The following is a 55,165-nucleotide window of genomic DNA, read 5'->3' on the forward strand; positions in this document are numbered from 1 at the left end:
CCATCATCGAATATGTTCTCAAACGGTACGGCAACGGGCGTCTGATGCCGGCGGAAGAGACGTCTGACTGGGTGCGGTTCGTGTTCTGGCTGCATTATGCGGAGGGCTCTGCCATGCCGCCGCTTCTGCTGAAGCTGATTTTCCAGATGCTGCCGGAGAAGGTGCCGTTCCTGCTGCGGCCTCTGGTCAGGAAAATTGCATCAGAAACCGAGAAGGGATTTGTGGATCCGCAACTGCGTCTGAACATGGATTTCTGGGAGAGCGAGCTTGCGAAAACCGGCTGGTTTGCCGGAACGGATCTGAGTGGAGCGGATATTCAAATGAGTTTTCCGCTTGAGGCCGCTGCTTCACGGGCCGGGGCGCTGCTTGGGCGGCCGAATGTGCGGGCGTTTCTGGAGCGGATCCATGCCCGTCCGGCCTATCGCCGGGCGATCGAAAAGGGTGGCCCTTACGCTTACGCGAAGCCGTAAAGGGCCACCGTTTCCGAAGCTGCTTTATTTCGCGAAGACGTCGCAGATCATTTCCAGCACGTCCGGGTAAAGCAGGTGTTCCTGCTCCAGAACGCGGGCGGCGAGGGTTTCGGGCGTGTCGTTTTCCAACACGGGAACGCTGGCCTGTCCGAGGATGGGGCCTTCGTCTACGCCGGATGTAACGAGATGGACGGTGCAACCATGCTCTTTCACACCGGCCTTGATGGCGGCTTCGTGAGTGTGAAGGCCGGGGAAGGCGGGCAGGAGGCTCGGGTGGATGTTGAGCATTCTGTCTTCCCAGGCCTTGACCAGCCAGGGCGTCAGCACGCGCATATAGCCTGCGAGCACAACCAGCATGGCGCCGGAAGCCTGAAGGGCAGCGTCGATTTCGCGCTCGTGGGCCTCGCGGTCCTTGCCGAAGGGTTTGTGGTCGATGACGAGGGTTTTCAGGCCCGCGGCTTCGGCGACTTCAAGGCCCGGAGCATCCGGGCGATTACTGAGAACCAGCACGATTTCAGCCGGATAGTCCGGACGGGCGCAGGCCTCGATCAGGGCGCGCATGTTGCTGCCGCGACCGCTGATGAGGATCGCGATGGGGACTTTTTCGGTTTTTTTGGCCGGAGCTTTCGCTCTGGTTCTGGAATGCGGCTTCTTCATGCGAAGGAGACCGGTGCGGTCAGGGTGTAGGCGTCGTCGGAGCGGACGATCTGGCCCATGAGGAAGCCGGTTTCGCCTCGCGCATCCAGTTCGGCCATGACCTTTTCGGGCTCGGACGTGACGAGCACCATGCCGATGCCGCAGTTGAAGACGCGGAGCATTTCGTCAGCGGCCACGTTGCCTGTTTCGGCCAGCCAGCGGAAGACGGACGGAACGACCCATGCGGAGCCGTCGATGCGGACGCCGAGGCCTTCTGGCAGGACGCGGGGCAGGTTGCCGGGGAGGCCGCCGCCGGTGATGTGTGCGCAGCCGTGGAGCAGGCCCTTGGCGTGCAGGTCCAGAACCGTGCGAACGTAGAGCTTCGTCGGCGTCAGCAGGGCTTCGGCCAGCGTGTGACCTTCGGCGAAGGGGGCCGGGTCATTCCAGCCGAGGCCGGAGCGGCGCACGACTTCGCGGACCAGCGAGAAGCCGTTGGAATGGACGCCGGACGAGGGCAGGCCGATCAGCGTGTCGCCTTCGGCGATGTTGGCGGGGAGCAGGTTGTTTCGCTCTGCCGCGCCGACGCTGAAACCTGCGAGATCGTAATGGCCGGGGGCGTACATGCCGGGCATTTCAGCCGTTTCACCGCCGACGAGGGCACAGCCGGACTCGGCGCAGCCCTTGGCGATGCCCTTCACGACCGTGGCAGCAGCCTCGACGGAGAGCTTTCCGGTGGCGAGATAGTCCAGGAAGAACAGCGGGGTGGCACCCTGCACGACAAGGTCGTTGACGCACATGGCGACGAGGTCGATCCCGACTTCGTCATGCTTGCCGGCTTCGATGGCGACCATCAGCTTGGTGCCGACGCCGTCGGTGCAGCTGACGAGGACGGGATCGGTGAAGCCTGCGGCCTTGAGATCGAACAGGGCGCCGAAGCCGCCGAGGCCGCCCATGGTGCCGGGACGGTTCGTGGCCTTGGCTGCGGGCTTGATCGCATCGACCAGCGCATCGCCTGCGGCGATGTCCACGCCGGCCTGTGCGTAGCTTGCGCCGCAGCTCGTGCCGGGGGAGATGTCAGGCTGATCGGTCATGGTCGAAGGTTCCCGCTGGTTGACGTGACGCCGTTCTAGAGCATCCTGCGCGCTGGCGGAACGCCTGTTTGAAGGCGTAACGGCATGAAAAAGGGACCTGGGATGACGAAACGGGATGCTGGCAGGGCCACGGACGGGAATGCGGTGCCGGAATCCGGCGCTGTCGGCCGGGAGCATCATCGTGGGCGTTCGGCCGTTCAGATGGCGTTTCCGCTGCGTCGCGTGACGGCCATGACGTCCGAGCGTTTCATCAACGGGCCGTCCAATGCGGCCGCGCGGGCCTGGCTGGCGCGGAACCAGTGGCCGGACGGGCGGCTCTGGCTCTGGGGGCCTTCGGGGACGGGAAAGACGCATCTTCTGACGGCCTGGGCGCATGAGCATGATGCCACGGTGCTGGATGCGCGGCTGTTTTCCACGTCTTCGGCAGGCGGGCGCATCCGGGTGCAGGGGAACCTGGCGATCGACAATGCCGATTCGCCGGGAGATGAGGCGACCATGCTGCATTTGCTGAACGATGCGTTCTCCCAGGGGGACCGGGTTCTGATGGCGGGGCGGCTTCCGCCGTCGCGCAGTCATTTCATGCTGCCGGATCTGGCGAGCCGTCTGCGGGCGACGGCGACCACGGCCACGGGTGAGCCCGAGGATGATCTGCGGGCGACGCTTCTGCTGTCTCTGCTGGCGGACCGGCAGCTTGTGGTGTCGCAGGCGGTGACGGAATGGCTGTGGCGGCATCTGCCCCGGACGGGCAATGCGCTGGTCTCGGCGGTGGAGCGGCTGGACGAGGCCGCTCTGGCGCGCAAGCAGCCGATTACGCGGGCGCTGGCGATGGAAATGCTGCCGGATCTTCTGACGCCCGAGGGGTAGGCGTCATGGGAGTGACACAAAAACTCCGTTTGACATGCCTATCCCGCGGCATGACCTTTTATGCGATCCGTATTTCTGTGTGTTCCGGAAGACCCCATCGTGACGACTGAAGATTCCCGGCCTGCTCCGCGCCGCCGTTCCCCCCGCAAACCCCGCAATGCCGTGACCCCGGCGCAGAACCGCGGGCGCCGTCGGCAGACGGCCGCGGCACGGGCTGAAGACTACGCGCATATGCCGACATCGCCGGAGCGGTTCCTCAACCGGGAGCTGTCCTGGCTCGACTTCAACCAGCGCGTCATCGATGAGGCGGAAAACCCCCGCAATCCGCTGCTGGAGCGGGTGCGGTTTCTGTCCATCAGTTCCAGCAATCTCGACGAGTTCTATTCCGTGCGTGTGGCCGGTCTGGTGGGGCAGGTGCGCGAGGGGACGGTCGTCCGCAGTCCTGACGGGCTGACGCCGGCCCAGCAGCTTTCGCAGGTGCGGCAGAAGGCCCGGCATCTTCTGGCCGAGCAGCAGCGCGTCTGGCATGTGCTGGAAGGGGAGCTGAAGGAGGCGGGGATCGTCATCCTGCCGACCGACTCCCTGGACGAGACCGATCTGGCGCAGCTGTCCACGCTGTTTGACGAGCGGGTCTTCCCGGTGCTGACGCCGATGGCGGTCGATCCGTCCCATCCGCTGCCGTTCATTCCCAATATGGGCCTCGCGCTGCACATGCGCCTGAAGGACGCTGCGTCCTCGGCGCATGTCATGGATGGTTTGATCCTGCTTCCGGCGCAGGTCCCCCGTTTCCTGCGTCTGCCGGCGCGACTGAAGGAAGGGCAGGAGACGCCGGACCAGATCCGTTTCGTGCTGCTTGAGGATCTCATCACGCTGTTTGCCGGGCGTCTGTTCCCGGGATTGGTGATCGGGGCGGCGGGTGTGCTGCGTGTGATCCGCGATACGGATGTGGAGTTCGAGGACGAGGCCGAGGATCTGGTGCGGTCTTACGAGACGGCGCTGAAGCAGCGTCGGCGCGGCGTGTGCATTCATCTTGCGCTGGATCGCAAGCTGCCGGACACGCTGGGCCGCGAGATGGGCGAAGAGCTCGGCGTGGGCGAAGAGGACGTTGTCGTCCTGCCCTCTTTCGTGGGGGTGACGGATCTCAAACAGCTCATCGTGGATGACCGTCCGGATCTGGTGTTCCCGCCTTATACGCCGCGCTTTCCCGAGCGTGTTCTGGATTATGACGGTGACTGTTTCGCGGCGATCCGGGCGAAGGACATGCTGGTCCATCATCCGTTCGAGAGCTTTGACGTCGTGGTGCAGTTCCTGCGTCAGGCCGCGCTGGACCCGAATGTGCTGGCAATCAAGCAGACGCTGTACCGGACGTCCCGCGACAGTCCGATCGTGCATGCGCTGATCGAGGCGGCGGAAGCTGGCAAGTCGGTCACGGCGATGGTCGAGCTTCGGGCGCGGTTTGACGAGGAGGCCAATATCCGCCTGTCGCGTGCGCTGGAAGCGGCGGGCGTGCAGGTCGTGTTCGGGTTTGCGCATCTTAAGACGCATGCCAAGCTGAGTCTTGTGGTCCGTCGTGAGAACGGGTCGCTCCGGTCCTATGCGCATTTCGGGACGGGGAATTATCATCCGATCACGGCGCGGATCTATACGGATCTGTCGTTCTTTACCTGTGATCCGAAGCTGGCATCGGACTCGGCGCGTCTGTTCAACTACATGACGGGCTATGCCATTCCGGCGAAAATGGATGCGCTGGCATTTTCGCCCATCACCATCCGTTCCACTCTGGAGCAGCTGATCCAGGACGAGATCGACCATGCAAAGGCGGGGCGGCCGGGCCGGATCTGGCTGAAGATGAACAGCCTTGTGGACGCGGAACTGATCGACCGGCTGTACAAGGCGTCGCAGGCCGGGGTGAAGATCATTGGGATTATCCGGGGAATCTGCTGTCTGCGTCCTGGTGTGCCGGGACTTTCGGATAATATCGAAATCAAGTCGATTGTCGGGCGTTTTCTGGAACATGCGCGGGTTTTTGCCTTCGGAAACGGGCATCGGATGCCGTCTCACAAGGCAAAAGTTTTCATTTCTTCCGCAGACTGGATGGTGCGGAACATGGACTGGAGGGTAGAAGCCATGGTGCCCATCACGAACCCGACGGTCCATGCGCAGATTCTTGGCCAGATCATGACGATGAACATCAAGGACAACCTTCAGAGCTGGACGCTCACGAGGGACGGCTACTGGCATCGGGTTTCGCCGGGCGCACATCCTTTCTCCGCCCACGAATACTTCATGAACAATCCGTCCCTGTCCGGCCGAGGCTCGGCTGCGCGGGAGAAGGTCCTTCCGGAGGCGCATCGCCCCCGTGAGCGGCCGGACAGGATTCTGGAAGACTGATCTGCATGTCCTCATCTTCACAGCGTTCCGCCATTGTCGATCTCGGTTCAAACTCGGTCCGGCTGGTTGTTTTTGAAGGGGTGACGCGCAACCCCCTTCCGATCTTCAACGAGAAGGTCACGCTCAAGCTGGGGCGTGGTCTGGATGCGACGGGCCGTCTCAATGACGAGGGCGTGGCGCTGGCGATGGACGTGCTGGGGCGGTTCCATACCGTCGCCCGCGCCATGGGTGCCGAGCCTTTCGAGGTTCTCGCTACGGCCGCCGTCCGCGACGCGTCCAACGGTCCGGACTTCGTGGATGCGATCCGTGCCCGGATGCCGGGCGTGCCGATCCGGGTTCTGGAAGGAACCGAGGAAGCCGATTATGCGGCGCGCGGCGTGCTGTGCGGGCTGCCGGAAGCGAATGGTCTGGTTGCGGATATCGGCGGCGGGTCGCTGGAGTTGATCCATGTGGCCGATGGTCAGTATTTCGAGGCTGTGACGACCAAGCTGGGTGTGATCCGGCTGCATGACCGTGCGAAGGGCAGCATCGAGCGGGCGGCTGAAATCGCGAACGAACTCCTGGCGGCCGTGAACTGGCTTCCGGGCATGACGGGCCGGCCGCTTTATCTGGTGGGGGGGGCGTTCCGGGCTCTGGCGCGACTGCAGATCGCGCGGACGCAGTATCCGCTGAACCTCGTGCATCTGTTTACCCTTTCGGAAGGGGAAGCGCGGGAGATGGCGGACTGGGTCATTGCCTCGCCCCGCCGTACTCTGGAGAAGCTTCCCGGCGCGCCCCGTAAGCGTCTGGCGGATGCGCCGTTTGCGGCCGTCGTGCTGCGGTGCCTGATGGAGCGCGTGCGTCCGTCCAAGGTCGTGTTCAGCGTCGATGGGCTACGCGAGGGCTGGTACATGCGCCATGTCGCGTCTTCGGTCGCGGATCTTGATCCGATGACGGATCTGGCGGCGGAGATGGCCAACCGTCTGGCGCGCAGTGCGTCGCTGGCCGAGCCTCTGGTGAGCTGGACGGCGCCGCTGTTCCGCGACGAGACCCGGACCCAGAAGCGCCTGCGCGAACTGGCCTGCATGCTCTCTGACATCGGGTCCTACGATCATCCCGAATACAGGGCGGAGCAGACCTACCGGCGTGTGATGCATGGACATGGCGTGGGCTTTGACCACAGCGCGCGTGCCTTCATCGGGTTGACGCTGGCGGTGCGTTACGAAGTCTCGATGGACTCTCCCCTGATCGAACCTTCCCGGCAGCTTCTGTCGCGTTCGGAAATCGAGCGTGCGGTGCGGCTGGGTCTGGCGCTCCGGCTGGCGTATACACTCTGTGCAGGGACGAAGGTCCTGCTCGATGAGTGCAGGCTTCTTGTGGAAGACGGAACGCTCGTGCTGGTTCTGGGCGCGCGCAGCGTCCGGGCGGCAGGCAGTGCGGTCCGTCGTCGTTTCGAGAGGCTGGCAGCTGCGATGCAGCTTGAATGTCAGGTAAGGGAAGAATGAGTTTGCGGAATTACGGGACGGCGGCCAGGGTTGGTTTTCTGGCGGCAGCGGTTGTGTTCGGGCTGTCAGGGTGTGGCAAGTCCCATGACCGGGGTGCGCTGTGGAAAGTCGTGCATGGACGGTGCGCGCCGGATGCTGCTCACAAGCCCTGCACGGTCTATGACGAGAAGGATGGTTACGCCCTGCTTAAGGACAAGACCGGGCGTGGGCAGTATCTCGTGATCCCGACGCAGAAGGTTCCGGGCGTTGAAGATCCCGTTCTGCTGAAGCCCGAGACGCCGAACTATTTCGCCGAAGCCTGGGCAGAGCGCGGGCATGTGGCGCAGTCCTACGGGTTCGAAATCCCGGATGCCCATCTGTCGATGGCCATCAATTCGCGTCCGGGCCGCACGCAGGATCAGCTGCATATCCATCTGGACTGTCTGACGGCCTATGCCCGTGCCGAGCTCGACAAAAACATGATCACCGAAACCTGGTCGCTCGTGTCGCTGTATGGCCATCCGTACCGGGCGCGGATCGTGCCGTCGCTGGATCCGTCACCGTTCCGGGTGATTGCGGCCGATGACATGTCCATCCACACGCTCGTCATCACGCCGGCCAAGCATGGCGGGTTCATTCTGCTCGATGACATGGCGCATGTCTTCGATCATGGATCGGGCGAGGAGCTTCAGGATCATGAATGTCATCTCGATGATCCGCACCACAAAACCATGATCATGGATGGCATGGATATGGGCGAGCATCCCAACGGCATGATGTAAAACAACTTTTGGTTGTTCCGGCATTCCGGGTATGGCAGGGTTCGACCAATCTCGAACAATCTGCAGTCCCGGAGACCGGTCTTGAAACTGGCAGTGAAATCGCCACCAAACTGGCCCCTGCTGTCGCTCGCCGTTGGCGCCTTTGCCATCGGCACGACAGAATTTACTCCGATGGGCCTTCTGCCCGTCATTGCCCATGGTCTTCAGGTCAGCGTTCCCAAGGCCGGTGGCCTGGTGACGGCCTATGCGATGGGCGTGATGATCGGCGCGCCCGTCATTACGCTCCTGATGGCGCGGTTCCGGCGCAAGCTGGCCCTGATCCTGCTGATGGGGCTCTATGTGGCGGGGAACCTGCTCTCCGCCATTTCCAAAAGCTATGAACTTCTGTTTGCGGCCCGTGTCCTGACCAGTCTGGCACATGGTGCGTTTTTCGGACTGGGTGCGGTTGAAGCATCGCTGTCGGTGGCGCCTTCCCGGCGGGCGAGTGCGGTGGCGTCCATGTTCATGGGGCTGACGATCGCCAACATCATCGGTGTTCCGGCGGCAACCTGGCTGGGGCTGAATTTCGGCTGGCACAGCGCCTTTGGCGTGACGGCGATGCTGGGGCTCGTGACCATGCTGGCCGTGCAGTTTGCGCTTCCGGCCCGCGAGGTTGGTCCCGCGCCGGAGGTCGGGCGCGAGCTGCGGGTGCTGGTGAAGGGCAATGTGCTTCTGGCACTGCTGACGACCGCAATCGGGGCAGGGGCGATGTTCGTCCTCTATACCTATATTGCGCCGATCCTTGAGCACATCACCCATGCGAGCCCGACGGTCATTACGATTGCGCTCATGCTGACGGGTGTCGGGTTCTCCATCGGCAATGCCGTGGGTGGACGGAGTGCGGATCGATCGCTGGACGGAAGCCTGCTGGTCTTTTTCCCGATCCTTGGTGTCATCATGCTGATCTTCCCCTGGATGGCGCAGACCGTGCCGGGCGCGCTGTTTGCGTCGCTTCTGTGGGGGGCATCCACGTTTTCGCTGATGCCCGCGCTTCAGATGCGGGTGATGCAGGCCGCGCATGATGCGCCGGCTCTGGCGTCGTCCATGAATATCGGGGCGTTCAATCTCGGAAACGCCATTGGCGCGGCTTTGGGAGGGATCGCGCTGTCCATGGGGTTGGGCTACAGCGGTGTTTCCGTTATCGGAACGGCTCTGGCCCTGGTCGGGGTCGGTCTTGTTCTTCTGTCACGAAAGGTGGCTCCTCCATGATCCGTTCTCTCCTGCTCGCCACCAGCCTGTTTGTCGGTGGCGCCATGGCGCCTCTGGCTGCCATGGCCGCACAGCCCGCGAATGTGGGCGATGCCATTCTGGCCGCCAGCGCCTATCACGACAGTGGCGACTATCAGCATGATTTCGATGTCGTTGTTGCACAGGCCCGTCAGTGGATTGACGAGACTGCGCCGAAGACGCGACGCCCCGCCATCGTGCTCGATATCGATGAGACGACGCTGTCCAACTGGGACGAGATCCGGGCCAATGATTTCGGGTATATTGCGGCTGGTCCCTGCGATGCGCTGCCCAAGGGGCCGTGTGGCGCGGATGCGTGGGAGAAGAGCGGGCGGGCTCCCGCCTTTGCGTCCACGCGGGCGCTGATCGAGGACGCACAGGCCCATCATGTCGCGGTGTTTTTCGTGACGGGGCGGCATGAGGACGAGCGCGAGGCCACGGAGCGGAACCTGCATCTGGCAGGAATCCGGCACTGGGACGGGTTGTATCTGCGGCCGATGACGTCTCATGGTTATGCGGCGCTGTACAAGACGCCGACGCGCGAGCGCATTGAGCGCAAGGGCTATACGATCATTGCAAGCCTCGGGGACCAGCCGTCCGATCTGAGCGGGGGCTATGCGAAAAAGGGTTTCCTTCTGCCCAATCCGTTCTATCGTATTCCGTAACGTTATGTAATTTCCTGAAACGGAATCCGGTATGCGCTCGTACTCAGCTCTTGCACTTCTTCTTGTCGGGATCTGGGGCGGGGCGGCGTCTGCCGGTTCCACGTCTGCCGGGAAGGCCCGGGTTCTGTGGTCCGGGCCTGAAGGGCATGTAGAGGCGCGGGCCTGTCAGGTTCAGAGCGCAGAGCCACAGTCATTCTGTCTCGTCTGGATGGGCAAGGGCGCCCCGGTCTCTGAAAATATTGACGGACCGCCCGGGCTTGTCGCGACGCTCTGGCAGCGGACGGGACCGAAACCAGGGGAAGCGCCCGACCTCCTGTTTTACGCTGGCACAGGCGGGGTAGAACGGTGCGGCGACTATGTCGCGCTGCGTTTTGCACAACTGCCGCATTTCCAGAAAATCGGCGACTGCCGCCAGCCTGAATATCCGCCTCAGGCTGCGCCTGCGACCGGGCCGTTCGGTTTCTGGCTCTCGATCCCCGTGCTGAGGCCATTCGGTGCATCCGATTCCGACAGCGCGTCGACACCGGTCCCTGTGATCTGGCGTAATGGAACATTCGCGCTGGATACGGCCCGGTTGAAGCAGAATGCCCTGTCTTTTGTCTCCCTGGGCTTCGACGGAGCATCCATCGGCAATGAAACCGGGGCATTCATGTGGGAAACCTGGCATAATCGCCCGGGGCAGGGCCTGCCTACAACGACGCAGATCATGCTTGACCTGATCTTCAAGGGTCATGCCGATCAGGCGCTGTCACTGCTTCATAACAGTACCAATTCACATTTCGACAGCTCGCTCTACTGGAGCGATCTGTGTGCGATCCTGATCGCTGATCCTAACTGGAAAATCCTCATGCACGGCGTGTTGCCCGGGGCGGCTCAGATTGAGGATGCGGCCCGGACGGGGCAGAGGGGTCGTGAAAGAACTGCTTATGTCCATTAAGGACTGGATCTGAAAAAGCCCGGTGCCATGACGGCGCCGGGCTTTTTTTGTCAGAATGATTTGAGGAGCCGTTCCAGATAGTCCAGTTCGCTTTGCGGGCGGGTGCGGTCCGAGGCGCGGCGGCGGAGTTCGCGCTCGATGTCGCGGGCGCGGTCACGAGCGCTCTTGTCCGGGATGTGGGCGTCGGAATCCTTGCCCTTGTCGCCTTCACCCAGTTTGCGGCCCAGCGGATCCTGATCCTTCTGATCGTCATCATCCCCGTCTTCGTCGCCGGCCTGGGGCTGGTCGCCGTCATCGCCCTGCTGGCCTTTCGCGCCATGCTGGGGTTTGCCGGAACCACCTGCGCCACCGGACGGAATGAAGCTCAGGCTGCCGCCCTGACCCTTGCCCGATCCGCCGGATTTCTGGTTCTGGCGCATCTGCTTTCCGGCTTCGGACAGATCGGCGAGAACTTTCTGTTCGGCAGTCTGGGCCTCGGCGTCCTTGCGGTCCGCGAGGGCTTCGCGCGCGGTCTGCATGTCCGTCTTCGCCTTGTCGAAGGCTGTGGCGGGTTTGCCGGTCAGGTCTTTGACGCGGTGGCTCAGGATGTCGTTCACGCGCTGCAGTGCGCGTTGCAGGGCATGGTCTGCGCGGCGTCCGTCGGACTGTGCGGCGACCGTGGCCGGATCGACCGGAGCGGGCGGCTTGGCGTCCGTGGGTTGATCCATGCCGGGTGGGGGCTGCATGCCGAGCTGACGGAGCAGATCGGCCGTGGACATCTGGCTGACATCCGGGTGGCTGCCATCATCGGGCGGAGCCGCGGCCTTCTGCGCCGCCGAGAGACGGGACTGCGTGTGGTCGAGCAGGGTGGTCTCGCGGTGCACGAGATCATGCAGGGCCGCGCGCTGGGCACGGGCTTCGGCCTGCGCCTTCATCTGCTCGGCAAGAGCCTTCAGATCTTCGGGGCTGGCCTGACGCATGCGCTCGGCCATGTCTTCCATCTGCTGGAGGCGCTTGAGGGCTTCGTCGCCATGGCCCTGATTGGCTTCGGACTGGAGGCGGCGCATTTCGTCCGAGAACGGATCGGCCGAGCTGGTGCCGGACTGCGGCATGACGATGCCGCTCTGGGCGGCGCGCGAGAACAGGAGCTGCATCCGGCGGTTCAGGGCATCCTTGAGAGCCTGGGTGCGGCGCTGGAGTTCTTCCTGTTCGGGCAGGGTGTGGCCCTTGTCGCCAAGGTCGCGCATGTGGTCGAGCTGCTGCTGCACGCCCTGCTGGGCGGCGCGGACTTCGGCGGCGGCGTCAGCGATATCGGGACCGTCGCGCCGTAGATCGTCCAGATAAAGCGCCAGCGCCCAGAGTTCGCCGGGCACTCGGTCCGCCGAGCCATCAGGGGCGTCTTTCTGGAGCGAAGCAATCTCAAGGCCGAGGGTTGCGAGAATGGCGCGTTCGTCGGTTGTCTGCGTCAGAAGGTTCAGTTCGGCTGCAGCCTGCGAGGCGCGCTGCTGGCCGAGCATGAGGCGGCGGCGCAGGGCGACGAGGGCGCGGGCCAGCGGATCGGTGAACTTGCGGGCAGCGATCTGGAATTTGACGATATCGCTGCGGCTTTCGCGGCCTGAAGCGCTCCTGGCATGCAGGCGGCCTTCGACCTCCATTCCGGCAAACGGATCGGAGGAAAGATCCGGCGTGGCGACGCCTTTCGCGTCCTTGGGCTGTCCGTCGAGCGGGATGGGAACGCGCAGGATGCGGCCCCGGGTCAGGCCGGGAAGGTTGATCTCGGCTTCAAGCGAGGCGACGCCATAGGTCTGATGGACGTGCCAGGGCAGGCCAGTGCGCCAGTCGTCTTTCTGTGGGCCGGGCTTGCCGTCCCAGGTGACGGTGGGCGGCAGATCGGGTTCGACTTTCACGCGCCATGAGCCGAGCGTGCGGCCACGGACGATAATACTGATGGTGCCGGACTGCTGGAGCGTGCCGTGGCTGTTCCAGCTTTCGGCATCGAGCCTGTTCTGTTCAGCCGAGGCGATGCCGTGTAGGGCCGGTTTTCCATGCGCGCCGGTGATGGTTGCGTTCAGGATGGCGCCCTGCGGAACGTCAAGCGTATTGCGGCCCGTGGCGGAGAGGAAAATCGGCGCACCGGGTGCGTAGGACGGACGGTCGATCCAGGCCTGAAGGGTGGGGAGCGGAATGCTGTCATCATCTACGCCGGGGATCATCCCTGCATGAAGACGCGAGGGTGTGTGCGTACCGCCGAGAACTGCCGCGACCACAATGGCCAGCGGGACGGCAATGAGCGCGAGCCGTTCGTGCAGGCTGGTTTCGGGGTGGGGGAGGCCAACGCGGAGCGTGCCGAGCGAAGCGGTAACGCGTTCGACATGGCGGGACCAGATGGCGGATTGCTCGCCATTTCCTGCGAAGGCCGGTCGGTCGGTCAGGCTGAGGAGAGGCTGGTAGGCGAGTTTGGAATCGTGCTCGATCCGGCGGTCGGCCACGGGAATGCTGACGGGCGGCACGCGTCGCAGACCGGTGATGGTCAGCCACAGGGCCGTGCCGAGAACGCCGACTTCCAGCAGAATATGCAGCCAGTCCGGCAGGGACTGGGGGATCCGCGCAAGGCAGGCCAGAACGTAGAACGCGACCAGCAGCAGGGGCCAGCGCAGGGGCTCCCAGGCGCGTTCCCACCACAGGACGCGCTGGGCTTTCCGGCGCAGGGCTTTGAGATGGAGGGCCGGGTTTGGCTCAGCCATGGTCGTCCTTAGCTGTCAGCCATTCCGGAACGGTTTCGGCTGCAATCAGTTCCGCAACGCTCTGGCGCTGGCGGATGATCTCCCATTTTCCGTTGTCGATCAGGACCTGCGCCGCAAGCGGGCGGGTATTGTAGGTCGAGCTCATGACCGAGCCGTAAGCGCCGGTATCGAGCAGGGCGATCAGGTCGCCGCGCTTCGTCTCCGTGGGAAGGGCGCGGTCGCGGGCGAAGATGTCGCTGCTTTCGCAGACCGGCCCGACGATGTCCCAGAGTTTCGTAGGATTGGTCAGGCCGCTTGGAGCGACAGGCATGATGCCGTGCCACGATTCATAAAGGGACGGGCGGGCGAGGTCGTTCATGGCGGCGTCGAGCACGACGAAATCGGGATTGCCGGCTTTGGTTTCGATCACACGGGTCAGCAGGATGCCGGTGGGGGCGGAGAGCCAGCGGCCGGGTTCGATGCTGAGACGGACGTCAAGATCGCCCAGCGTTTCGGCGATGACGCCCGCAAGCATGTCTGGCGAGGGTGCTATTTCGTCCCGGTAGCGGATGCCGAGGCCCCCGCCACAATCCACGGCTTCGACGGTATGACCGGCGGCACGGATTTCGCGGACCATATCGGCCAGTCGGCTATAGCCTTCGCGAAAAGGGCCTGCGGTGAGCATCTGGCTGCCGAGATGGACGGCCAGGCCGACGAGGCGGACATTCTTCAGGCTGGCGGCTTCACCATACAGGGCGACGGCGCGCCGGTGTTCGATGCCGAACTTGTCTCCGGCGCGGCCGGTAGAAATCTTGTCATGGGTGTCGGCGTCCACGTCCGGATTGACGCGCAGGGCAGCGCGCGCGACGCGACCACAGGCGCGGGCGATGTCGTCCAGACGGTAAAGTTCCTCGACGCTCTCGACATTGATCTGCGCGATGTCGTGCTCGACGGCGGCGCGCAGTTCGGCATCGGATTTGCCGACGCCAGAGAAGACGATGCCCGAGGGCTGGATTCCGGCATGAAGGGCGCGCTGCATTTCGCCGCCGCTGACGATGTCCACGCCGTAGCCGCACTGGCGCAGGATGGTCAGGGTGGCCTGATGGTCCTGCGATTTCATGGCGAAATGCATGTTCACCGGCAGGTTCCGGGCCTCGAACGCGGCGCGCAGGGCCTTTGCCCGACGGCGCAGCGTTTCAGCGCCCGTGATCCAGCACGGGGTGCCGACGGCGGCTGCGATGACGTGCAGGGGCACGCCTTCGAACAGCAGGCCGTCCCGTGCGTCCATCTTCAGCGATGGACGGGTTTCCAGCATGTCGGAGAAAGACGGATCGGTGGCGGGATCGGAGGGAAGCGGTGCACTCATGATGATGCTACCGTATCGCTCTTGGAAGCATGTTCCAAGCTGAACCCGCAGGGGATAATATCGTCGGCATGATACAGGAACTGATCCGAGAGGCCCTTGAGGCCCGTTCGCGTGCTTACGCACCCTATTCGCGCTTTCAGGTTGGGGCCGCGTTGCGGTGTGAGGGCGTTGTTCATTCCGGCTGTAATGTCGAGAACGCAGCCTATCCGCTGGGGACCTGTGCCGAGGCCGGGGCGATTGCCGCCATGGTGCGGGGCGGCGGACGTCGGATCGAGGAAATCGTGATCGTGGGTGGGGATGCGCCGTGCACGCCATGCGGGGGATGCCGGCAGAAATTGCGGGAATTCGGGCTGCCGGAACTGCCGGTTCACATGATCGATCCGCAGGGGAAGCTGCTGCTGACCCGGACGCTGGCCGAGCTTCTGCCTGACGCGTTCGGTCCGGACCATCTGGGATGAAACGCGCCGGGGCGTTGCTGATGCTCTGCCTGTCTGGCGGTGGGGCGATGGCCGCTCCGGCCGTGGCGTTGCCGGGACTCGGCTCAGACAGTCATCGCAGCGTCGTGGATGTGAATACGGCACCCTGGCGGATCCTGGGGCGCGTCCAGACATCTCTTGGCGGGCGCTGTACGGGATTTGCCGTGGCGCCGACCGTGATGCTGACGGCGGCGCATTGTCTGTGGCTGCCTGCGACCCGTCATTATATCCAGCCTGAGGATGTTCATGTCCTGATGGGCTATGCGATGGGGCAGTACCGCCTTCACGCGCAGGTGACACGATTTGTTATTGCCCCCGGATATGATCCTGCGAACGAAGGCGGGACCGCATCCGAGGATCGGGCCACGCTGGTTCTGGACCGGCCGGTGGTTCTTTCGGGGGATCTGGTTCCTTATGGTTCGGCGCCGATGGGCGCTGCGGCGATGCTGGTCGGATATCCGCAGGACCGGCCTGAGGTTCCGTATGGTGATATTTCCTGTCAGATCAACGGGTTGGCGCTGAACGGACTGATCCATCATGACTGTTCGGCGACGCGGGGGGACAGTGGCGGCCCACTGTTTGTGCGCCAGCCTGACGGGCAGTGGGGAATTGTCGGGATCGATGTGCTGGCGACGTCGGGGCGTGGCGGGTTTGCCGCGCCGCTGCCGCACTGAGTTTTTCGGGTTCCCATGCATCAGGCGCACGTCAGAAAAAATTCACACATGCAAACATGAGCCCTGTCGTGACGTTGCACAGGGCAGGACGCCCGATTGGGCGTTACAGGTTTTTCAATCCCGGAAGGTGATTGCCATGTATGTCATGTCCATGAAGGAGACATCCTCGCGAGCGGCTCCGAAAGGAGGATTTCGTGGGGACTCCAAAAGGGTCAACAGAAAGCATGTTCTCGTTGTCGAGGATCAGGCGCTTCTGCGCTTTCTCGCGGCGGATATGCTGGAAGAGGCGGGCTATGAGGCCTCTCTCGCGGCTGATGCCGACGAGGCGCTTCAGGTGCTGGCCCGGAATCCGGATATTGGCACCCTCTTTTCAGACGTGAACATGCCTGGCGACATGGACGGTGTGGCGCTTGCGCGCCTGATCCGTGAGCGTCGCCCGGAAATCGGACTGGTTCTGACGTCGGGGACGCGGATTCAGGATCTGGGACAACTGCCGGGCGGCACGATGTTCCTGTCCAAGCCATACGAATGGGACGAGGTCTATCGCTGCCTGGAGCAGGTGAGGCACTGAAGCGCCGCTAAATTGTAAAGGGAAAAGGCAATGTGGTGCACCCGAAAGGACTTGAACCTCTAACCCCCAGATTCGTAGTCTGGTGCTCTATCCAGTTGAGCTACGGGTGCGGACACATTGTATAGGTCTTCATCAGGAGAAGACTGGTGCACCCGAAAGGACTTGAACCTCTAACCCCCAGATTCGTAGTCTGGTGCTCTATCCAGTTGAGCTACGGGTGCGCTGTGAGGCGGGGTTTTACAGAGGCTTAACTGACCTGACAACCCCGCTTTGGAAAAAATTTCAGTTTCGCGTCATGGTGATATGAGCTCGGCACGAAGGCGAGCCGAAAATGCCGCCAATGGCCTGTCCGACCGGGTAGCCGTTGAACACGACTGCCGTGTTGTGATGGTCCATATCCGTCATGGCGAGTTCGGCATGATAATGCTGGCTTCCGGGTGTGTAGGTGCCGTGCAGGACCTGTGCGCCGTCAGCCGGGGTAAAGAGGATTTCCTTGCCGCGGATCCGCAGGGTCGAGGGATGCTCGGTCGGGCAGGTGCCCTGATCCGTAACGAGCGCACCGACCCAGGAGCCGGTCGGATCCTTGCCGGGGTCGGGAGTACCGGCGCAGGCGGCGAGCAGGGCCGTGGCGGAGAGGGCGAAAAGTGCTGGCAGGCGCATGTTGTTCCTGTTCCGTGTTGCAGAATGGATGACGCAGACGACACAACACCTTATAGGAGAGCCTCAAAAGGCACCATGAAACCGGAACGCGAGGCCATGACATTGACCCAGCAGGACGCCAGCACCGTCGAAAAGCTCGACGAAACTCTTCACGAAGACCGTATCCTCATTCTGGATTTCGGCAGCCAGGTGACGCAGCTTATTGCGCGTCGCGTCCGCGAGAGCGGCGTCTACTGCGAGATCTGGCCGTATACGGCGACCGAGGAAAAGATCCGCGCTTTCAATCCGCGCGGCATCATCCTGTCCGGCAGCCCGGCCAGTGTGCATGACGAGAATGCACCACCGATTCCGGATGTGGTCTTCGCGCTGAACCGCCCCGTGCTGGGGATCTGCTATGGCCAGCAGGCGATGTGCCAGAAGCTGGGTGGCAAGGTCGAGCACCACGAACACCGCGAATTCGGTCGCGCTTATATTGATATTGCCGAGGACTGCTCGCTGTTCCGTGGCGTCTGGGCGCGCGGCAAGCGTGAGCAGGTCTGGATGAGCCATGGCGATCGCGTCACGCAGCTTCCGCCGGGCTTCCGTGCCGTTGCCCACTCTGAAGGCGCACCGTTCGCGATCATCGCGGATGAGGGGCGTCGTCTGTATGGCGTGCAGTTCCATCCGGAAGTCGTGCATACGCCGCATGGCGCAGCCCTGATCCGCAACTTCACGCATAATGTTGCAGGTTGCAGCGGAACCTGGACGATGGCTGGCTTCCGTGAACTGGAAATCGCGCGTATCCGCAAGCAGGTCGGTTCGGGTCGTGTGATCTGTGGTCTGTCGGGTGGTGTGGATAGCTCCGTTGCGGCCAAGCTGATCCATGATGCGATCGGCGATCAGCTGACCTGCATTTTCGTGGATCCGGGCATCATGCGTACCGGTGAGGCTGACGAAGTCGTCAAGACGTTCCGTGGCCGCTTCAATATTCGTCTCGTGCATCGTGACGCCTCCGAGCTGTTCCTGAAGGAACTGGCTGGCGTGACCGATCCGGAAACGAAGCGCAAGACGATCGGCCGTCTGTTCATCGAGGTCTTCGAAGAAGAGGCTGCGAAGCTGGGGGGCGCGCAATTCCTGGCTCAGGGCACGCTGTATCCGGACGTGATCGAGAGCGTGAGCTTCTCGGGTGGTCCGTCCGTGACCATCAAGTCCCACCACAATGTCGGCGGTCTGCCGGACCGCATGAACATGGAACTGGTCGAGCCGCTGCGTGAGCTGTTCAAGGACGAGGTCCGTATGCTTGGCCGTGAGCTGGGTATTCCGGAGAGCATCGTCGGGCGGCATCCATTCCCGGGGCCGGGACTGGCGATCCGGATTCCGGGTGATGTCACCAAGGAGAAGCTGGATCTGCTGCGCAAGGTGGACGCGATCTATCTTGAGGAAATCCGTCGTGCCGGTCTGTATGATGCGATCTGGCAGGCTTTTGCGGTTCTGCTTCCGGTGCGGACAGTCGGCGTTATGGGCGATGGCCGGACCTACGATCAGGCTTGTGCCCTGCGCGCCGTGACCAGCACGGATGGCATGACGGCAGAAGTCTATCCGTTCGACTTCGCATTCCTGAACCGGGTGGCCGGGCGTATCGTCAACGAGGTTCGCGGCATCAACCGCGTGACTTATGACATCACGTCCAAGCCACCGGGCACGATTGAGTGGGAATGATCCCGCGTCTGGCATGAGTTGATTTGTGCAGGCTGTAGCCTGTTGAAAACCCCGCAGAGATGCGGGGTTTTTTATTGTTTGCAGGGCTGGAGATGCACTCTGTGCTGAGCCGGTCAGACCTTCTTTAATCCTTGGTCGAGGGGACAGGGGATTGTCGGCGGGAAACAGGATGGCGAGATCCGTGCTTATGGTAGCGTTGGAAGGATCTTAATTAATTCTTGCTGTTTCGTTGTTGAAGCTTTGATCGTGAAATGCACCACGAAGAGGATCGCAAGTATCACAGTGCCATTTTCATCCCGGCTTCGGTGATGCAGTCCGGAAAGAATTCGCGGATATGGTCGGGGTTGGTTTTGGCCAGGGAAGGTGAAGGCATTTTCCGCTTGGTCGAGTTCTTTTCCGGGACGCCATTTCTGGTTTTGGGGATAGCGCCTTACCTGTTCAAGTTGGGACCTTTTTCTGTCGGGCTTGTCCGGTTCTTCGAGGAATGACAGTGTGACATCCTTTGAAACTTAGGGAGTCTCCCGATGTCGATCCGGTTTCCTGCTTTTTCATCGTCGCTGTTTCTTATTGGCCTAGCTCTGATGCCAACAGGTCTGGCGCCGACGGCCATGGCGGCCGGAACCGCCGAGAAGCCCTGTGAGACGGACCTCTGCCGGAGTGTGCGTCAGTCCTGGGCTGCGGTCCGTCATGGGACGTCCAATGCTGCGGACTGGACGAAAACGGAGAGCGTCAAGGGGTGGAATGCCACGAAGAGCGGTGTTTCGGACGCTGCACACTGGACTGGCAAGGAAGGCGAAAAGGGCTGGAAGGCGACCAAAAACGGCACCAAAGAGGCGGTTCATGCTACGGGCGCCTGGACGAAGAAGACGGCTCATGAGCTTGACCCGGGTAGTCCCGCCAAGGCTCCGGACAGCAAGGCGGATTCAGCGGCTCAGTAAAATCACCTGTGGCGCTACGAAAAAAGGCCTGTCCCTTGCGGGGCAGGCCTTTTTCATAGAGGAGAGGCGCTTATTCCATGTGATGTTTGTGACCCGTCAGGTCGGTCGTAAGCTGGGCACGGGCTTCGCCGTCCGGGTATTTTTCGGTGTGCAGGTTGATGTAGGTCTGTCCGGCCTGCACTTCCTTGACCTGATCGGGCGTGAGCTGGAGCGTGCCGGTCATGCGGGTCGTGTAAGGGCCGTTGATCGGGGCGAGGACGCCAGCGTCCTGACCGTCCGGGGCCGGGCCATGCAGATGGGCTGCTGTCACGGGACCAGAGAGGCCGTTATCTTCGAAACGGTAGGTCAGGGTGTTCTTGGTGGTATCCAGCATTGCGGAGGCCGAGCCCTTGATGGGGGCGGTTGCACCATGTTCGCCCTTGAACGGGCCGAAGAGATGCAGCGTTTCCGCGGAAGCGGGCAGGGCGGTTACCGACAGGCCGAGGGCCAGTGTCGTCAGCAGAAGTCCAGTACGCATGGAAGTCCATCCTTGCAGAAGTTGGACTGACTGAACGTGTGCTCAGGTTTCGAGTTCGGTATTCCAGTACAGATAATCGCGCCAGCTTTCGTGGAGGTAATGCGGCGGGAAGGTCCGGCCGTTTTCCTGAAGGAGGCGGCTGCTGGGCTGAACGGGTTTGCGGTGTGGGTGCATGCCCAGTTCGCTTGGCAGTTTTGAGCCCTTGAGCAGGTTGCAGGGGCTGCAGGCGGTGACGACGTTCTCCCAGGTTGTGCGGCCGCCCCGGGCGCGGGGGATGACGTGATCGAAGGTCAGCTCGTGCGTGGGCAATCGGTCATGGCAGTACTGACACGAAAAATTGTCCCGCAGGAAAACGTTGAAACGGGTGAAGGCCGGCTTGCGGGCTGTCGGAATATAGTCCTTGAGCGCGATGACGCTGGGCAGACGCATGCTCTGGCTGGGGGAGTGGACGACGGCGTCTTCATATTCGGAGAGGACCGAGACGCGGTCGAGGAAGACGGCTTTGACGGCTTCCTGCCAGGACCAGAGCGAGAGCGGAAAATAGGACAGCGGACGGAAATCCGCGTTCAGGACAAGAGCCGGAAAATGCTGACCGCTGACGGACACCACACGCATCCTTTCTGCAAGGACGACACATGCGGGGATTACGGCGCCGAATGAAAACGGGACAAACAGCGGGAAAACACGTGTCGTCGGCTTCTTTGAGAAAACTATTCCAGTAAACTGCGCAGACCGCAAGCAAACGCTGGTGACACATTCATGACGCCTCCTGCCACGACACGATTTGCGCCGAGTCCCACGGGATTGCTGCATCTGGGGCATGTGGTCTCGGGGCTGTATTCGCGGATCATGGCAGGTGACAGCGGAAGGTTTCTGATTCGTATCGAGGATATTGATACAACGCGCTGTACGCCGGAATTGACGCAGGCTTTGCGTGAAGATCTGGACTGGCTTGGACTGTCGTCAGATGGGCCGGTCCGGGAGCAGTCGAGACACTTGCCTGAGTATCATGCCGTGCTGGCCAATCTGCGGGAGCGGGGGCTTTTGTATCCATGTTTCTGCACGCGACGAGAGATTGCCGAGGCTGCGACGCAGGTCGCGCCGGATGGGAGCCTTGTTTATCCCGGGACGTGTGGGCACGTCGCGGCACGGGAAGGACAGGGGCGTGATCCGGTCTGGCGGCTCGATATGGGGCGGGCGCTGGATGTGTTGCAGGGCGTGCCGGGCTGGCATGAGGTCGGGCATGGGCGCGTTGCCGGGAAGGCTGATGCGTTCGGTGATATCGTTCTGGCGCGGCGGGATACGGGTGTGTCGTATCATTTGTGCGTCACGCATGACGATGCGCTTGAGGGCGTGACGACCGTGACGCGGGGACGGGATCTGTATGAGGCGACGTCAGTCCAGCGTGTGTTGCAGGACCTGATGGGCTGGCCGGAACCGGCTTATGCGCATCATGCGCTCATTCTGGATGGGGACGGACACAAGCTGTCCAAGCGGGATGGCGCGGAAGGGGTGCGGGTTCTGCGGCAGGCGGGCTGGACGGCCCGGCAGGTGCGGGAGCATCCGCTGGTGTGGCAGGCTCTGGAGGCGAGCCTGCCGACTGGGGCTTATTCCGGCGGATAAGTGCCAGGATAGGTGACGTCCTGCGACGGGCCCGGGGCGTGCGGGGCGCCTTTTTTGCCGCAGGCGGTGAGGCCGAGGGCCATGACCGCCATGCTGACGAGCAGCAGTGATCTCATGCAGTTTCTCCGAGTTTTGCGAGCCAGGCTTCGGCCTGATGTTTCACATTGGCCGGGGCGGTGCCGCCTTCGCTGGTGCGGGACGCCAGAGACGCCTCGACGGTCAGGACATCGAAAACACCAGCGTTGATCTGCGGTTCGACGGATTGCATCTCTTCCAGTGACAGATCAGCCAGATCGCAGCCTTTCTGCTCGGCCATTCCGACCAGACGGCCGGTGACGTGATGGGCAGTGCGGAAGGGGACCCGCAGTTCGCGGACCAGCCAGTCGGCGAGGTCCGTGGCGGTGGAGAAGCCCATGCCCGCCACTTCGCGCATCCGGTTCGTGTTGGCTTTCAGGTCGCGGATCATGCCGTCCATGGCGGCCAGCGAGAGCGTCATGGCCTCGGTGGCGTCGAAGACGGGTTCCTTGTCTTCCTGCGTGTCCTTGGCATAGGCGAGGGGCAGGCCCTTCATAACCGTCAGCAGGCCCACGAAATCGCCCATGATGCGGCCGATCTTGGCGCGGACGAGTTCGGCGGCGTCCGGATTGCGCTTCTGCGGCATGATGGACGAGCCGGTCGTGAAGGCGTCCGACAGCGTGATGAATCCGAAGGGGGCAGAGGCCCACATCACGATTTCTTCGGCCAGACGCGACAGGTGCATGGCCTGAAGCGACAGGGCGGAGAGGAATTCGAGCGCAAAATCACGGTCCGAGACGGCATCAAGCGAATTGGCGGTCGGGCGCTCGAAGTCCAGTGCCGAGGCCGTCATGCGGCGATCGATCGGGAAGGACGTCCCGGCAAGGGCGGCCGAGCCGAGCGGACATTCATTCAGACGCGCACGGGCGTCGCGCAGGCGGCCGCGGTCCCGCGACAGCATCTCGACATAGGCCAGAAGGTGGTGACCGAACGTGACCGGCTGGGCGACCTGAAGATGGGTGAAGCCCGGCATCGGCGTTGCGGCGTGTTCCAGCGCACGGGTGGCGAGGGAGCGCATCAGGGAGGCGGTCTGCTCCTGCAGGCCGTCGATGGCATCGCGGACCCAAAGGCGGAAATCGGTGGCGACCTGATCATTGCGCGAACGCGCCGTATGCAGGCGCTTGCCGGCCTCGCCGATCCGCTCGGACAGGCGGGCCTCGATGTTCATGTGAATGTCTTCGAGGGCCGGGGAGAACTCGAAGCGGCCTTCGCCGATTTCCTGTGCGATGTCGCCCAGGCCCTGACGGATCTCGGCCAGTTCGGTCTCGGTCAGCAGGCCGACTTTCTGGAGCATCGCGGCATGGGCGAGGGAACCGCGGATGTCCTGTCGCCACAAGATCTTGTCAAATCCGATGGAGGCGTTGATCTCGCCCATGATGGCGGCCGGACCCGAGGCAAAGCGGCCACCCCATTGCGGATTGGCGGCTGTGCCTTCAAAGGATGTAGCGGCATCTGATTGTGTGTCGACAGGAGCGTTTTTCATGGGAACCGTAAACAGATGATTCGGAAGCAGATCGACCGGCGAACCCTTCTTGGAGGAGCCGCTAGCCTAGCTGCGGCGGCTTCCCTCTGCAATTGCGGGCTGGGGAATTCTGCCCGGGCGGCAGATGGTGTGCAGCCGATGCTGCCGTCGCTCAAGCCCGGCGCGCCCAGGCTGGAGCCCGTGAACTTCCAGCTTGTGGGCCCCGGGGGGACGGCACTTTCCCTGTCTACGATGAGGGGGCGGCCTTTTGTGCTGCATCTGTGGGCGACCTGGTGCCCGCCCTGCAGACTGGAGCTGCCGGCGCTCAATACGTTCATCGAGAAAACAGGTTCGACCGTGCCTGTGATCCCGGTGGCTGTCGCCAGCCCGATGCCGAAAGTCATGGTCTTTCTGGCGCAGGGCAATCTGCCGCATATCGCGCCCTGGACGCTCGGGCAGCATGAGTTTTCCCAATGGTTTACATCCGGTGAGCCAAGCCTGCCCATGACCTGCGTGATTGATGCGCAGGGGCGGATGCGGGCCAGTGTCGAAGGGGAAATGGCGTGGGCCGCGCCGGAGAGCCAGGCGTCTCTGGAAAAGATCCTGTCGGATCTTCAGGCCTCCAAACCGGCGTGAGGGCTCGTCTGCCCGCTCGGCGGAGCATTCTTCTGGGAACGGTTGGACTGGCTGTGGCGGCAGGATACGGGGCGGCGAAACTGGCCGGAACAGTGGTGCGGCCTGGAATGCCGATTTCTGATCTGACGCCGGGAAAAGCGGTTTCCAAGCCTGTCGGGTTCGGGCTCGCCGGTCTGGGAGGTGCACGTTCTGTGCTGGCCTCGCGTCGGGGTGCGCCTTTCCTGCTGCATGTCTGGGCCACGTGGTGTTCGCCGTGCCGTCATGAACTGCCGGGGCTGGCGGCTTTCATGAAGGCATGGGGGCCGGACTGTCCGGTTGTTCCGGTGGCGGTTTCAAGCGGATCGCCGGAAGAGATCCATGCATTTCTGGAGCGCAATGATGTAGCCGGGCTGCCCGTGTGGGCGGTGGCCGGGGAGGATCTGAAGGCGTGGTGTGGGAATAGGGCGCTTGCCATCCCCGTAACATTCCTGATTGATAATGCAGGGTGCATTCGCGCAACGGCGGCGGGATCGCTGGACTGGGCGGCTCCCGGCGCGCCTGCCGCGCTGCGCCGGGTTCTTGCCGCGACGAGTGCCTGAGCCCCGATGTGACAGACCTGCTGCAATGAAAGAACGGATTTCCAACATGACTTTTCCCCTGACACGTCGTCATCTTCTGGGAGGGGCCGGTGCCCTTCTGGTTTCGGGGCGGGCCATTGCGGCAACGGCTGCAAAGGAAGAGGCTGGCAAGGGACTGCCTTTCGAGCCGAATTCCTTTGGAAGGCTCGCAACGCCGAAAGTTCTGCCGCCGCTGAGCGTGCAGAACGAGCAGGGGCAGGACGTGCCGCTGTCGCACTGGTACGGCAATCCGTTCATCCTGCATTTCTGGGCAACCTGGTGCCCGCCCTGCATCCGCGAACTGCCTTCGGTGAATGCGACGGCCAAGGCTCTGGATGCGGATGGCCCACAGATCGTGGCCGTTGCGGTGCGTGGCAGTACCATTCCGAAGGTTCGGGCGTTCTATGACAGCCACGGGATCGACACGTTGCCGGTGCTGGTTGATCCGGTGTCGGGCGTGATGATGGAGACGGCGGATCAGGCGGCTCTGGTGCAGTCCATCCGGCAGGTACGTCCCGCTGATCTGAAAGAACTGACGCCGGATGTCATGTCCCTGCATGGTGTGCCGCGTTCGCTGATCCTGAACGGCAAAGGCGAGGTCGTAGCAGAATCCATCGGGAACATGGACTGGTCTGCGGACGCCGTGAGGCATACTGTGCGGGCATTGGCTGGATAGTAAGAGTGTGAAGTCCTGATGTCTGCTCCCCTTCTCGGCGCTAGTGATCCGGCGCCTTTCCTTCTTTTTCCTGAAAAGACGCCGTCGCCGTTCGTGTTCGTCAGCGACCACGCGGGGCGGGCGGTTCCGGATGCGCTGGGGGATATGGGGGTGCAGACCGAGGACTGGCAGCGGCACATCGCCTGGGATATCGGCATCGTGGGTGTAGGGCGTGTCCTGCACGAGCTGCTGGGGTCCGCGCTGATCGAGCAGGTTTATTCCCGTCTCGTGATCGACTGTAACCGCGCGCCGGGCCATCCGACGTCCATGCCGCTTGTGAGCGACGGGACGCCGGTTCCGGCCAATCAGGCCGCGCAGGAAACGTGCCGGGCGAAGCGGGAGCGGGAAATCCTGCACCCGTATCACGATACGATTGCAGAGGTGCTGGTTGAGCGCGGACCGCGCCCGACGGCACTGATCGCGCTGCACAGTTTTACGCCGCAGATGAACGGCAAGGATCGTCCCTGGCAGATCGGCATCCTTCACAATCAGGACAGCCGCATGGCCTCGATTGCGCTGGACCTGCTGCGCGAGGACACGACGCTGTGTGTGGGCGACAATGAACCTTACGTTCTGACGGATACGTCCGACTACACGGTGCCACGGCATGCGGAAGCGGCGGGGCTGCCTTATCTTGAAATCGAGATCCGGCAGGACCTGATTGCCGAAAAGACCGGACAGCGGGACTGGGCCCGGCGTCTGGCCGCGCTGCTGCCGAAGGTCTGGGAGACGTTGGTAGAGGGGCCGGGCGCATGATTGACGGTCACACGAAACTTGCAGGCGTCATGGGATGGCCGGTGGAGCATTCGCGCTCCCCGCTGATGCATAATCACTGGTGCCGGGTGAATGGCGTGAACGGGGCTTATGTGCCGCTGCCGACCCACCCCGACGGCTTTGATCAGGCCCTGCGTGGTCTGGCAGCGGCCGGGTTTCAGGGCGTGAATGTCACCATCCCGCACAAGGAAGCGGCGATGCTGGCCTGTGATGAACTCACCCCAACGGCCAAGCGGGCCGGCGCGGTAAACACGATTTGCTTCGTGGCTGGACGGATCATCGGTGACTGCACGGATGGTACGGGGTTCTGCGATAATCTGAGTGCACATGACGTGGCGATTGCCGGTCGGGCCATGGTTCTCGGGGCGGGTGGTGCGGCGCGCGCCGTGGCGGCGGCGCTTCTGGACCGGGGCTGCGAGGTCGTGATTGCCAACCGGACCCTGGAACGGGCGGAAGCACTGGTTGAGGCGCTTGGCGGCGGTGAGGCTGTGGCCTGGTACGAATGGCCGTCGCTGCTGTCGGGCTGTTCGCTGCTGGTGAATGCCACGTCGATGGGCATGGGCGGCAAGGCTGGCCTGGACTGGGATGCGGCGCTTCGTGAGGCCGCGCCGGGCCTGTGCGTGACGGATATTGTCTATACGCCGCGTGAGACGCCGCTTCTGCTGGCGGCTCAGGCACGGGGGCTGCGGACGGTGGATGGTCTGGGGATGCTCGTTCATCAGGCGCGGGCCGGGTTTCGGGCATGGTTCGGCGTCGATCCGCAGGCGGACCGGACGACATTCGATCTGCTGGCAGCGAGCCTGCGCACTGACGCGTGAAGATCATTGGTCTGACCGGGGGCATGGCGGCCGGGAAAAGTACGGTCGCCGCCCTTTTCCGCAGGGAAGGCGTGCCGGTTTTTGATGCGGATGCGTGTGTCCGGGCGCTTCAGGGTGAATGGGGGAAAGCCCTGCCCTTGATCGGGCAGGCATTTCCCGGAACCGTGGCCGAGGGCCGTCTGGATCGTGCGGTGCTGCGTGAGGCGGTGCGGGGGCGTCCCGAGGCGCTGAAGCGTCTGGAGGCCATCATGCATCCGCTGGTCCGGGCCGAGCGCGAGCGGTTTCTGAAGCAGTGCCGGGCGCGGCATGAACCCTTCTGCGTGCTGGATATTCCGCTGCTCATGGAAATCGGCGAGGACCGGCGCTGCGATGTGGTGGTGGTGGCTGAAGCTCCGATGGGCACGCGTCTGTCCCGTATCCGGCAGCGTGGTCGCAGTGGGGGGCGTATGAGCGTGGCGGATGCCAAAGGATTGCTGGCGCGTCAGATGAGCGACCATGAGCGCAGACGCCGGGCCGACATCGTGATACGAACCGGCCTGTCGCGTGGGCAGGCCGTCAGGCAGGTCCATGCCCTATTGCACCGGCTTCGTGAGGCGTCATGAAACGATCCATCCTGTTCGATACGGAAACCACGGGCTTTGACCCGGATATGGGCGACCGCATCATCGAGATCGCGGCGCTCGAACTGATCGACGATCTGCCGACGGGTGAGGCCTATCACGTCCTGATCCATCCCGAGCGCGATATTCCGGCCGAGGCGACCAAGGTGCATGGCTTCCGGATCGAGGATCTGGAAGGCAAGCCGATTTTTGCCGAGGTGGCGGATGGGTTTCTGGAGTTCATCGGGGACAGCCCGATGATCGCGCATAATGCCCGCTTCGATTTCAAATTTGTCAATGCGGAGCTGAAGGCATGTGGGCGTGAGCCGCTCGATTATGCCAGCCGGGCCATCGATACGGTGGAAATGGCGCGGAAGAAATATCCTGGTCTGCCCGCCAGTCTCGATGCGCTGTGCCGGCGCTTTGGCATCGATTTGTCGCAGCGTGGGACCCATAACGCGCTGCTGGACTGCAAGCTTCTGGCTGAAGTCTATGTGGAATTGATGGGTGGCCGTCAGCGCGGACTGGGCTTGGCGGGGCCATCCCGCAGCCGCAGCATGACGGACGGGATCAATGCGCTCGCCAACCGCAAGCCGCGGAAGATGGCGCCCCCGACTGCGGAAGAGCTTCAGGCGCATGAGGCGTTCGTCAGCACCATCAAGGATGCGGTCTGGCTTCGCGAATGATGCGGATCCTGTTCATCACGTCCAACCGTCTGGGCGATGCGGTTATTTCAACAGGTGTGCTGGATGCGTTGCAGAAACGTTATCCGGCGGCGATGTTCACGGTGGTCTGTGGCCCTGTGGCGGCGGGGTTGTTCGAGGCTGATCCGCGTTGCGAGCGCATCATCATCATGGAAAAGCGCCGGCATGACCGGCACTGGATTGATCTGTGGCGCGCCTGCTGCCGGACGCGCTGGTTCATGGTCGTGGATCTGCGCGGTTCGCTGATCGGGCTGACGCTGCGGGCGCGGCGGCGGATCATCGTGCGTGGTGGGCGCCGTCCGGGGCGGCGGGTTGAGCAGCTTGGAGAAGCACTCGGATATCGCAGAACGCCCATGCCACGTGTCTGGATCTCGGAAAAGCAGCGGGCGGAGGCTGTTGCGGTCTTGCCCGAGGGACGCTGGCTGGCACTGGGACCAACGGCGAACTGGGACGGGAAAATCTGGCCGCCCGAGCGGTTTGTGGAACTGGCTCAGGCGCTGAGGGCGGAGAATCTGCGTCCCGTCGTGTTCTATGGCCCCGGTGAGGGGGAACGCGCACGGGCGGAGCCGGTACTGAAGGCGCTGCCGGAGGCTCTGGACCTTGGCGGAGACAAATCGCTGGGTGAGGTGGCGGCACTTCTTCAGCGTTGCGCGCTGTTCGTGGGGAATGATTCCGGGCTGATGCATCTCGCTGCCGCAGCGGGAACGCCGACGCTTGGGCTTTTCGGGCCGTCGCGGGCCTCGGAATACGCGCCAGCCGGGCGGCTTGCGCGGTTCGTGGAGGCGCCGGGGCCGGAGGGCTATGCCCCCATCGATGGGCTGGGTGTTGCTGCTGTGCTGAAGGTCGCGAAAGAAATCCTGCGTGAAAAAGACGTGTGTGTTCCGGGCAGGCGTTCGGACTGACTTGATGCCCTGTCGGTCATGGCCGATAGAAGAAAGATGAAGTCTGCATCGTCCAATGGATACCGAGGTCGTGTGGCCCATGTGATGGCTGGGGCTCCCAGGGGCGGCGCGGAGCTGTTCTTCGAGCGTCTGACAATGGCCCAGATGCGGGACGGCCGTCCCGTTCAGGCGCTGATCCGGCAGGATGAAGGCCGGGTCGCACGGCTGGAGGAAGCGGGTGTTGAGACCCAGTCTTTCCGGTTTGGCGGGCTGCTGGATCTACGGACCACGCCCGGTCTGCGGCGCAGTCTCAAAGCGTTCAGGCCGGATGTTGTCGTCGCATGGATGAGCCGGGCCGCACGGCTGGTGCCGTCAGGGCCGTGGCAGATCGCCGGGCGTCTGGGGGGGTATTATGATCTGTCGAATTATCGCCGCTGCGATCACCTGATCGGTAATACGCGCGGTCTGGCGGAGTGGATGCGGGCGCAGGGCTGGGCGGCCGACCGTGTGCATCATCTGCCCAATTTCGCGACGGATTTTTCATCCGTAACACCACAGCGGCCCGCGTTCCTGCCGCCTGATGTGCCGTTTGCCCTGGCGCTGGGGCGGCTGCATGAAAACAAGGCCTTCGATGTGCTGATCCGGGCGATGAAGCATCTGCCGGGCGTGCATCTGGTGATTGGAGGCGAGGGGCCGGAGCGTTCTGCGCTTGAGGCGCTGGCGAAGGCGGAAAATGTTGCGGATCGGGTGCATCTTCCCGGCTGGATCGCGCAGAGCGGGCCCTGGCTCCGGGCATGTGATGTTCTGGTCTGCCCGTCCCGGATCGAGCCGCTGGGTAATGTCGTGATCGAGGCGCTGTCGGCCGGAGTGCCGGTTGTGGCGAGCAATATTCAGGGACCGCAGGAAATCCTTGAAGGGACGCAGGACGGTCTGCTGGCCGAGGTCGAGAACGAGCGCGATCTTGCAGCGCAGATCGGCAGCGTTCTGGATGATGAAACTGTGGCGCAGACTCTTTCCGTAAACGGGCGGGCACGGTTCGAGCGGGAGTTTGCCCAGGACGTTGTCATGGCGCGATGGTCGGCTTTTCTGGACGGAGTGCGCGCCTGATGTGTGGAATTGCGGGTCTGTCCTGCCTGCCGGGGCATCATCCGGATCAGGACGCACTGGAGCGTATGTCACAGGCCATTTTCCATCGCGGGCCGGATGGGGAAGGGCGGCTGGATCTGGGCGGTGCGGCGTTGCGTCACCGCCGGCTATCCATCGTTGATATCGCGGGCGGTGCGCAGCCGTTCAGGCTCGGCGCGGCGGCTCTGATTGCGAACGGGGAAATCTATAACGACCCGGCCATTCGCAGGCGCTTTCCCAAAACCTGTTTTCAGACCCATAGTGACTGCGAACCGCCTTTGCATCTGTGGCTGCATGATGGGGCGGGGTACACGCATGAACTGCGGGGCATGTATGCCATTGCGATCGTTGAGAACGAGCATGGACGGCATGAGATGGTGCTGTCGCGTGATCCGTTCGGCATCAAGCCACTCTATATCGCGGCCTATGAGGGCGGCATCGCGTTTGCGTCCGAGCCGCAGGCGCTGCTGGCGGGCGGGTTTGGTAAGCGCAGTGTTCGGGATGGTGCGCGCAATGAGCTGATGCAGCTTCAGTTCACGACGGGGCAGGACATCATTTTTGACGGGATCCGTCGGCTTCTGCCCGGTGAAACGCTCCGGATCGTGGATGGGCGAATCGTGGAATCGCGTCGGCGGCATGTTCTGCATGAAGCGCGGGATACGGTTCCGGGCCGCCTGAGCGATGAGCAGGCGCTGGCACGGCTGGATACGGCGCTGCTCGACAGTGTGTCGGCGCATCTGCGGGCGGATGTGCCGCTCGGGCTGTTTCTGTCCGGCGGGATCGACAGTTCGGTTATTCTGGCGGCGGCGCATCGTCTGGGGCTGCCGCATCCGCGCACATGGACGGCGCGTTTCGATGCGGGAAAAGCGGATGAGTCTGCTGATGCCGCAGCATTGGCGGCGTCTGTCGGGGCCGAGCATCATGTGCTGACCGTGACGGAAGACATGGTCTGGCGTGATCTGCCGTCCATCGTGGCGTGTATGGATGATCCTGCCGCTGATTATGCTGTCATTCCGACATGGTTTCTGGCGCGTGAGGCGCGGAAGGACGTGACCGTCATTCTCAGCGGGGAAGGCGGGGACGAGCTTTTTGCGGGTTATGGTCGTTATCGGCGCGTCATGAAACCCTGGTGGAAGGGCGGGCGGGCGCCGTACCGGTCCGGGACGTTTGGCAAGCGCTTTGCAGAGCACGGACGGCAGTGGCGGCGCGGGATTGCCATGACGGAACTGGCTCTCGGGGTTTCGGGGCTGGAAGGCGCTCAAGCGCTGGATATCGCGGAATGGCTGCCCAACGACCTGTTGCTCAAGCTGGACCGGTGCCTGATGGCGCATTCGGTCGAGGGGCGTACGCCGCTGCTGGACCCGGTGGTCGCCAAGGCGATCTGGCCGCTGCCGGAGCACTTCAAGGTGCGGGATGGTTACGGCAAGTGGCTGCTGCGCCGCTGGCTTCAGGATGCGCTGCCGCAGGCGCGTCCATTTGCGCCGAAGCAGGGTTTTACCGTGCCGGTGGGGCTGTGGATCGAGAAGCAGGCGCATCGTCTGGGACCTCTGGTCGCACGTCAGCCCTGCATCCGGGCCATGATGCCCGCAGCCGACGTAGAGCGTCTTTTCACGCGCGCCAGCCAGCGCGGTGTGGCGCGTCAGGCCTGGACGCTGCTGTTTTACGCGCTGTGGCACCGTCATCATATCGAAGGGGTTCCCGTGGACGGGGATACGTTCGAAACTCTCTCGCGCGCTTCATGAGTGTCTTACTGATTTGCAAGGACGGAACATGCATTACGATCTGATCATCCGCGGCGGAATCTGCGTTTTTCCCTGGGGCGAGGCGGAAGCGGATATCGGTGTGCGCAACGGGAAGGTGGCGTCGCTGTCTGTCGGATCGGCGGATGAAGCGGAGCGTATGATCGATGCGCGTGGCCTGCATGTCCTGCCTGGACTGATCGACGCGCATGTTCATCTGCGTGATCCGGGCAAGCCCGAGGTCGAGACGCTTGAGACCGGGACGCGGGCTGCGGCACTGGGCGGTATTGCGACGGTTTTCGACATGCCTAACACGTCCCCCAGTGTGACGGATGTGACGATGATCGACTGGAAGCGCGATCATATCCGCAAGACGGCGCATGTGGATGTCGGCATCTATGTCGGCGCGACGCGGGAGAACACGCCGGATCTGGCGATTCTGGAGCAGCAGCCGGGTGTCTGTGCGGTGAAGGTGTTTGCCGGGTCTTCGACGGGCAATCTGATGATCGAGGACGATGCGGGGCTGGAAGCGGTCATGCGCTCGGGGCATCGTCGTGTGGCCTATCACTCGGAGGACGAATATCGTCTTCAGGCCCGCAAGCCGATGTTCCATGAAGGCCAGCCTTACGAGACACACAGCGTCTGGCGGGATGTGGAATGTGCGTTTCTCGGCACGCGCCGCATCATGGCGCTGGCGCGCAAGACCAACCGTCCGGCGCATATCCTGCATGTCTCGACGGCGGAAGAGCTGGATTATCTGGCGGATTACCGCGATATTTCCACCGTCGAGGTTCTGGTGAACCATCTCACGCAGGTGGCGCCGGAATGTTACGAGAAGCTCGGTGGCCTTGCCGTCATGAACCCGCCGCTGCGGGATCGGTCGCACTGGGAAGCAAGCTGGCGGGCTGTGCAGGATGGCCGGGTGGACGTGGTCTCGTCCGATCATGCGCCGCATCCCCTTGAGGCCAAAAAGCTGCCCTGGCCGAAATGCCCGGCGGGTCTGACGGGGACGCAGACGATCGTGCCGGTCATGCTCGATCATGTGAATGCGGGACGTCTGTCGCTGGCGCGTCTGGTGGATCTGATGGCGGCAGGACCGGCACGGGTTTACGGATTGCAGACGAAGGGGCGCATGGCTGTCGGATTCGATGCCGATTTCACGCTCGTGGACATGAAGGCCGAGCGCGAAATCACCAATGACTGGATCGTCACGCCGGCGGGCTGGACGCCGTTTGACGGAACGCGCGTGACGGGCTGGCCGATGGCGACGATCGTTCGTGGAACGGTCGTGATGCAGGACAATGAGGTTTCCGGTGGGCCGACTGGGCAGCCTGCCAAATTTGCGCCTTGATCTGGGCGTAGGGCGCGCAACGCTTCGAACAGGAAAGGGAGCTGTATGAGACGTTGCGTTGTCGCCATCCGTAAGGCGGCGCTGTTTGGTCTGGTGTTTGCAGGGATTGCCGGAACTGGGACGGCCGGTGCGGCCGAGGCGGCATGGACCGCTTCAAAATGTGGCGCCGAGCCTCAGGCGCCTGCGGTGAAGGCTGCGACGGTCGCGCAGTATAACGAGAGCGTGGATCGCGTGACGGCTTATGAAAAAGCGGCCCGCGTTTACAATGCGTGTGTCGCGGCCCAGGCCAACCGGGAAGAGACGGCCATCAGCCAGGAAGCAAGTGCGCGGATTTCCCATGTCCATGCGGGCAGCGCGGCTGTTCAGTCCCATATCGCGGCATCCTTCCAGACGTTGTCCGCCAATCTGGCCGCTGCCAGCCGCAAACTGGGCCATCACTGAGGCTCTGAAAGGCTTCCGCGATTCTTACTGCCCCATGCGTTCCTGATTCTGAGCCGGAGTCAGGGATGTGGGGCCGCCATAGGTCTGGCGGGCGACATTCGGCATGAGATCGGGGCGCGCCCAGCAGGTCGTGCCCTCGAAGCTGGTGGTGCAGTAGGGTTGCGGCGGAGGTGGCCCGGCCGGCCGGGCGCAGAAACTTTCGTCATCGTACAGATAGGCCGTGTTGCAGTCCTTCCCCGTGACGGCGGAAGCGATGCGATCCGGCGCGCAGCCTTCAAGCGCGCAGAACACCAGGGGAAGCAGCAGGAGCGGGACGGGCTTTTTCATGGCCGTCAGGATGCTTCCGGTGCGGTTAAGGAAGTCTGAATGTCGGCCGGATTTTCTGCCGTGATACCGTTTTTCACAGTCATGGACTGCTTCAGCCAGCCTTCGGATGTGTGAAGCGTTTGCCGCGACGGTGCGGCGCCTGTATGGTCGCGCAAACAGTTTGAAGACCGATCCAGCAGGGGACCAGGTGGCAGACGATTTCATCACGCAGGTGAACGAAGAAATGCAGGCGCAGCGGTTGCGGGCCATGGCACGGCGCATTGGCGCCGTGGTGGGCGTCGTGGCCGTGATTGGAGCCATCGGTGGTGGCGTGTGGGGCTGGAACAGTCACGCGCGCCATGCAGCACAGCAGGCGGCATCGGCACGGTACTTTACCGCCATGACGGCGCTGTCCGATCCCAAGCATGACGCCGCGGCCACCCAGAAGGCCACCGCGACCTTCCAGGATCTGGCGGAGCATGGTCCGGTGGGCGTGCGCTCCTATGCCGCGCTGCGTCTGGCGGATCTGCAGAGCCAGGCCCATCAGACGGACGCTGCGCTGAAGACGTGGCAGGGCGTGGCGGATGATAACGCTGCCGATCCGGCCCTGCGGGATATGGCGCGCTACATGAGCCTGAATGCCCGGACTGCGACGGCCGATCCGAAGACGCTCCGCCCGGGCTATGAAGCCCTGGTGCAGGGCGGTGGTGCCTGGGCTCCTCTGGCTCAGGAAGGTCTTGCCGCGCTTGACCTGCGCCCCGGTGCGACGGCGGACCAGCAGAAGGAAGCCCGGCGCATCCTGACGCAGATCGTTGGCAGTGAAAACGCGACCGAAGGGGTGCGTGCGCGTGCGCAGGCCCTGCTCGAGACATTTGGAGACGCCGGTTGATGCGCCGTCCTGTTCTTTCCCGCTCTTCCCTTTCCGTGAACCGCTCCATGGGGCGCCGTGGTCTTCTGCGGACGGCCTGCTCGGGCAGTGCCCTGGCCGTTCTGGGCGGGTGCAGCCTGTTCGAAGACGACAAGAAGCCGCCTCTGGCCGGACATCGCGTGGACGTCCTGTCCACGGGTGCCGGGCTGACGGTCGATCATGATGACCATACGCCGATCAGCCTCGGCCCGGTCCAGCCGGTGCGGGAATGGCTGCAGGAAGGGGGCCGTCCGTCCCATGTTGCCGTGAATGCGGCGTGGAATGGCCCGGATCTGGCCTGGAGCCATTCGGTCGGCGCGCCGACAGATCCGTCCAGCTTTCTGGCGACGATCGCGATCATGCCGACCAACCGGGGCGCGATCCAGTCACCGCCGGTCATCGGCAACGGTCATATCTACACGACGGATGCGCAGGGCGTGGTGAAGGCCTGGACCTGGCCGGAACGCCGTCATGTCTGGACGCGTCAGCCTGCCACGGCCAGAAGCCGCTCGACCAATATTGGCGGCGGCCTCGCCCTCGATGGGGACACGCTCTACATTGTGGATGGTGTGGCTCAGGCCCTGGCCGTTGAAGCCCTGACGGGCAAGGTGAAATGGCGCGTCAGCACCGGGACGCCGGGTCGCTCCGCGCCGACGATCGCGGAAGGCCTCATGGTCTTCGGGACGATCGACGAGCGTCTGATCGCGCTGAACGCCAATACCGGCCATCAGGTCTGGACGTATCAGGCTACCGCATCCGACACGGTGATTTTCGGACAGTCTGCCCCGGCTTTCGTGGATGGCGTCATTCTCGCGGGCTTTGGCAGTGGCGATCTGGTGGCCCTGCGTGCGGCGTCGGGTGAGATGGTCTGGAGTGACAGTCTCGGCGGTTCCAACGGCATGGGCGCCATGCTTGACTTCTCCTGCATCCGCGGCGCGCCGGTCATCATGGACGGGACGGCCTATGCTGTGTCCATGTCCCGCGTGCTGGTGGCGATCGACATGCGCTCGGGCCGTCGTCTGTGGGAACGTGAGGTCAGCGGGCAGAGTCCTATGGCGATCTGTGGCGACTGGATGTATGTCCTGTCCACGGATCAGCAGATCGCCTGTCTGGATCGTCTGTCCGGGCATGTGCGCTGGATCACGCAGCTGCGTCGCTTCATCCGCGTGGACGTGGAAAAGGATGCGATTGCCTGGGTGGGCCCGCTTCTCGTGAACGGCAAGCTGATCTGCTTCTCCACCTTTCCGAAAGAAGGCATGGCTGTCCTGAATGCCGTGACCGGAAAACTTGAACTGACCCGTAAGACCCCCGCCCCGTGTCAGGTTCAGCCGATCGTCTGTGACGGTCATGTGCTGACCGTGTCCCAGGACGCCGTTCTGCGGGCCTATGGCTGAACGAATGACCTCTGAGAACCTGCCCGTTGTTGTTATTGCCGGGCGCCCGAATGTCGGGAAATCCACTCTGTTCAACCGGCTTGTCGGCCGCCGTCAGGCGATCGTCTCCGACATGCCGGGCGTTACGCGCGACCGCAAGGAAGGCGAGGCCCTTCTGCGCGGCCGTCGTGTCCGGCTGATTGATACGGCCGGGCTAGAGGAAGCCGCACCGGATACGCTGTATGGGCGGATGCGGGCTTCGTCCGAGTCTGCTGTTGCAATGGCGGATCTGGTGCTGTTCTGCATCGATGCGCGTTCGGGCATTACGCCTGCGGATGCGCATTTTGCGAGCTGGCTGCGCCGTCAGAACCGTCCGGTCCTGCTGATCGCGAACAAGGCGGAAGGGCAGGCGGGAACGAATGCGGCTCTTGAGGCCTATTCGCTCGGGCTGGGAACACCGCTGGCACTGTCTGCCGAGCATGGCGAAGGCATTGCCGATCTCATGGGTGAGATTGCCGAGCGTCTGCCGCCGGCGGAGAAAAGCCGTCGTCGTGAGGCTCCGAAGGCCGAAGGCGAGGAAGACGAGCGTCCGGCCGGTCCGCTGCGTCTGGCGATCATCGGTCGTCCGAATGCGGGCAAGTCCACGCTGCTGAACTGTCTGCTGGGCGAAGAGCGGATGATCACGGGGCCGGAAGCAGGTCTGACGCGTGATTCCATTACGGTCGAACTGCATGACGAGCATGGCCCCATCCAGCTGGTCGATACGGCGGGGATGCGCAAGCGCGCCCGCGTTGAGCAGCATCTCGAAAAGATGTCCGTCTCGGCTTCCATCGAAGCCCTGAAAATGGCGGAAGTGGTCGTGCTGGTGATCGATGCGACGCTTGGCGTGCATGAACAGGATCTCCAGATCGGCCGCCTGATCGAGCGTGAGGGCCGGGCCTGCGTCATCGCGCTGAACAAGTGGGATGCGGTCGAGGACCGGAACGCGACCAAGAAGGCGATTCTGGACCGTCTGGAAATCTCGCTGGCCCAGGTGCGTGGTATTCCGGTCGTGACGTTCTCCGCGCTGACTGGAGCGGGTGTGCATCGTCTCCTTCCGGCTGTTCGGGAGGTTTACGAGATCTGGAACTCGCGCGTCTCCACGGGTGAACTGAACCGCTGGTTCGAGGATGCGCTTGAGCGTCATCAGCCGCCTCTCGTGGATGGTCGTCGTCTCAAGCTGCGTTACATGACGCAGGTGAAGGCGCGTCCGCCGACATTCCTGCTGTTCGGTACGCGGGCGGAGCAGCTTCCGGATTCCTACAAGCGCTATCTCGTTAACGGACTGCGTGAAACGTTCCATATGCCGGGCGTTCCGGTGCGTCTGCAGCTGCGTGGAACGAAAAATCCTTACGCGGAAAAGTGATTTTCTGTTCGTTTGGATATAGACCACACCCCTGATCGATCATTAATACAGGACCGGCTGCTTCCGGTTTCGGAACGTTCGGTCCTGTCCCCTTGAAGAAGGGTGTGTTTCGGGGGAGGTGACTACGGATATGGTTGGGATTGCTTCGTCTTCCAGTGAGGGGGCGTCCACGCAACAGCCCCGCAGCACGGCACGGGCGACAACCCTTGGTATTCTGGCAGCTCTGGCTGGACTGATGTTCGGCCTTGATACCGGCGTCGTCGCCGGTGCGCTTCCATTCATTGCAACCGATTTCCATGCAGGCGATGCCCTTCAGGGCTGGATTGTCTCGTCGATGATGGCCGGGGCGACGGTCGGATCGCTGTTTGCAGGGCGGATCTCGGTCCGGTTCGGCCGCACGGGCGCGATGCTCGGGGCGGCGATCCTGTTCCTGCTCGGAACGCTGCTCTGCGCCCTGGCACCGGGGCCTGCGATCATGATCGTCGGACGGCTTTTCCTGGGCCTCGCGGTCGGTGTGGCCGCCTTTGCCGCCCCGCTCTATATTTCCGAAATCACGGTTGAGTCCGTCCGTGGCGCCATGATTTCGTTTTATCAGCTCATGGTGTCGCTGGGGATTTTCCTCGCATTCGTTTCTGACAGCCTGCTGGCTTCGGGCGGCCACTGGCGCTGGATGCTCGGCGTCATGGCAGTGCCGGCCAGTTTCTTTCTTGGAATCGTCCTGATCCTGCCGCACAGCCCGCGCTGGCTGATGATGCGTGGGGAAAAGGAGCGTGCGCGGCGCGTTCTGCAGAGCCTGCGCTCGGATGAGGAAGTGGCCGAAGCGGAACTGGTCGACATCCAGTCGCGCCTGCAGAAGAGCAGCGATGCCGGTCTGGGGCTTTTCAGGAGCAACCCCAATTTCCGCCGCACCGTCTTCTTGGGCATGCTGCTCCAGATCATGCAGCAGCTCTCGGGGATCAACGCGCTTCTGTACTATGCCCCGCGCGTCTTTCAGGCAGCGCATTTCGGGACGAATGCGTCCATCTGGGCGACCACGCTTGTGGGCCTGACGAACATGGCGCTGACCGGGGTGGCGATTGCCTGTGTCGACCGCTGGGGCCGGCGTCCCCTGCTGATCCTCAGTTGCGGTATCGCGGCATTTTCGCTGGCAGGGGTTGGAACATTGCTGGCCATCGGTGCGCAGAGCTTCGGGCTGCAGCTTCTGCTGTGCGGATTCGTTCTTCTGTTCGTGGCAGGTTTTGCCATTGGTGAAGGGCCACTGGTCTGGACGCTATGCTCGGAAGTTCAGCCGACGCGGGGGCGGGATTTCGGAATTGGCTGCTCCACAGTGACCAACTGGGCCGCGAACTGGGCCATTTCCAACATGTTTCCGCTGGGCATGGCGATGATGGGAGCGTCCTCGACGTTCCTGATGTTTGCCGTCTTCAATGGTCTTTTCATTCTTGTGACCGTATTGTTCGTCCCCGAAACGAAAGGCGTCTCGCTCGAGAGGCTGGAAGCCAATCTTTTTGCAGGCACGCGCCTGCGTGATCTGGGGCGGTGAGAGAATGACGGTGACGACGGAAGACGGTCCTCAAGAAGAGTACGACGCTAAACGCCATGCCGGGCTGTATGGCGCCCAGCGCCTCAAGGCGATGTCGGCCGTGCTTCTGGCGCTCCTTCTGTCGGTGCTGGATTATGCGATTGCCAATGTGGCCCTGCCGCTGATTGCGCAGGATCTGCATGCGTCGTCTTCGCGGGCCATCTGGGTCGTGAATGCCTATCAGCTGGCCAATCTGTCATGCCTTCTGCCGCTGGCGTCGCTGGGCGCGCGCGTCGGGTTTGCGCGTCTGAGCCAGCTCGGGATCTTCCTGTTCCTGATCGCGTCCGTCGCCTGTGCGCTGTCACAGAACCTACTGGAGCTGACGCTCGCGCGGGCGCTGCAGGGGGTGGGCGGTGCCTGCATCATGAGTGTGAATATCGCGCTCGTCCGTTTCATCTACCCGCATAAGGAACTGGGGCGCGGGATTGCGCTGAACGGGCTGTTCGTGGGCCTCGGCGTGGCGCTTGGGCCGTCCCTGGGGTCGCTGATCCTGTCCGTTGCGAGCTGGCCGTGGATTTTCTGGATCAACCTGCCGCTGGCCCTCGCGGCTCTGGCGCTGGCTCATGCCGCACTGCCGCAGACCCCTCGGAGCGATATTCCGACCGATATGGTCGGGTCCCTGCTGACCGTGGCTTCATTTGCGCTAACCGGTGTGGGGCTCGATGGGCTGATGCATGCCGATTTCCTGTCCGGCGCGGCTGTTACGGTTGCGGGTGTGCTGTGCTGGGCCATGCTGCTGCATTATCAGCGCGAGAGGCTGGAGCCGATCGTGCCGGTCGATCTGCTGGCGCGCAGGCCGTTCCTGCTGGCCTGTCTGGTAGGGTTTCTGGGGTTTGTGGCCTCCAATCTTTATATCGTGGCAATGCCGTTCACGCTGGCGACCGCGTTTCACCGCGGGCCCGGGACGATCGGTCTTCTGATTGCGCCCTGGGCTGTCGGGGTGGCGACGATGTCCTTTGTGGTCAGCCGTCTGGCGGACCGTTTTCCGGCGTCGGTGCTGTCCTCGATCGGTCTGCTCATTACGGCGAGCGGATTCTGTCTGCTGTGGTTTCTGCCGACGGATGCCAGCAACTGGGCCATCGCCTGGCGGACGCTGTTTGCCGGATGCGGGTTCGGGCTGTTCCAGCCGCCCAATAACCGCGCAATCATGGTGACCGCGCCTCCGGGCCGTGAGGGCGGGGCGAGCGGCATGCTCTCCGTTGCGCGGCTGGGTGGGCAGACAACGGGGGCTCTGCTCGTGGCCGGATTATTTACGGTCTTTCCCCATCCGGCCTTCATTTGCCTGGGGGCCGCGATGATGGCGGCGCTGACGGGATCCGCTCTCAGCCTGGGGCGGAAATATCTCGCAGCCTGAAGAGCGTGGTGGCGCGCTGGTCCGCGCTTTCCAGCTCCTGCGTGACGGGAACGGTCTGCCGGGTCAGCACTTCGAGCGGCATTGACGGGGCGTAGTGCCGCCCTGGATCGCAGAGCCAGACTTCGCAGGTTTTCGAACATTCCAGCAGCCATGGCACGATCCGCGCCGCCATAGCCTCGTTGTAACAGACGTCTCCGATCACCAGCAGGTCACAATCGGGAATCGTTCCGATCAGGTCTCCGGCGACGGGGGCGATGGTCACGCTGCTGAGGCGTGCATTCAGAGCCGTGGCTTCCAGCGCCATGGGGTCGATATCGTTGGCCTGTACATCGGATGCACCCGACAGGGCCGCGGCAATGGCGGCGAGACCGCATCCGCAGGCTACATCCAGAACACGGCGCCCCCGGACATGCCCGGGATTATCGAGAATGAAGCGTGCGATGAGCTGGCTGCCGGGCCATGCGAAGGCCCAGAAAGGCGGCTCAATGCCGATCTGTTCGAGATAGACTTCGCTGGCCTGCCAGATGGGGGTGATTTCGGTCGCCAGATGGAGAGAAATTTCAGGCACAAGGGTGGCCTGTGCGATGGCAGTGTTGTCGCGGATGAAACCGGCGGGATCGCTCAGGGCCGTGCTCATCCGAAAAGTCTTGCGGCGACAAACCCTGCGGCCAGTACGAATCCGATGGGCACGTTGCGGCGGAACTCCCTGAGGCAGGCCGGGGCGTCATACGGGTTCAGCACGCGGACCTGCTGGAGCAGCATTGCGGTGGCGACAGCGAGGAACGGCCAGAAAGTCCAGTGCAGATGAGCGTGGATCGCGACGAGGGCCAGTGCCAGCAGCATGAGGGTGTAGCAGGTGGCTATGAACGGGCGGGCGCTTTTTTCCATCAGGCGGGAGGTGGAGCGGACGCCGATGCGGGCGTCGTCGTCCATGTCCTGAAAGCCGTAGATCGTGTCGAATCCGAGCTGCCAGAGAATGACGGCGCCGTAGAGCAGCAGGCCGTTGCCATCCAGCGTTCCGGCGGCTGCGGCGTAGCCCATGGGGGCACCGAATCCGAAAGTGAAGCCCATGACAAGCTGCGGCCACCAGGTGACGCGCTTGGCGGCCGGATACAGGGCAACGAGCAGGAGCGCGAGCGGGGCGAGCGCCCAGCAGACGGGCGGCAGGCAGAGGAGAACGCCCAGTCCGATCAGCAAAAGGACGGCCAGCAGGAGCAGGCCCTGTTTCAGGGACAGTGCGCCGCTGGCGAGGGGGCGGCCTGCGGTGCGGGCGACCTTAGCGTCGATGTCGCGGTCCCAGATGTCGTTCACGACGCAGCCGGCCGAACGCATGACGAGCGAGCCGAAGGCGAACAGGGCCGTGTCGATCAGGCGCGTCTGAAGTGACGCATGGGGTGCGAGGAACAGGCCCCACACGCCGGGCAGGAACAGGAGCCATGTTCCGACCGGACGGTCGAGACGGGCGAGCAGGGCATAGGAGCGCCATGGCTCGGGCAGGCGCGCAATGCGGCCGGTCAGCTGGATATCGGTATGGGCGCGGGTCTGGCTCATGGGAGATGTGATGCTGTGCAGACATGCTTCCGTCAATGGGCGAGGCGCGCTATCGGAAAAGGATGAGCCGATCCGACCCCCGTCTTTACGTCCCTGCATCTGAAATCGCCTTTGCTGAAGGCCAGACCGTCCCGCTTCCTCTTGGGCAGGCGCATTATCTGGGCAATGTGATGCGTCAGGGCGTGGGCAGTGCTGTGTGCGTATTCAATGAGCGCGACGGAGAGTGGGGCGCGGAGATTGCGGCCCTGAAAAAGGATAAAGGCAGCGTTCTGCTGCATCGCTGCGAACGGCCTCCGGCGCCGACGGACGGTGTGGAACTGCTGTTTGCGCCGCTCAAGCGGGATGCGACGGAACTTGTCATCCGTATGGGAACCGAACTGGGCGTGACGCGCTTTCGGCCGGTTGTGACGGAGCGGACCAATACGCACCGGCTCAATCTGGAGCGGCTGTCGGTGATTGCGACCGAAGCGGCGGAGCAGTGCGAGCGACTGGATGTTCCGGAGATCCTGCCGCCTGAGTCGCTGCGGGTGGTGCTGGCGGAGTGGCCGGAAGATCGTCCGCTGTTTGCCGCGCTTGAGCGTCGTCCGGGTGAGGATGCGGCGGTGCAGGCCGCGGCTCTGCTGATCGGGCCGGAGGGGGGATTCTCCGAGGCGGAAGTGGAGCTTCTGCGGCGGCATGCTGCCGTTCACGCGCTCAGCCTGGGGCCGCTGGTGCTGCGGGCGGAGACGGCCGTGTGTGCGGGGCTGTCCCGTCTGGCGACCAGGGCTGAGGATGCCGCCTGAGGGTGACAGAACCGTCGGACCTGCTACAGTTCAATCATTATCGAACAACGAATTCAGACCGAGGCCAAACGCCATGTCCAATCCCGGCACGTCCAATACTGCGTCGATCGAAAGCCGGGCGCAGCTCGTCGAGGCGATCGCGCGTGGTTGCAAACCGCAATCGGAATGGAAGATCGGCACCGAACATGAAAAATTCGGTTTTGTTCTTCCTCATGCTGCTGACGGACGCGAACCGCTCTCCCCGCCGCCTTACGCGCCGCGTGGAATCGGGGCACTGCTGGAGAAGCTTCAGGGGCCGGACTGGGCGCCGATCATGGACGGTGAGAACCTGATCGGGCTGAAGGGTCAGAACGCACAGGCAGGGCGGGCGATCTCGCTTGAGCCGGCCGGACAGTTCGAGCTTTCGGGCGCGCCGGTTGTCTCGCTTCAGGATACGGAAGCGGAAATGCAGGCGCATTTCGATCAGGTCCGTGGTCCGGCTGCGGAACTCGGGCTTGGCTTCCTGCCGTTTGGCTTTCAGCCGCTCTGGACGCGCGATGCCATGCCGTGGATGCCCAAGAGCCGCTATGCGATCATGCGCAACTACATGCCGAAAGTCGGTTCGCTCGGCCTCGACATGATGACGCGGACCTGCACGGTTCAGGTCAATCTCGATTTCAGCGATGAAGCCGACATGGCGCGCAAGATGCGCGTGTCGCTGGCACTTCAGCCCGTGGCGACTGCGCTGTTTGCGAACTCGCCTTTCGTCGAGGGCAAGGCCAATGGCCTGCTGTCCAACCGTGCACGGATCTGGACGGATACGGACAACCAGCGTTCGGGACAGCCTTCGGTGTTCTTCGAGGACGGGTTCGGTTTCGAGCAGTATGTGGACTGGGCGCTGGACGTGCCGATGTATTTCGTCTCGCGGGATGGAAAGAACATCGACGTTGCCGGCTGCTCTTTCCGGCGCTGGCTGGCGGGCGATGTGCAGGAACCGCTGAAGGGCCTGACGCCGACGGTCGGGGATTTCGAAGATCATCTGACGACGGTGTTCCCCGATGTGCGTCTCAAGCAGTTCCTTGAAATGCGTGGCGCGGATGCCGGAAAGCTCGAGATGATGGTGGCGCAGTCGGCCCTGTGGGTCGGTCTGCTTTACGATCCTGCCACGCTGGAAGCCGCTGAAAAGCTGGTACGTGAGCAGCCCTGGAGCGTGTATCAGCAGCTCCGGGCTGAGGTGCCGCGTCTGGGGCTGGATGCAGCGTTCCCGGGTGGTCTGAAACCGTTTGCCAAGCGTGTGGTTGAACTGGCCGAGCAGGGCCTGCGGGCGCGTGTGCGCAACGAGGCCGGGTATCTCGATCCGCTGCATCTGATTGCTGATGGCGGTCCGAATCAGGCCCAGTATTGGCTGGATCTGTATAACGGTGCCTGGGGCCAGAGCGTGAAGCCGCTCTTTACCGAAGCCGCCATCTGATTTTACGAGACGGGATCTGCTGCCTACGTGACGAAACTTTCCGATCTGACCGAACGCGAAATCCTTGCGCTGGCCATCGCCAGCGAGGAGGAGGATGGTCATATTTACGCGGATTTCGGCCAGATGCTGGCGGAGGATTATCCCGACAGCGCCGCCATCTTCCAGGACATGGCGGAAGAGGAAAACCACCATCGCCGCGCGCTGATCGACCTGTTCGTCCGGCGGTTCGGTAATCATATCCCGCTGGTCCGCCGGCAGGATGTGCAGGGGTTTCCGTCCCGCAAATCCGCCTGGCAGATGCAGAATCGCGGGATCGAGGCGATCCGGGCGCAGGCGGCCGACATGGAGCGGCAGGCCGCGCGGTTCTATCGTCAGGCCGCCGGGCAGACCAATGATGCGGAAATCCGCAAGCTGCTGGGCGATCTGGCGACCGAGGAAGACCGGCACCAGCGTGAGGCGCGGCGGCTTGAAGACGCGCATCTGAATGACAACACCCGTGACCGCGAGGACGAGCACAGTCGCCGGGATTTTGTCCTGCGGGTTGTGCAGCCGGGGCTGGTCGGGCTCATGGATGGCTCCGTCTCGACGCTGGCACCTGTCTTTGCGGCAGCTTTCGCGACGCACAGTCCGCATGCGGCGTTTCTGGTCGGGCTTGCGGCGTCGCTGGGGGCCGGGATTTCCATGGGGCTTGCGGAGGCTCTGGCGGATGATGGCAAGCTGTCCGGTCGAGGCGCGCCGCTGCTGCGTGGTCTGATCTGTGGCGCCATGACCTTCGGGGGCGGGATCGGGCATACGCTGCCGTTCCTCGTGCCGGATTTCCATCTCGCCTTTGGTGTCGCGATTATCGCCGTGGCGATTGAGCTTCTGCTGATTTCCTGGGTGCGCTGGCGGTATCAGGACACGCCGTTCGGATCGGCCATGGTGCAGGTCTTCCTTGGCGGGGCTCTCGTTTTTGCAACCGGTGTGCTGATTGGCAGTTCCTGATACATGATGAACCGTTCTTTTTTCCGCGCTGCCGCTCTGGTGGCGCTGCTGCCCGTTGCACTGCCATCCATGGCTTTTGCGCAGGCGACTCCCGCCCAGCTTCGTCCTGCGGATCAGGGCTGGATTTCACGGATCGAGGATGCGCTGGGGCAGGTCACGACCCTTCAGGCGCGCTTCAGGCAGACGGCGGCGGATGGCAGCACGACGGTCGGCACAGCGACGCTCGACCGGCCGGGCCGCATGCGTTTCGATTACGACAAGCCGAGTCCGCTGCTGCTGGTCGCCAATGACGGGCGTGTGGTGTTTCAGGATCGCAGCGTCGATCAGGTCACGACCATTCCGCTGGACCGCACACCGCTCGGGCTTCTGCTGCGTCCGGAACTCAAGCTGTCAGGCGATGTGACGGTGACGGGCTTCGAGCACAGCAACGGACAGATCCGGGTGCAGGTGGTGCGGACGCAGAGTGCCGGGGAAGGCACCCTGACGCTGGTCCTGTCCGATACGCCGCTCGGGCTTTTAGGCTGGACGGTCGTGGATGCGCAGGGGCGCACGACCACGATTGCCCTGTCCGATGTGCGTCTGGGCGGGACCGTGCCTCAGTCCCTGTTCGTACTTCCCAAGGCAGACTGAGGCTTTAGGCCTTCAGTTCGCGTGAAAGCTCCAGCGCGCGGGCATAGACCGTGCGTTTGGGCAGCTTGACGATTCCCGCCACGAGGGCGGCGGCATCCTTGACCGAATGGGTTGTCAGGGCCTCGCGCAGATGCGTGTCCAGATCGGCGGCGCCACTGTCATCTTCGGCAGAGGGACCGATCAGGAGCGTGATTTCGCCCCGTGGTGCTGTGGTGCGGAAATGTTCCAGAACCTCTGTCAGCGTGCCGCGCACCATTTCCTCGAAACGCTTGGTGAGTTCACGGCCGACGGCGGCTTCGCGCTCCGGGCCGAAGACGTCGATCAGGTCTTCGAGTGTTTCGATCAGCCGGTGTGGGGCTTCGTACCAGATCAGTGTGGAATGCAGTCCGGCCTGTTCAGCGGCGCGCAGGGTGGCAAAGCCGGTCTTGCGGGCTTCGCTTCGGGGCGCAGGGAAGCCCAGGAACATGAAGGGCAGGGGCGGCAGGCCTGACAGCGTCAGGGCCGTGACAACGGCATTCGGGCCGGGAATGGCCGTGACATGGATGCCGGCTGCGATGGCGGCCCGGACCAGCCGGTATCCGGGATCGGAGACCAGTGGCGTGCCCGCGTCGGAGACGACCGCATAGCGTGCACCGCCCTGCAGCTTTTCGATCAGGAACGGAGTGCGGTCCTGTTCGTTATGGTCGTGCAGTGTCCGGGTCGGTGTGGCAATATTGCGCGAAAGCAGGAGCTTTGCCGTGACGCGCGTGTCCTCGCAGAGGATCGCGTCCACGGTGTTCAGCGCCTCGATCGCGCGTTCGCTGATATCGGCCAGGTTGCCGATCGGCGTTGCAACCAATATCAGACATCCACCTTCGGCCTGGCCCTGCGCTGGCAGGGGGGCGGCCGGTAACGTTTCAGCCGCATCGCTCAAGGGAGTTTCAGCGGAACATGACTTTTCGGACATCTGCATCCTCGGTGACAAACTCAGGGGGTCATTGTCGCCCGTTGAGCCGTCTGCGCAAGGGTGTAAGCACCGGCCTCGCCGCGGGAACCTTCCTGACCCTTGCCGCCTGCTCGGGTGGCGGGTCGTCTTCCGTGCCGGGTGTGGGCGGCGTTCCGGGTGTTTCGGAAGGTCCGGGCGCGCATGATGTCGGGCTGATCCTGCCGCTGACGGGGCGCAATGCCGCTTATGGTCTGCGGATGCGCGATGCGGCGAAGCTGGCCCTTTCGGCCAAGGGATCGCCTGCGCTGGACGTGCATGACACCAATGCCCCGGGCGGCGCTGAGCAGGCGGCCCGGGATGCGCTGTCGCGTGGTGATGCCATCCTGCTGGGGCCTCTGACTGCAACGGAAACGTCTGCCGCGGCACCGCTCGCCGTCAATGCGGGTAAGCCGGAACTGGCTTTCACCAGCGACTCCACGCAGGCCCGTCCGGGCGTCTGGGTCATGGGTCTGACGCCGGAGCAGCAGGTGCGCCGGATGGTGGATGCTGCCCGGGCGACGGGACGCCGGACTTTCGCGGCTTTCCTGCCGGACAATGCCTTCGGACATGCGATGGGTGACGGTTTGGTGCGGGCCTGCCGGGATGCGGGGCTGAAAGAGCCGCAGATCGTGTTCCATACGATGGACGCGCAGAATATCGATGACGGTCTGAAGACGCTCTCCGCCATCGAGACGCGCCAGCCGGCCGCTCCGGCGCCTACGCCGACAGATGTCCCGGCCGGTCCCTCCGCGATCGATCCGACGGGTGAGACTGCGGCCAACCTGGCAGGGACGGCAGAAACGGGCGCGACACCGCCTGCCACGCCGACGGAAACTCCGGCTCCGGCACCTCAGACCGTACCGGTTCCTCCGCCGCCTTTCGATGCGCTGGTGCTGGCCGATACGGGGCTGGAACTGGGACGGGTTATTACGGCGCTCCAGGCGGATCATATCGATTCGTCGCAGGTCCAGATCATGGGGCCGGCGCTGTGGAAGGCGTTTGACGGCAAGCTCGGTGCCCTGCACGGGGCTTGGTATGCCGCGCCGGACGCGCATGACCGCATGGGCTATGTCGCGCAGTACCGGGCTCTGTACCAGCAGGCCCCGTCACCCGTCACGGATTTCGCCTATGATGCCGCGGCTCTGGCCGGAAGCCTGATCCGTCAGAGTGGCGTGACGACGCAGGCCCTGACGCGGCCGGATGGTTATATGGGTGTGGACGGTCTGTTCCGCCTGCGGCCGGACGGCCATGTTACGCGGGCGCTGGCGATCTATCAGATCCAGCGCGGCGGTGGTGCCCGCATTGTTGTGCCGGCTTCGCGGGATGTGGCGATCCGTCCGAGCTGATACGGTATTTTTTCAAAAGAAAAGCGCGTCCGTTTTTTTGAACGGCGCGCTTTTTTTATGTCTGGTCGAGGAAATCCGGGCGCAGGGTCAGGCGGCGCAGGTCTCGGCGAGCGGCAGGACCGGGCGGATGATATGCAGGGCGAGCTCGAAGCTGGCATAGCTGCCGAGTTCGTGGTCACGGATCTGGTCGATCAGCACCCAGCGCATGCCCTGGGGGCGCAGCATATAGGCGGGATCGGGGTTTTCGCGGACCCAGACAAGAACATGATCGACGGGAGCCGTGCCATCCACATTGACGGTGTCATGGGCGGCCGGGGCGATTTCCGCATCAAACACGCCCATCCGCTGTCCGGCTTCCAGCCAGCGCAGCAGATACTCGCGGTGACGGGGGAGAAGGCCCTGACGCAGAGGTACGATGTTGCTCGCGTTGCGGCCATGAGAGAGGTCGTGAAGGTGAGCCACCTGCGCCATCAGGAAGTCCTCATCATAAAGCCGGGCAAGGCACCCGGGTCGTGGTGATGAGTTCAGGCTAGGGTCCGAAAGGCACGTTTCACAATCTTTAATAACGTCTGGAGACGGTTTTGCGACATAAACCATCCCTACTGTGACAAATCTGCCATGCTCTCAGTGCATAGCTTAACACTGTGTTGTCATATTCCGGTACAGGGATTTGTCCCAGCGGCGGTGCAGCCAGAGCCAGGAACCCGGAATATCGCGGATCCATGATTCGAGACGGTCATTGAACACCTGCGTCAGGACGAGAACGTCCCTGGAACGGTCGTCCGTTTTCGTCGGCATGAAGGGTGCATCCACGACCAGAACGAGTCTGGCCGGGCCATCGCGGCGGACATGTCCGGTGACGATCAGGGCGTCGTGTCTCAGGGCGAACACCGCTGCGGCGGAAGCTGTCATGGCGGGGCGGCCGAAGAGCCGGGCCTCGATCCCGTCATTCATTTTCTGATCACCCAGAACGCCCAGATTCCCGCCTTTGGACAGGTATTTCAGGGCTGCACGCGCACCTTTCGCGCCTTTGGGGAACATAGGCACGTCCTGGCCCATCGCGTCCTGCCGGAGTCTGTGGATCAGGCGGTCAACGCCGGGGTTGCTGGCCGCGCGGTAGAAGGACGCAAATGGCATGCCATAGCGCGCCACGACAGGCGGCATGAGTTCCCAGTTGCCGATATGGCCCGAAAAGAAAATGACGGGCCGGCCTGATGCTCTGGCCGCTTCAAGATGCTCCGCGCCTTCGACGCTCCATCCCGCGCCGGAGGGCGTGTTCTGTTTCAGGCGGCTGATATGGGGAAACTCACCCACCGTGCGTCCCAGATTTTCCCAGCAGTCGCGGACGATGCGTCGGCGCGCGGACGCGTCATATTCCGGCAGGGCAAGCTGAAGGTTCCGGTCTGCGACTTTCGAGACGGGCAGCAGCGGTCCGATTGTGCGGGCCACCAACCCGCCCAGACTGGAAGACGCTGCGGGCGGGAGGGTGCGGATGGCGCCCAGAAGAACACGGACCAGAAGGGTTTCCGCACGGTACAGGAAAGACGTCACGAGGCGGAAAACAGCAGATCGAGGAGACGTTCGGGGGATTTCGGGTCGGCCCAGAGCAGCTCTACGCCAATGACCTTCACCTGCGTACGGAATGGGAATGGGAGTTTCACGGCGTCCTTGGCGGTCGTGACCAGCGTGGTTCCCGATTCCCGGCTGAGGGCTTCGAGGCGCTGGATGTCACGGGGCGTATAGAAATGATGATCGGGGAAAGGGAGCGAACGGATGGGGGCGACGCCTGCGTCCCGGAGCATGTCGAAGAATTTTTCCGGGCGGCCAATGCCTGCAAACGCCACAATGCGCCGTCCCTGAAGGGTCCGGATTTCGGGGCCCGGCACCAGTCGGGCCTGCGCGGTCAGGAGATGCGGCGGGAACGTCGGGATCAGGTTGTGCCGGTCATCCCCCATGACGACGACGGCCTGGGCGCGGGCAAGGGCATCGGGCACCGGTTCGCGCAGGGGGCCGGCGGGCAGAACGCATCCATTGCCGAAGCCGGTGACGCCATCCACGACAAGAACGGAGACGTCCTGATGCAGTGTCGGGTTCTGGAAGCCATCATCCATGACAAGGCAGTCCGCACCGTGGGAGATGGCGAGGCGGGCGGTTTCGGCGCGGTCGGCCCCGATCCAGGTGGGCGCGTTCTGTGCGAGGAGGAGCGGTTCGTCGCCCACGTCGCGGGGTGTGCTGCGGCTCGGATTGACGCCGATCGGGCCGCGCTCGCGGCCGCCATGACCCCGGCTCAGGATATGGGGGTGATGGCCCCGGTCTCTGAGGCGCTGGACGAGATCAAGGGTGAGGGGGGTTTTACCGGTGCCGCCCGTGGTGATGTTGCCGCAGCACAGGACCGGAACGGAGGCATGGAAGGTCGGCTGTCTGAGGCGACGGCGGGTGAGTGTTGTGGCGATGAAGGAAAACGGCCGCAGGAGACGGGCGGCGATGCTGCGGGTGGGGCGCAGCCAGAAACGGGGTGGACGACGCGTCATCGTTCAACCGTTTTCAGGATGCGGTCCCGCAGGACGCTCACCACGGTGCGCTGCAATCCCGTTGTCCTGACGGGCGGGAGAGGGGATTCGAGCCATCGTGTCAGACACTCCACATCGTTCACGACATGGATTGTATCAGAAACGGTGGCCATTGCCTCCCGCCAGTTCTCCATTTTCGGCCCCGTAGCCGTGGGGACCCCCAGACGGAGCGGCTCGAACGGGTTGTGGCCACCGCCCTTTCCAGCAAGGGAATTGCCCAGAAAACAGCGATCCGCCAGACGGTAGAACAGACCCAGTTCGCCCAGCGTATCGGCCAGCCAGATCTGTGTCTGCGGTGTCGGATCCTGACCTGCCGCCCGTCGGGGCAGGTCAAAGCGGGCTGCCAGCTCTGCCCCGCGGGCCGGGTGGCGCGGGACGATGATGGTCAGCAGATCAGGCTGGAGCCTGCTGGCTTTTTCCGCGGCCTGCAGGACAAGTTCTTCCTCGCCCGGATGGGTGGATGCGGCGACAAAGACAGGACGGTCGCCGATCAAGCCCCTCAGCCGGGCATATTCCGCCTCGTCATAGGCCAGTGGCGGGGCGTCCTGCTTGAGGTCGCCGTCTTCATAAACCGGGAGGGCCCCCAGAGCCCGGAAGCGGGCTGCGTCTTCGGGGCCACGGGCGGCCACCCAGGACAGGCGCTTCATCATGCGGCGTGCCGGGTCTCCCAGACGGGTCCACAGACGGGCCGAACGGTCCGACAGGCGTCCGTTGACGAGCATGACCGGGATGTCGCGGCGCGAACAGGCGGCGATGATGCCGGGCCAGAGTTCGCTTTCCACGAATATGGCGCCTTCCGGCTGCCAGAGGTTCAGGAAACGCCTGAGCCAGCGTGGCACATCATGGGGAATGAAGCGGTGGATGATCCGCTGCCCGTAGAGCGGATGCCGGGCCACGATCTCGCTGCCGGTGACGGTCGCGGTCGTAAAAAGGATGCGCATCTCGGGCCGGGCCTCGAGCAGGGCTTCGGCCAGTGGCAGGGCGCAGAGGGTCTCGCCGACGCTGGCGGCGTGGATCCACAGAAGCTGCCCCGTGGGGCGGTGGTCCCTGCGCGGGCCCACGCGCTCCAGTCCCATGCGCTCACGCAGGCGGTCGGGGAGTTCACGTCCGCGATGCAGGCGGATACGCAGCATGATCGTCAGGGCCGGGGCCATGAGGGTGCCGGCCACACGCCACAGACGGTCCGCCAGATTGGACTGGCGGTGCCGCACCACGCTCTCGGCGCGCAGCGAGACGTCGTTCAGGGCGTTCTGGAGGATCGTGGCATCAGGCTGGAACAGGGGCTCGCCCATGATGAGGGCGCCGCGTCCGAACGGAAGGGGGAAAGCCAGCCCGTCCCATGACGGCAGGCGCAGACTCGTGCTGGCCATCCCGACAGGAACGACCGCGCAGGCCGCAAGGCGGGAGAGCGCGACGGCTCCGGGCTGGACCTGTTCCGCCGGGCCTCGGGGGCCGTCCGGTGTGATCCCGACCAGCGAGCCTTTTTCAAGTTCCTTCAAAGCGGTGCGCAGAACGGCCGCGCCACCCTTGTTCTTGCCCTTTTTGCTGGAAGATCCGTGGATGCCGATGATGCCCCAGGGGCGGACGACATCGGCGATCAGCATTCCGTCCGGATTGCGGGAAATCAGTACCCGCAGTTCCAGGCGGGGTTCCAGCGTCCGCGCCCAGAACCACAGGGCCGGGCTGAGTGTCAGCGAGCGGTGCCAGAAGGCGACGACCGTACCCTGCGCCGGGGTTGTCAGGGTTTCGAGGGCGCGGGGTGAGCCACTGACCTGCCAGCGCGTGGAGCGCAGGCAGGTTCCCAGCCACAGGCGCAGGAGGCGCGGAAACAGGGTCATGCCGTGTCGGGTAGCACGCGGCGTTACAGGCGGCAAAGGTTGGACAGACTTTCCCGTACGGTCCTGGCCCTCACGGTGCCGGATGACGGACTTCCAGGGACGTGAAGGTCACCTGCGCCATGTCGCCGTGACAGGGCATGTGCCATCCGGTCTGGCCGGCGACGGCTTCGAACCACATGACGGGTGCGGTCCCGGCCATGGGCATTGCGAGCACGCTGCGACTGCCGTTGACGACAACGACGAGCGTTCCGTTGGGACGCGAGGAGATGGCATAGCTGACGTTGCGGTCCGGATAGATCGTACCGGCGACGATGTTGCGGGTCGAACTGCCATCATGGACGGTGACGGTCACCTGCGAGCGATGACCGTCTGCGACCAGTTCCACAACGGCACCGTGCGGGCTCTGGATGCGGCCGATGATAACGCGCTGGTCGCTGGGCCAGGTGTCGATATGCAGGCTGGCGTTCATGTCGGCCGGGGTCTGCTGGAAATACCAGGCCGTGCCTTCACGCAGGACGGTGGCAGGGGCCGTCTGTCCCCGGATGGACGGCTCAAGCCCGTCCGTCCGCAGGGTGATGGCGCCTGTTGCCGGGTTCTGCTGATAGAACGGGCTGTGATAGCCGGTTGCGAGCCTGGTGCCCGGAACAAGGCGCAGTTTCAGCCGTGCCTGCGGCTCCTGAAGGGTGAAGCTGCCTGCCTGTGGTGGAGAGCGTGTGTCCATGGCCGATGCGGGGACCAGCGCGGTACCCGCCAGTGCGAGGGTCAGGCAGGTTGCGCAGAGGAGGCGGGACAGGGACATGACGGTTCCTTCAGATCGGCAGGCAGGCGTGAACAAGATGTTTCAGCGGCTCATGAGAACGGTGAGCTGCGCCTGTTCCAGAATGTGACGGGTGACACCGCCCAGAATCATCTGGCGCAGACGGGAGTGGGAATAGGCGCCCATGCCGAGCATGTCGGCATTGAACTCCGTGGCCGCCTTCAGGAGCCCCGCGCCGATGTCACGGTTGACGGCCTCGAACTCGCGGGCCGTGGCGGAAATGCCGTGCATCCGCAGATAGGTCACGACTTCATCCGCGCCCGGTCCGCGACGCTGGTAATCCTGACAGGTCAGGACCTGCACGGCTTCGGCCTTGTGGGCCCAGGGAAGGATGCAGCGCAGGGCCAGTGAGGCTTCGGGCGTACCGTTCCAGGCGATGGCGATGCGCTTGCCGACCGTCTTCGGCGGGGCGGGCGGAGCGATCACGAGCGGGCGTCCGCTGTCGAACAGGATGGCATGCAGCGTTTCGGAAGCGCGTGGGTCGCCGTCCTTGGCGAGGTTCGGGACCAGCGTCATGTCGGCCAGACGCGAGCGCCATGTCAGGGAATCGTGCTCGGTCCCGTTGAGGACATCAAGGCTGGCGCTGACGCCATCGCCCGCGGAGGAGCCGATCTTCGAAGGCTCGACGCGGCGGATGCCATGCTCGTGAATGAAGGCGTCAAAGGCCTTGCGGATCGCGATCGCGCGGCGCTGGGCCTCGGTCGTGGCCGTGTCGATCATTTCATTGACCATGCCGGCCGAGATGCCTTCCCCGGCCAGCGTTGCGACTTCGGACGGGTCCGAGCCGACCACGACAGCGGACAGATGGGCATCGAAACGGCGCGCGAAATCCAGCGCGACCGACATGACGGCTTCGAGGTCACCGGAGCCGTTCAGGGGGAGAAGGATATTCTTGATGTCGATAAGCATGGGTCAGGGCTCCCCGGCCAAAATCTGCAGAACGTCGTTATGATGTATTTACGGATAAAGTCGCGTGACGTTCCATCCGTTTCCGTCACGGGTCCACACGGCTCTGTCATGCAGGCGGTAGGGGCGATCCTGCCAGAATTCGATGGCTTCGGGCAGAACGCGGAAGCCCGACCAGTTGGCGGGGCGGGGGATCGGACCGTCGCCGTATTTCTCGTCCACGGCCTTCAGGCGTTCCTCGAAGGTGCTGCGGTCATCCAGCGGGCGTGACTGGTCGGAGGCGATGGCGCCAAGGCGGGACATGCGCGAGCGGCTTGCGAAATACGCATCGGCTTCGGCGGCGCTGACGGCTTCGACCGGGCCTTCGATCCGGATCTGGCGGCGAAGGGATTTCCAGTGGAACAGCAGGGCGACATGCGGGTTGGCCAGCAGTTCGCGTCCCTTGCGGCTTTCCAGATTGGTATAGAAAACGAAGCCGCGCTCATCCACGCCCTTGAGCAGGAGCATCCGGACGGAAGGTCGCCCGTCAGGGGTTGCGGTGGCCACGGCCATGGCGTTGGGATCGTTCGGCTCGGATTTCTCGGCATCCGACATCCAGGCCGCAAACAGGGCGAAGGGATCGGCCTTCAGGTCAATCAGGGGGATGTCGGACATGGGACTCTCCTTGGAACTGGATTGGCGGAACAGGCATGGC

The 55,165-nt window shown here is 63.5% G+C and carries 56 protein-coding genes and 2 tRNA genes (1 of these 58 only partly in view); 36 read left to right on the plus strand and 22 right to left on the minus strand.

The window, feature by feature from the left end:
- On the plus strand, positions 1-470 hold the 3' portion of the coding sequence (locus GLS_RS10350; protein WP_041112158.1) for a glutathione S-transferase. 202 nt of this gene lie to the left of the window's left edge; the window shows 470 of its 672 coding nt (coding positions 203-672); its start codon lies off the left edge, out of view; the stop codon is at positions 468-470.
- A 24-nt stretch (positions 471-494) separates the two neighbouring features.
- Here GLS_RS10350 and purN read toward each other — a convergent pair whose 3' ends face one another.
- Together purN and purM are read right to left on the minus strand one after the other, a co-directional pair.
- Positions 495-1,127, minus strand: a complete 633-nt coding sequence (purN, locus tag GLS_RS10355; protein ID WP_052327557.1) for a phosphoribosylglycinamide formyltransferase — start codon at positions 1,125-1,127, stop codon at positions 495-497.
- Positions 1,124-2,197, minus strand: a complete 1,074-nt coding sequence (gene purM, locus GLS_RS10360) for a phosphoribosylformylglycinamidine cyclo-ligase (RefSeq protein WP_041112159.1) — start codon at positions 2,195-2,197, stop codon at positions 1,124-1,126. The genes purN and purM overlap by 4 nt, the downstream gene beginning before the upstream one ends.
- A gap of 102 nt (positions 2,198-2,299) precedes the next feature.
- On the opposite strand from purM, the gene GLS_RS10365 reads away from it, so the two are divergent.
- The 7 genes from GLS_RS10365 to GLS_RS10395 all read left to right on the plus strand — a co-directional run bounded on the left by GLS_RS10365 (position 2,300) and on the right by GLS_RS10395 (position 10,565).
- Positions 2,300-3,061 (plus strand): DnaA/Hda family protein, encoded by a 762-nt coding sequence (locus GLS_RS10365; RefSeq protein ID WP_041112160.1) that lies wholly within the window; start codon positions 2,300-2,302, stop codon positions 3,059-3,061.
- A 231-nt stretch (positions 3,062-3,292) separates the two neighbouring features.
- Positions 3,293-5,452: an RNA degradosome polyphosphate kinase gene (locus GLS_RS10370; RefSeq protein WP_041112855.1), complete on the plus strand. Its 2,160-nt coding sequence runs from the start codon at positions 3,293-3,295 to the stop codon at positions 5,450-5,452.
- Positions 5,453-5,457: 5 nt separating this feature from the next.
- Positions 5,458-6,936 carry a Ppx/GppA family phosphatase gene (locus GLS_RS10375; RefSeq protein ID WP_041112161.1) on the plus strand — a complete coding sequence of 493 codons (1,479 nt, stop codon included), beginning with the start codon at positions 5,458-5,460 and terminating at the stop codon, positions 6,934-6,936.
- Entirely contained in the window at positions 6,933-7,697 is a 765-nt protein-coding gene (locus tag GLS_RS10380; RefSeq protein ID WP_041112162.1) for a CDP-diacylglycerol diphosphatase, read from the plus strand. The genes GLS_RS10375 and GLS_RS10380 overlap by 4 nt, the downstream gene beginning before the upstream one ends.
- A gap of 81 nt (positions 7,698-7,778) precedes the next feature.
- Positions 7,779-8,945 carry an MFS transporter gene (locus tag GLS_RS10385; protein ID WP_193363816.1) on the plus strand — a complete coding sequence of 389 codons (1,167 nt, stop codon included), beginning with the start codon at positions 7,779-7,781 and terminating at the stop codon, positions 8,943-8,945.
- Positions 8,942-9,628, plus strand: coding sequence for an HAD family acid phosphatase (locus GLS_RS10390; RefSeq protein ID WP_041112163.1), 687 nt, complete (start codon positions 8,942-8,944; stop codon positions 9,626-9,628). Before GLS_RS10385 ends, GLS_RS10390 begins: the two co-directional genes overlap by 4 nt.
- Before the next feature lie 31 nt (positions 9,629-9,659).
- Positions 9,660-10,565: a hypothetical protein gene (locus tag GLS_RS10395; RefSeq protein WP_041112164.1), complete on the plus strand. Its 906-nt coding sequence runs from the start codon at positions 9,660-9,662 to the stop codon at positions 10,563-10,565.
- Between the two features lie 50 nt (positions 10,566-10,615).
- Here GLS_RS10395 and GLS_RS10400 read toward each other — a convergent pair whose 3' ends face one another.
- Both GLS_RS10400 and lysA read right to left on the minus strand, forming a co-directional pair.
- On the minus strand, positions 10,616-13,288 hold the full coding sequence (locus GLS_RS10400; RefSeq protein ID WP_041112165.1) for a DUF4175 domain-containing protein: 2,673 nt from the start codon (positions 13,286-13,288) through the stop codon (positions 10,616-10,618).
- Positions 13,281-14,633 carry a diaminopimelate decarboxylase gene (gene lysA, locus GLS_RS10405; protein ID WP_041112166.1) on the minus strand — a complete coding sequence of 451 codons (1,353 nt, stop codon included), beginning with the start codon at positions 14,631-14,633 and terminating at the stop codon, positions 13,281-13,283. The genes GLS_RS10400 and lysA overlap by 8 nt, the downstream gene beginning before the upstream one ends.
- 68 nt (positions 14,634-14,701) lie before the next feature.
- Here lysA and GLS_RS10410 point away from each other — a divergent pair, with 68 nt between their 5' ends.
- The 3 genes from GLS_RS10410 to GLS_RS10420 all read left to right on the plus strand — a co-directional run bounded on the left by GLS_RS10410 (position 14,702) and on the right by GLS_RS10420 (position 16,354).
- On the plus strand, positions 14,702-15,091 hold the full coding sequence (locus GLS_RS10410) for a cytidine deaminase (protein WP_041112167.1): 390 nt from the start codon (positions 14,702-14,704) through the stop codon (positions 15,089-15,091).
- Complete coding sequence (locus GLS_RS10415) at positions 15,088-15,783, plus strand: trypsin-like serine peptidase (protein WP_041112168.1); 696 nt, start codon at positions 15,088-15,090, stop codon at positions 15,781-15,783. The genes GLS_RS10410 and GLS_RS10415 overlap by 4 nt, the downstream gene beginning before the upstream one ends.
- Before the next feature lie 136 nt (positions 15,784-15,919).
- A complete protein-coding gene (locus GLS_RS10420) occupies positions 15,920-16,354 on the plus strand; it encodes a response regulator (protein WP_041112169.1) in 435 nt (144 codons plus the stop codon).
- A gap of 33 nt (positions 16,355-16,387) precedes the next feature.
- Here GLS_RS10420 and GLS_RS10425 read toward each other — a convergent pair.
- The 3 genes from GLS_RS10425 to GLS_RS10435 form a co-directional block, all read right to left on the minus strand.
- Positions 16,388-16,464: transfer RNA gene (locus tag GLS_RS10425), tRNA-Arg, on the minus strand.
- A 34-nt stretch (positions 16,465-16,498) separates the two neighbouring features.
- A tRNA-Arg gene (locus GLS_RS10430) sits at positions 16,499-16,575 on the minus strand.
- A gap of 61 nt (positions 16,576-16,636) precedes the next feature.
- Positions 16,637-17,014, minus strand: a complete 378-nt coding sequence (locus GLS_RS10435) for a hypothetical protein (protein ID WP_041112170.1) — start codon at positions 17,012-17,014, stop codon at positions 16,637-16,639.
- A 96-nt stretch (positions 17,015-17,110) separates the two neighbouring features.
- Between GLS_RS10435 and guaA the strand changes: the two genes are divergently transcribed.
- Positions 17,111-18,712 carry a glutamine-hydrolyzing GMP synthase gene (guaA, locus tag GLS_RS10440; protein WP_041112857.1) on the plus strand — a complete coding sequence of 534 codons (1,602 nt, stop codon included), beginning with the start codon at positions 17,111-17,113 and terminating at the stop codon, positions 18,710-18,712.
- Positions 18,713-19,293: 581 nt separating this feature from the next.
- A complete protein-coding gene (locus tag GLS_RS10445; RefSeq protein WP_226986570.1) occupies positions 19,294-19,650 on the plus strand; it encodes a hypothetical protein in 357 nt (118 codons plus the stop codon).
- A 70-nt stretch (positions 19,651-19,720) separates the two neighbouring features.
- Here the strand turns inward: GLS_RS10445 and GLS_RS10450 are convergent, their stop codons facing one another.
- Positions 19,721-20,167: a CHRD domain-containing protein gene (locus GLS_RS10450; RefSeq protein ID WP_041112172.1), complete on the minus strand. Its 447-nt coding sequence runs from the start codon at positions 20,165-20,167 to the stop codon at positions 19,721-19,723.
- A gap of 42 nt (positions 20,168-20,209) precedes the next feature.
- The gene (locus GLS_RS10455; RefSeq protein ID WP_034953612.1) at positions 20,210-20,782 is read right to left on the minus strand and encodes an HNH endonuclease; all 573 of its coding nucleotides are present in this window, start codon (positions 20,780-20,782) and stop codon (positions 20,210-20,212) included.
- A 144-nt stretch (positions 20,783-20,926) separates the two neighbouring features.
- Here GLS_RS10455 and gluQRS point away from each other — a divergent pair, with 144 nt between their 5' ends.
- On the plus strand, positions 20,927-21,790 hold the full coding sequence (gene gluQRS / locus GLS_RS10460; protein WP_041112173.1) for a tRNA glutamyl-Q(34) synthetase GluQRS: 864 nt from the start codon (positions 20,927-20,929) through the stop codon (positions 21,788-21,790).
- Here gluQRS and GLS_RS13590 read toward each other — a convergent pair.
- On the minus strand, positions 21,775-21,906 hold the full coding sequence (locus tag GLS_RS13590) for a hypothetical protein (RefSeq protein ID WP_264358000.1): 132 nt from the start codon (positions 21,904-21,906) through the stop codon (positions 21,775-21,777). The genes gluQRS and GLS_RS13590 overlap by 16 nt on opposite strands.
- On the minus strand, positions 21,903-23,348 hold the full coding sequence (gene argH, locus GLS_RS10465) for an argininosuccinate lyase (protein ID WP_041112174.1): 1,446 nt from the start codon (positions 23,346-23,348) through the stop codon (positions 21,903-21,905). Before argH ends, GLS_RS13590 begins: the two co-directional genes overlap by 4 nt.
- 15 nt (positions 23,349-23,363) lie before the next feature.
- On the opposite strand from argH, the gene GLS_RS10470 reads away from it, so the two are divergent.
- The 12 genes from GLS_RS10470 to GLS_RS10525 are packed head-to-tail and all read left to right on the plus strand — an operon-like array spanning position 23,364 to position 33,706.
- Positions 23,364-23,963 carry a TlpA disulfide reductase family protein gene (locus tag GLS_RS10470; protein WP_041112175.1) on the plus strand — a complete coding sequence of 200 codons (600 nt, stop codon included), beginning with the start codon at positions 23,364-23,366 and terminating at the stop codon, positions 23,961-23,963.
- On the plus strand, positions 23,960-24,541 hold the full coding sequence (locus GLS_RS10475) for a TlpA disulfide reductase family protein (RefSeq protein ID WP_041112176.1): 582 nt from the start codon (positions 23,960-23,962) through the stop codon (positions 24,539-24,541). Before GLS_RS10470 ends, GLS_RS10475 begins: the two co-directional genes overlap by 4 nt.
- A gap of 46 nt (positions 24,542-24,587) precedes the next feature.
- Complete coding sequence (locus GLS_RS10480) at positions 24,588-25,235, plus strand: TlpA disulfide reductase family protein (protein WP_041112858.1); 648 nt, start codon at positions 24,588-24,590, stop codon at positions 25,233-25,235.
- An 18-nt stretch (positions 25,236-25,253) separates the two neighbouring features.
- Positions 25,254-26,030 carry an N-formylglutamate amidohydrolase gene (locus GLS_RS10485; protein WP_041112177.1) on the plus strand — a complete coding sequence of 259 codons (777 nt, stop codon included), beginning with the start codon at positions 25,254-25,256 and terminating at the stop codon, positions 26,028-26,030.
- Positions 26,027-26,866 (plus strand): shikimate dehydrogenase, encoded by an 840-nt coding sequence (locus GLS_RS10490; RefSeq protein ID WP_041112178.1) that lies wholly within the window; start codon positions 26,027-26,029, stop codon positions 26,864-26,866. The genes GLS_RS10485 and GLS_RS10490 overlap by 4 nt, the downstream gene beginning before the upstream one ends.
- On the plus strand, positions 26,863-27,468 hold the full coding sequence (gene coaE / locus GLS_RS10495; protein ID WP_041112179.1) for a dephospho-CoA kinase: 606 nt from the start codon (positions 26,863-26,865) through the stop codon (positions 27,466-27,468). Before GLS_RS10490 ends, coaE begins: the two co-directional genes overlap by 4 nt.
- Positions 27,465-28,151 (plus strand): DNA polymerase III subunit epsilon, encoded by a 687-nt coding sequence (gene dnaQ / locus GLS_RS10500; RefSeq protein WP_041112180.1) that lies wholly within the window; start codon positions 27,465-27,467, stop codon positions 28,149-28,151. Before coaE ends, dnaQ begins: the two co-directional genes overlap by 4 nt.
- Positions 28,151-29,071 (plus strand): glycosyltransferase family 9 protein, encoded by a 921-nt coding sequence (locus GLS_RS10505; RefSeq protein WP_041112859.1) that lies wholly within the window; start codon positions 28,151-28,153, stop codon positions 29,069-29,071. The genes dnaQ and GLS_RS10505 overlap by 1 nt, the downstream gene beginning before the upstream one ends.
- A gap of 36 nt (positions 29,072-29,107) precedes the next feature.
- Complete coding sequence (locus GLS_RS10510; RefSeq protein WP_041112181.1) at positions 29,108-30,157, plus strand: glycosyltransferase; 1,050 nt, start codon at positions 29,108-29,110, stop codon at positions 30,155-30,157.
- Positions 30,157-31,917, plus strand: coding sequence for an asparagine synthase (glutamine-hydrolyzing) (asnB, locus tag GLS_RS10515; protein WP_041112860.1), 1,761 nt, complete (start codon positions 30,157-30,159; stop codon positions 31,915-31,917). The genes GLS_RS10510 and asnB overlap by 1 nt, the downstream gene beginning before the upstream one ends.
- A 28-nt stretch (positions 31,918-31,945) precedes the next feature.
- Positions 31,946-33,265 carry a dihydroorotase gene (locus GLS_RS10520; RefSeq protein ID WP_041112182.1) on the plus strand — a complete coding sequence of 440 codons (1,320 nt, stop codon included), beginning with the start codon at positions 31,946-31,948 and terminating at the stop codon, positions 33,263-33,265.
- 45 nt (positions 33,266-33,310) lie between these two features.
- Positions 33,311-33,706 (plus strand): hypothetical protein, encoded by a 396-nt coding sequence (locus tag GLS_RS10525; RefSeq protein WP_041112183.1) that lies wholly within the window; start codon positions 33,311-33,313, stop codon positions 33,704-33,706.
- A gap of 24 nt (positions 33,707-33,730) precedes the next feature.
- Here the strand turns inward: GLS_RS10525 and GLS_RS10530 are convergent, their stop codons facing one another.
- Positions 33,731-34,033 (minus strand): hypothetical protein, encoded by a 303-nt coding sequence (locus tag GLS_RS10530; protein WP_024716766.1) that lies wholly within the window; start codon positions 34,031-34,033, stop codon positions 33,731-33,733.
- Positions 34,034-34,220: 187 nt separating this feature from the next.
- Here GLS_RS10530 and GLS_RS10535 point away from each other — a divergent pair, with 187 nt between their 5' ends.
- The 5 genes from GLS_RS10535 (at position 34,221) to GLS_RS10555 (ending at position 40,633) form a co-directional block, all read left to right on the plus strand.
- Positions 34,221-34,901 (plus strand): tetratricopeptide repeat protein, encoded by a 681-nt coding sequence (locus GLS_RS10535; RefSeq protein WP_226986571.1) that lies wholly within the window; start codon positions 34,221-34,223, stop codon positions 34,899-34,901.
- Entirely contained in the window at positions 34,901-36,313 is a 1,413-nt protein-coding gene (locus tag GLS_RS10540; RefSeq protein ID WP_041112184.1) for a PQQ-binding-like beta-propeller repeat protein, read from the plus strand. Before GLS_RS10535 ends, GLS_RS10540 begins: the two co-directional genes overlap by 1 nt.
- A gap of 4 nt (positions 36,314-36,317) precedes the next feature.
- Positions 36,318-37,697, plus strand: coding sequence for a ribosome biogenesis GTPase Der (der, locus tag GLS_RS10545; protein WP_034953656.1), 1,380 nt, complete (start codon positions 36,318-36,320; stop codon positions 37,695-37,697).
- Between the two features lie 130 nt (positions 37,698-37,827).
- Positions 37,828-39,240: a sugar porter family MFS transporter gene (locus tag GLS_RS10550; protein ID WP_041112185.1), complete on the plus strand. Its 1,413-nt coding sequence runs from the start codon at positions 37,828-37,830 to the stop codon at positions 39,238-39,240.
- A gap of 4 nt (positions 39,241-39,244) precedes the next feature.
- Positions 39,245-40,633, plus strand: coding sequence for an MFS transporter (locus GLS_RS10555; protein WP_041112862.1), 1,389 nt, complete (start codon positions 39,245-39,247; stop codon positions 40,631-40,633).
- On the opposite strand, the gene GLS_RS10560 is transcribed toward GLS_RS10555, so the two are convergent.
- Together GLS_RS10560 and ubiA are read right to left on the minus strand one after the other, a co-directional pair.
- Positions 40,602-41,270 (minus strand): class I SAM-dependent methyltransferase, encoded by a 669-nt coding sequence (locus GLS_RS10560; protein ID WP_041112186.1) that lies wholly within the window; start codon positions 41,268-41,270, stop codon positions 40,602-40,604. The genes GLS_RS10555 and GLS_RS10560 overlap by 32 nt on opposite strands.
- Positions 41,267-42,184: a 4-hydroxybenzoate octaprenyltransferase gene (gene ubiA, locus GLS_RS10565; protein ID WP_041112187.1), complete on the minus strand. Its 918-nt coding sequence runs from the start codon at positions 42,182-42,184 to the stop codon at positions 41,267-41,269. The genes GLS_RS10560 and ubiA overlap by 4 nt, the downstream gene beginning before the upstream one ends.
- Positions 42,185-42,219: 35 nt before the next feature.
- Between ubiA and GLS_RS10570 the strand changes: the two genes are divergently transcribed.
- The 4 genes from GLS_RS10570 (at position 42,220) to GLS_RS10585 (ending at position 46,030) form a co-directional block, all read left to right on the plus strand.
- Entirely contained in the window at positions 42,220-42,966 is a 747-nt protein-coding gene (locus tag GLS_RS10570) for a 16S rRNA (uracil(1498)-N(3))-methyltransferase (protein ID WP_041112188.1), read from the plus strand.
- Between the two features lie 73 nt (positions 42,967-43,039).
- Positions 43,040-44,416 carry a glutamate--cysteine ligase gene (locus tag GLS_RS10575; RefSeq protein WP_041112189.1) on the plus strand — a complete coding sequence of 459 codons (1,377 nt, stop codon included), beginning with the start codon at positions 43,040-43,042 and terminating at the stop codon, positions 44,414-44,416.
- Positions 44,417-44,443: 27 nt separating this feature from the next.
- Positions 44,444-45,400: an iron exporter MbfA gene (gene mbfA / locus GLS_RS10580; RefSeq protein WP_041112190.1), complete on the plus strand. Its 957-nt coding sequence runs from the start codon at positions 44,444-44,446 to the stop codon at positions 45,398-45,400.
- Positions 45,401-45,403: 3 nt separating this feature from the next.
- Positions 45,404-46,030, plus strand: a complete 627-nt coding sequence (locus tag GLS_RS10585; RefSeq protein WP_041112191.1) for a LolA family protein — start codon at positions 45,404-45,406, stop codon at positions 46,028-46,030.
- A gap of 4 nt (positions 46,031-46,034) precedes the next feature.
- On the opposite strand, the gene rsmI is transcribed toward GLS_RS10585, so the two are convergent.
- The gene (rsmI, locus tag GLS_RS10590) at positions 46,035-46,868 is read right to left on the minus strand and encodes a 16S rRNA (cytidine(1402)-2'-O)-methyltransferase (protein ID WP_041112863.1); all 834 of its coding nucleotides are present in this window, start codon (positions 46,866-46,868) and stop codon (positions 46,035-46,037) included.
- 149 nt (positions 46,869-47,017) lie between these two features.
- Here rsmI and GLS_RS10595 point away from each other — a divergent pair, with 149 nt between their 5' ends.
- On the plus strand, positions 47,018-48,340 hold the full coding sequence (locus GLS_RS10595; RefSeq protein WP_041112192.1) for a penicillin-binding protein activator: 1,323 nt from the start codon (positions 47,018-47,020) through the stop codon (positions 48,338-48,340).
- Positions 48,341-48,427: 87 nt separating this feature from the next.
- Here the strand turns inward: GLS_RS10595 and GLS_RS10600 are convergent, their stop codons facing one another.
- The 7 genes from GLS_RS10600 to pdxH all read right to left on the minus strand — a co-directional run bounded on the left by GLS_RS10600 (position 48,428) and on the right by pdxH (position 55,125).
- Positions 48,428-48,811, minus strand: a complete 384-nt coding sequence (locus tag GLS_RS10600; RefSeq protein WP_041112193.1) for a hypothetical protein — start codon at positions 48,809-48,811, stop codon at positions 48,428-48,430.
- 165 nt (positions 48,812-48,976) lie between these two features.
- Complete coding sequence (locus GLS_RS10605; RefSeq protein WP_041112194.1) at positions 48,977-49,891, minus strand: lysophospholipid acyltransferase family protein; 915 nt, start codon at positions 49,889-49,891, stop codon at positions 48,977-48,979.
- Positions 49,888-50,871 (minus strand): tetraacyldisaccharide 4'-kinase, encoded by a 984-nt coding sequence (gene lpxK, locus GLS_RS10610; RefSeq protein WP_041112195.1) that lies wholly within the window; start codon positions 50,869-50,871, stop codon positions 49,888-49,890. Before lpxK ends, GLS_RS10605 begins: the two co-directional genes overlap by 4 nt.
- Entirely contained in the window at positions 50,868-52,748 is a 1,881-nt protein-coding gene (locus tag GLS_RS10615; RefSeq protein ID WP_041112196.1) for a glycosyltransferase N-terminal domain-containing protein, read from the minus strand. The genes lpxK and GLS_RS10615 overlap by 4 nt, the downstream gene beginning before the upstream one ends.
- A gap of 70 nt (positions 52,749-52,818) precedes the next feature.
- A complete protein-coding gene (locus GLS_RS10620) occupies positions 52,819-53,547 on the minus strand; it encodes a polysaccharide lyase family 7 protein (RefSeq protein WP_041112197.1) in 729 nt (242 codons plus the stop codon).
- A 42-nt stretch (positions 53,548-53,589) separates the two neighbouring features.
- A complete protein-coding gene (locus GLS_RS10625; protein WP_041112198.1) occupies positions 53,590-54,474 on the minus strand; it encodes a universal stress protein in 885 nt (294 codons plus the stop codon).
- 48 nt (positions 54,475-54,522) lie between these two features.
- Positions 54,523-55,125 carry a pyridoxamine 5'-phosphate oxidase gene (gene pdxH, locus GLS_RS10630; RefSeq protein ID WP_148295926.1) on the minus strand — a complete coding sequence of 201 codons (603 nt, stop codon included), beginning with the start codon at positions 55,123-55,125 and terminating at the stop codon, positions 54,523-54,525.
- Between the last annotated feature and the right edge of the window lie 40 nt (positions 55,126-55,165).

This window comes from Gluconobacter oxydans DSM 3504, assembly GCF_000583855.1.
In the GTDB taxonomy this organism is placed as follows: domain Bacteria; phylum Pseudomonadota; class Alphaproteobacteria; order Acetobacterales; family Acetobacteraceae; genus Gluconobacter; species Gluconobacter oxydans.

What these genes read in the sequence shown, in the direction of transcription:
- purN (WP_052327557.1), bottom strand. Translation starts at nt 1,127, where the DNA reads ATGAAGAAGCCGCATTCCAGAACCAGAGCGAAAGCTCCGGCCAAAAAA.
- lpxK (WP_041112195.1), bottom strand. Translation starts at nt 50,871, where the DNA reads ATGACGCGTCGTCCACCCCGTTTCTGGCTGCGCCCCACCCGCAGCATC.
- lysA (WP_041112166.1), bottom strand. Translation starts at nt 14,633, where the DNA reads ATGAGTGCACCGCTTCCCTCCGATCCCGCCACCGATCCGTCTTTCTCC.
- GLS_RS10470 (WP_041112175.1), top strand. Translation starts at nt 23,364, where the DNA reads ATGATTCGGAAGCAGATCGACCGGCGAACCCTTCTTGGAGGAGCCGCT.
- GLS_RS10620 (WP_041112197.1), bottom strand. Translation starts at nt 53,547, where the DNA reads ATGTCCCTGTCCCGCCTCCTCTGCGCAACCTGCCTGACCCTCGCACTG.
- GLS_RS10530 (WP_024716766.1), bottom strand. Translation starts at nt 34,033, where the DNA reads ATGAAAAAGCCCGTCCCGCTCCTGCTGCTTCCCCTGGTGTTCTGCGCG.
- GLS_RS10390 (WP_041112163.1), top strand. Translation starts at nt 8,942, where the DNA reads ATGATCCGTTCTCTCCTGCTCGCCACCAGCCTGTTTGTCGGTGGCGCC.
- GLS_RS10485 (WP_041112177.1), top strand. Translation starts at nt 25,254, where the DNA reads ATGTCTGCTCCCCTTCTCGGCGCTAGTGATCCGGCGCCTTTCCTTCTT.
- pdxH (WP_148295926.1), bottom strand. Translation starts at nt 55,125, where the DNA reads ATGTCCGACATCCCCCTGATTGACCTGAAGGCCGATCCCTTCGCCCTG.
- GLS_RS13590 (WP_264358000.1), bottom strand. Translation starts at nt 21,906, where the DNA reads ATGAGATCACTGCTGCTCGTCAGCATGGCGGTCATGGCCCTCGGCCTC.
- GLS_RS10420 (WP_041112169.1), top strand. Translation starts at nt 15,920, where the DNA reads ATGTATGTCATGTCCATGAAGGAGACATCCTCGCGAGCGGCTCCGAAA.
- GLS_RS10375 (WP_041112161.1), top strand. Translation starts at nt 5,458, where the DNA reads ATGTCCTCATCTTCACAGCGTTCCGCCATTGTCGATCTCGGTTCAAAC.
- GLS_RS10415 (WP_041112168.1), top strand. Translation starts at nt 15,088, where the DNA reads ATGAAACGCGCCGGGGCGTTGCTGATGCTCTGCCTGTCTGGCGGTGGG.
- GLS_RS10490 (WP_041112178.1), top strand. Translation starts at nt 26,027, where the DNA reads ATGATTGACGGTCACACGAAACTTGCAGGCGTCATGGGATGGCCGGTG.
- gluQRS (WP_041112173.1), top strand. Translation starts at nt 20,927, where the DNA reads ATGACGCCTCCTGCCACGACACGATTTGCGCCGAGTCCCACGGGATTG.
- GLS_RS10400 (WP_041112165.1), bottom strand. Translation starts at nt 13,288, where the DNA reads ATGGCTGAGCCAAACCCGGCCCTCCATCTCAAAGCCCTGCGCCGGAAA.
- GLS_RS10575 (WP_041112189.1), top strand. Translation starts at nt 43,040, where the DNA reads ATGTCCAATCCCGGCACGTCCAATACTGCGTCGATCGAAAGCCGGGCG.
- GLS_RS10395 (WP_041112164.1), top strand. Translation starts at nt 9,660, where the DNA reads ATGCGCTCGTACTCAGCTCTTGCACTTCTTCTTGTCGGGATCTGGGGC.
- guaA (WP_041112857.1), top strand. Translation starts at nt 17,111, where the DNA reads ATGACATTGACCCAGCAGGACGCCAGCACCGTCGAAAAGCTCGACGAA.
- purM (WP_041112159.1), bottom strand. Translation starts at nt 2,197, where the DNA reads ATGACCGATCAGCCTGACATCTCCCCCGGCACGAGCTGCGGCGCAAGC.
- GLS_RS10560 (WP_041112186.1), bottom strand. Translation starts at nt 41,270, where the DNA reads ATGAGCACGGCCCTGAGCGATCCCGCCGGTTTCATCCGCGACAACACT.
- GLS_RS10410 (WP_041112167.1), top strand. Translation starts at nt 14,702, where the DNA reads ATGATACAGGAACTGATCCGAGAGGCCCTTGAGGCCCGTTCGCGTGCT.
- GLS_RS10550 (WP_041112185.1), top strand. Translation starts at nt 37,828, where the DNA reads ATGGTTGGGATTGCTTCGTCTTCCAGTGAGGGGGCGTCCACGCAACAG.
- GLS_RS10520 (WP_041112182.1), top strand. Translation starts at nt 31,946, where the DNA reads ATGCATTACGATCTGATCATCCGCGGCGGAATCTGCGTTTTTCCCTGG.
- GLS_RS10435 (WP_041112170.1), bottom strand. Translation starts at nt 17,014, where the DNA reads ATGCGCCTGCCAGCACTTTTCGCCCTCTCCGCCACGGCCCTGCTCGCC.
- argH (WP_041112174.1), bottom strand. Translation starts at nt 23,348, where the DNA reads ATGAAAAACGCTCCTGTCGACACACAATCAGATGCCGCTACATCCTTT.
- GLS_RS10445 (WP_226986570.1), top strand. Translation starts at nt 19,294, where the DNA reads ATGCCAACAGGTCTGGCGCCGACGGCCATGGCGGCCGGAACCGCCGAG.
- der (WP_034953656.1), top strand. Translation starts at nt 36,318, where the DNA reads ATGACCTCTGAGAACCTGCCCGTTGTTGTTATTGCCGGGCGCCCGAAT.
- ubiA (WP_041112187.1), bottom strand. Translation starts at nt 42,184, where the DNA reads ATGAGCCAGACCCGCGCCCATACCGATATCCAGCTGACCGGCCGCATT.
- GLS_RS10525 (WP_041112183.1), top strand. Translation starts at nt 33,311, where the DNA reads ATGAGACGTTGCGTTGTCGCCATCCGTAAGGCGGCGCTGTTTGGTCTG.
- GLS_RS10555 (WP_041112862.1), top strand. Translation starts at nt 39,245, where the DNA reads ATGACGGTGACGACGGAAGACGGTCCTCAAGAAGAGTACGACGCTAAA.
- GLS_RS10455 (WP_034953612.1), bottom strand. Translation starts at nt 20,782, where the DNA reads ATGCGTGTGGTGTCCGTCAGCGGTCAGCATTTTCCGGCTCTTGTCCTG.
- GLS_RS10540 (WP_041112184.1), top strand. Translation starts at nt 34,901, where the DNA reads ATGCGCCGTCCTGTTCTTTCCCGCTCTTCCCTTTCCGTGAACCGCTCC.
- GLS_RS10370 (WP_041112855.1), top strand. Translation starts at nt 3,293, where the DNA reads ATGCCGACATCGCCGGAGCGGTTCCTCAACCGGGAGCTGTCCTGGCTC.
- GLS_RS10450 (WP_041112172.1), bottom strand. Translation starts at nt 20,167, where the DNA reads ATGCGTACTGGACTTCTGCTGACGACACTGGCCCTCGGCCTGTCGGTA.
- GLS_RS10365 (WP_041112160.1), top strand. Translation starts at nt 2,300, where the DNA reads ATGACGAAACGGGATGCTGGCAGGGCCACGGACGGGAATGCGGTGCCG.
- GLS_RS10585 (WP_041112191.1), top strand. Translation starts at nt 45,404, where the DNA reads ATGATGAACCGTTCTTTTTTCCGCGCTGCCGCTCTGGTGGCGCTGCTG.
- GLS_RS10570 (WP_041112188.1), top strand. Translation starts at nt 42,220, where the DNA reads ATGGGCGAGGCGCGCTATCGGAAAAGGATGAGCCGATCCGACCCCCGT.
- GLS_RS10480 (WP_041112858.1), top strand. Translation starts at nt 24,588, where the DNA reads ATGACTTTTCCCCTGACACGTCGTCATCTTCTGGGAGGGGCCGGTGCC.
- dnaQ (WP_041112180.1), top strand. Translation starts at nt 27,465, where the DNA reads ATGAAACGATCCATCCTGTTCGATACGGAAACCACGGGCTTTGACCCG.
- GLS_RS10505 (WP_041112859.1), top strand. Translation starts at nt 28,151, where the DNA reads ATGCGGATCCTGTTCATCACGTCCAACCGTCTGGGCGATGCGGTTATT.
- asnB (WP_041112860.1), top strand. Translation starts at nt 30,157, where the DNA reads ATGTGTGGAATTGCGGGTCTGTCCTGCCTGCCGGGGCATCATCCGGAT.
- GLS_RS10625 (WP_041112198.1), bottom strand. Translation starts at nt 54,474, where the DNA reads ATGCTTATCGACATCAAGAATATCCTTCTCCCCCTGAACGGCTCCGGT.
- GLS_RS10600 (WP_041112193.1), bottom strand. Translation starts at nt 48,811, where the DNA reads ATGGCGCAGGTGGCTCACCTTCACGACCTCTCTCATGGCCGCAACGCG.
- GLS_RS10380 (WP_041112162.1), top strand. Translation starts at nt 6,933, where the DNA reads ATGAGTTTGCGGAATTACGGGACGGCGGCCAGGGTTGGTTTTCTGGCG.
- GLS_RS10510 (WP_041112181.1), top strand. Translation starts at nt 29,108, where the DNA reads ATGAAGTCTGCATCGTCCAATGGATACCGAGGTCGTGTGGCCCATGTG.
- GLS_RS10615 (WP_041112196.1), bottom strand. Translation starts at nt 52,748, where the DNA reads ATGACCCTGTTTCCGCGCCTCCTGCGCCTGTGGCTGGGAACCTGCCTG.